The sequence below is a fragment of the Bradyrhizobium sp. BR2003 genome, from assembly GCF_009720285.1.
Classification (GTDB): domain Bacteria; phylum Pseudomonadota; class Alphaproteobacteria; order Rhizobiales; family Xanthobacteraceae; genus Bradyrhizobium; species Bradyrhizobium elkanii.
The window spans coordinates 112,040-167,768 of record NZ_SMYJ01000011.1 but is presented as its reverse complement, the minus strand read 5'-3'; the positions used below and the strand labels follow the sequence as shown (position 1 = coordinate 167,768).

The 55,729-nt window shown below is 64.9% G+C and carries 52 protein-coding genes (1 of these 52 only partly in view); 30 read left to right on the top strand and 22 right to left on the bottom strand.

Annotation, left to right across the window (positions count from 1 at the left end; all coding sequences use genetic code 11):
* Positions 1–178, bottom strand: the 5' portion of a protein-coding gene (locus tag E2I15_RS07105) for a hypothetical protein (protein ID WP_018271640.1). 80 nt of this gene lie to the left of the window's left edge; only the first 178 of its 258 coding nucleotides appear in the window; it begins with the start codon at positions 176–178; its stop codon lies beyond the left edge, outside the window.
* A gap of 112 nt (positions 179–290) precedes the next feature.
* Between E2I15_RS07105 and E2I15_RS07100 the strand changes: the two genes are divergently transcribed.
* Complete coding sequence (locus E2I15_RS07100; RefSeq protein WP_137480663.1) at positions 291–2,360, top strand: ATP-dependent helicase; 2,070 nt, start codon at positions 291–293, stop codon at positions 2,358–2,360.
* 157 nt (positions 2,361–2,517) lie between these two features.
* Here E2I15_RS07100 and E2I15_RS07095 read toward each other — a convergent pair whose 3' ends face one another.
* Positions 2,518–3,249 (bottom strand): adenylate/guanylate cyclase domain-containing protein, encoded by a 732-nt coding sequence (locus E2I15_RS07095; RefSeq protein ID WP_137480665.1) that lies wholly within the window; start codon positions 3,247–3,249, stop codon positions 2,518–2,520.
* An 86-nt stretch (positions 3,250–3,335) separates the two neighbouring features.
* Positions 3,336–3,587: a PilZ domain-containing protein gene (locus E2I15_RS07090; protein ID WP_016845781.1), complete on the bottom strand. Its 252-nt coding sequence runs from the start codon at positions 3,585–3,587 to the stop codon at positions 3,336–3,338.
* A gap of 263 nt (positions 3,588–3,850) precedes the next feature.
* Here E2I15_RS07090 and E2I15_RS07085 point away from each other — a divergent pair, with 263 nt between their 5' ends.
* Genes E2I15_RS07085 through E2I15_RS07075 form a run of 3 tightly spaced genes read left to right on the top strand, consistent with a single transcriptional unit; the run spans position 3,851 to position 6,882 of the window.
* Positions 3,851–5,257, top strand: a complete 1,407-nt coding sequence (locus E2I15_RS07085) for an MFS transporter (RefSeq protein ID WP_137480667.1) — start codon at positions 3,851–3,853, stop codon at positions 5,255–5,257.
* A gap of 11 nt (positions 5,258–5,268) precedes the next feature.
* Positions 5,269–6,456: an acyl-CoA dehydrogenase family protein gene (locus E2I15_RS07080; RefSeq protein WP_137480669.1), complete on the top strand. Its 1,188-nt coding sequence runs from the start codon at positions 5,269–5,271 to the stop codon at positions 6,454–6,456.
* A gap of 24 nt (positions 6,457–6,480) precedes the next feature.
* Positions 6,481–6,882 carry a VOC family protein gene (locus E2I15_RS07075; protein ID WP_137480671.1) on the top strand — a complete coding sequence of 134 codons (402 nt, stop codon included), beginning with the start codon at positions 6,481–6,483 and terminating at the stop codon, positions 6,880–6,882.
* Between the two features lie 346 nt (positions 6,883–7,228).
* Here E2I15_RS07075 and E2I15_RS07070 read toward each other — a convergent pair whose 3' ends face one another.
* Entirely contained in the window at positions 7,229–7,966 is a 738-nt protein-coding gene (locus tag E2I15_RS07070; protein ID WP_422109863.1) for a Spy/CpxP family protein refolding chaperone, read from the bottom strand.
* A gap of 454 nt (positions 7,967–8,420) precedes the next feature.
* Between E2I15_RS07070 and E2I15_RS07065 the strand changes: the two genes are divergently transcribed.
* From E2I15_RS07065 to E2I15_RS07025, 9 genes are all read left to right on the top strand, one after another.
* Positions 8,421–9,761, top strand: coding sequence for an ABC transporter substrate-binding protein (locus E2I15_RS07065; protein ID WP_137480673.1), 1,341 nt, complete (start codon positions 8,421–8,423; stop codon positions 9,759–9,761).
* 116 nt (positions 9,762–9,877) lie between these two features.
* A complete protein-coding gene (locus E2I15_RS07060; RefSeq protein WP_016847560.1) occupies positions 9,878–10,816 on the top strand; it encodes a carbohydrate ABC transporter permease in 939 nt (312 codons plus the stop codon).
* Positions 10,816–11,727, top strand: coding sequence for a carbohydrate ABC transporter permease (locus E2I15_RS07055; protein ID WP_137480675.1), 912 nt, complete (start codon positions 10,816–10,818; stop codon positions 11,725–11,727). Before E2I15_RS07060 ends, E2I15_RS07055 begins: the two co-directional genes overlap by 1 nt.
* 4 nt (positions 11,728–11,731) lie before the next feature.
* On the top strand, positions 11,732–12,832 hold the full coding sequence (locus E2I15_RS07050; protein WP_018271631.1) for an ABC transporter ATP-binding protein: 1,101 nt from the start codon (positions 11,732–11,734) through the stop codon (positions 12,830–12,832).
* A 29-nt stretch (positions 12,833–12,861) separates the two neighbouring features.
* Positions 12,862–13,851, top strand: a complete 990-nt coding sequence (locus E2I15_RS07045; RefSeq protein ID WP_137480677.1) for a hydroxyacid dehydrogenase — start codon at positions 12,862–12,864, stop codon at positions 13,849–13,851.
* Between the two features lie 69 nt (positions 13,852–13,920).
* Positions 13,921–15,345, top strand: coding sequence for an amidase (locus tag E2I15_RS07040; protein ID WP_137480679.1), 1,425 nt, complete (start codon positions 13,921–13,923; stop codon positions 15,343–15,345).
* A 144-nt stretch (positions 15,346–15,489) separates the two neighbouring features.
* On the top strand, positions 15,490–16,134 hold the full coding sequence (locus tag E2I15_RS07035; protein ID WP_137480681.1) for a hypothetical protein: 645 nt from the start codon (positions 15,490–15,492) through the stop codon (positions 16,132–16,134).
* 40 nt (positions 16,135–16,174) lie between these two features.
* A complete protein-coding gene (locus tag E2I15_RS07030; RefSeq protein WP_170991646.1) occupies positions 16,175–16,963 on the top strand; it encodes a transporter substrate-binding domain-containing protein in 789 nt (262 codons plus the stop codon).
* A 173-nt stretch (positions 16,964–17,136) separates the two neighbouring features.
* Positions 17,137–17,973, top strand: coding sequence for a DUF2147 domain-containing protein (locus E2I15_RS07025; protein WP_137480683.1), 837 nt, complete (start codon positions 17,137–17,139; stop codon positions 17,971–17,973).
* Positions 17,974–18,172: 199 nt separating this feature from the next.
* On the opposite strand, the gene E2I15_RS07020 is transcribed toward E2I15_RS07025, so the two are convergent.
* Positions 18,173–18,577 (bottom strand): (R)-mandelonitrile lyase, encoded by a 405-nt coding sequence (locus E2I15_RS07020; RefSeq protein ID WP_137480685.1) that lies wholly within the window; start codon positions 18,575–18,577, stop codon positions 18,173–18,175.
* A gap of 23 nt (positions 18,578–18,600) precedes the next feature.
* Entirely contained in the window at positions 18,601–19,299 is a 699-nt protein-coding gene (locus tag E2I15_RS07015; protein ID WP_137480687.1) for a ribonuclease activity regulator RraA, read from the bottom strand.
* 211 nt (positions 19,300–19,510) lie between these two features.
* On the opposite strand from E2I15_RS07015, the gene pxpB reads away from it, so the two are divergent.
* From pxpB to E2I15_RS06995, 4 genes are all read left to right on the top strand, one after another.
* Positions 19,511–20,242: a 5-oxoprolinase subunit PxpB gene (gene pxpB, locus E2I15_RS07010; RefSeq protein WP_137480689.1), complete on the top strand. Its 732-nt coding sequence runs from the start codon at positions 19,511–19,513 to the stop codon at positions 20,240–20,242.
* A complete protein-coding gene (locus E2I15_RS07005) occupies positions 20,239–21,273 on the top strand; it encodes a 5-oxoprolinase subunit C family protein (protein WP_137480691.1) in 1,035 nt (344 codons plus the stop codon). The genes pxpB and E2I15_RS07005 overlap by 4 nt, the downstream gene beginning before the upstream one ends.
* A gap of 89 nt (positions 21,274–21,362) precedes the next feature.
* A complete protein-coding gene (locus E2I15_RS07000) occupies positions 21,363–22,136 on the top strand; it encodes a LamB/YcsF family protein (RefSeq protein ID WP_137480693.1) in 774 nt (257 codons plus the stop codon).
* A 148-nt stretch (positions 22,137–22,284) separates the two neighbouring features.
* On the top strand, positions 22,285–22,689 hold the full coding sequence (locus E2I15_RS06995; RefSeq protein WP_137480695.1) for a hypothetical protein: 405 nt from the start codon (positions 22,285–22,287) through the stop codon (positions 22,687–22,689).
* Between the two features lie 73 nt (positions 22,690–22,762).
* Here E2I15_RS06995 and E2I15_RS06990 read toward each other — a convergent pair whose 3' ends face one another.
* The 3 genes from E2I15_RS06990 to E2I15_RS06980 all read right to left on the bottom strand — a co-directional run bounded on the left by E2I15_RS06990 (position 22,763) and on the right by E2I15_RS06980 (position 24,923).
* Entirely contained in the window at positions 22,763–22,915 is a 153-nt protein-coding gene (locus tag E2I15_RS06990; RefSeq protein ID WP_016844408.1) for a hypothetical protein, read from the bottom strand.
* A 263-nt stretch (positions 22,916–23,178) separates the two neighbouring features.
* Positions 23,179–24,336 carry a CmpA/NrtA family ABC transporter substrate-binding protein gene (locus tag E2I15_RS06985; RefSeq protein ID WP_137480697.1) on the bottom strand — a complete coding sequence of 386 codons (1,158 nt, stop codon included), beginning with the start codon at positions 24,334–24,336 and terminating at the stop codon, positions 23,179–23,181.
* Positions 24,333–24,923 carry an ANTAR domain-containing response regulator gene (locus E2I15_RS06980; protein WP_028332037.1) on the bottom strand — a complete coding sequence of 197 codons (591 nt, stop codon included), beginning with the start codon at positions 24,921–24,923 and terminating at the stop codon, positions 24,333–24,335. The genes E2I15_RS06985 and E2I15_RS06980 overlap by 4 nt, the downstream gene beginning before the upstream one ends.
* A gap of 116 nt (positions 24,924–25,039) precedes the next feature.
* On the opposite strand from E2I15_RS06980, the gene rimO reads away from it, so the two are divergent.
* The 6 genes from rimO to E2I15_RS06955 all read left to right on the top strand — a co-directional run bounded on the left by rimO (position 25,040) and on the right by E2I15_RS06955 (position 29,753).
* Positions 25,040–26,365 carry a 30S ribosomal protein S12 methylthiotransferase RimO gene (gene rimO, locus E2I15_RS06975; RefSeq protein WP_137480699.1) on the top strand — a complete coding sequence of 442 codons (1,326 nt, stop codon included), beginning with the start codon at positions 25,040–25,042 and terminating at the stop codon, positions 26,363–26,365.
* A 60-nt stretch (positions 26,366–26,425) separates the two neighbouring features.
* Complete coding sequence (locus E2I15_RS06970) at positions 26,426–26,566, top strand: hypothetical protein (RefSeq protein ID WP_155262247.1); 141 nt, start codon at positions 26,426–26,428, stop codon at positions 26,564–26,566.
* Between the two features lie 436 nt (positions 26,567–27,002).
* Positions 27,003–27,176: a hypothetical protein gene (locus tag E2I15_RS38665; protein ID WP_170991635.1), complete on the top strand. Its 174-nt coding sequence runs from the start codon at positions 27,003–27,005 to the stop codon at positions 27,174–27,176.
* 333 nt (positions 27,177–27,509) lie between these two features.
* Positions 27,510–27,752, top strand: coding sequence for a DUF6894 family protein (locus E2I15_RS06965; protein ID WP_137480703.1), 243 nt, complete (start codon positions 27,510–27,512; stop codon positions 27,750–27,752).
* Between the two features lie 831 nt (positions 27,753–28,583).
* Entirely contained in the window at positions 28,584–29,039 is a 456-nt protein-coding gene (locus E2I15_RS06960) for an Hsp20 family protein (RefSeq protein WP_137480705.1), read from the top strand.
* A 399-nt stretch (positions 29,040–29,438) separates the two neighbouring features.
* The gene (locus E2I15_RS06955; protein WP_170991636.1) at positions 29,439–29,753 is read left to right on the top strand and encodes a hypothetical protein; all 315 of its coding nucleotides are present in this window, start codon (positions 29,439–29,441) and stop codon (positions 29,751–29,753) included.
* Positions 29,754–30,294: 541 nt separating this feature from the next.
* Here the strand turns inward: E2I15_RS06955 and E2I15_RS06950 are convergent.
* Positions 30,295–30,525, bottom strand: a complete 231-nt coding sequence (locus E2I15_RS06950; protein ID WP_137480713.1) for a DUF3606 domain-containing protein — start codon at positions 30,523–30,525, stop codon at positions 30,295–30,297.
* Between the two features lie 591 nt (positions 30,526–31,116).
* Here E2I15_RS06950 and E2I15_RS06945 point away from each other — a divergent pair.
* On the top strand, positions 31,117–32,313 hold the full coding sequence (locus E2I15_RS06945) for an acetylornithine transaminase (protein WP_137480716.1): 1,197 nt from the start codon (positions 31,117–31,119) through the stop codon (positions 32,311–32,313).
* 99 nt (positions 32,314–32,412) lie between these two features.
* Here the strand turns inward: E2I15_RS06945 and E2I15_RS06940 are convergent, their stop codons facing one another.
* The 3 genes from E2I15_RS06940 to pcsA form a co-directional block, all read right to left on the bottom strand.
* Positions 32,413–33,387 carry a quinone oxidoreductase family protein gene (locus tag E2I15_RS06940; RefSeq protein ID WP_137480718.1) on the bottom strand — a complete coding sequence of 325 codons (975 nt, stop codon included), beginning with the start codon at positions 33,385–33,387 and terminating at the stop codon, positions 32,413–32,415.
* A gap of 159 nt (positions 33,388–33,546) precedes the next feature.
* Positions 33,547–34,272 (bottom strand): TerC family protein, encoded by a 726-nt coding sequence (locus E2I15_RS06935; RefSeq protein ID WP_137480720.1) that lies wholly within the window; start codon positions 34,270–34,272, stop codon positions 33,547–33,549.
* A complete protein-coding gene (gene pcsA, locus E2I15_RS06930; RefSeq protein ID WP_137480722.1) occupies positions 34,269–34,997 on the bottom strand; it encodes a phosphatidylcholine synthase in 729 nt (242 codons plus the stop codon). Before pcsA ends, E2I15_RS06935 begins: the two co-directional genes overlap by 4 nt.
* Positions 34,998–35,130: 133 nt before the next feature.
* On the opposite strand from pcsA, the gene E2I15_RS06925 reads away from it, so the two are divergent.
* Positions 35,131–36,315 (top strand): UbiH/UbiF family hydroxylase, encoded by a 1,185-nt coding sequence (locus tag E2I15_RS06925; protein ID WP_137480724.1) that lies wholly within the window; start codon positions 35,131–35,133, stop codon positions 36,313–36,315.
* Positions 36,316–36,327: 12 nt separating this feature from the next.
* Here E2I15_RS06925 and E2I15_RS06920 read toward each other — a convergent pair whose 3' ends face one another.
* Positions 36,328–37,281 (bottom strand): AEC family transporter, encoded by a 954-nt coding sequence (locus E2I15_RS06920; protein WP_137480726.1) that lies wholly within the window; start codon positions 37,279–37,281, stop codon positions 36,328–36,330.
* 121 nt (positions 37,282–37,402) lie between these two features.
* Here E2I15_RS06920 and hspQ point away from each other — a divergent pair, with 121 nt between their 5' ends.
* Entirely contained in the window at positions 37,403–37,735 is a 333-nt protein-coding gene (hspQ, locus tag E2I15_RS06915) for a heat shock protein HspQ (protein WP_016845766.1), read from the top strand.
* A gap of 47 nt (positions 37,736–37,782) precedes the next feature.
* Here hspQ and E2I15_RS06910 read toward each other — a convergent pair whose 3' ends face one another.
* A complete protein-coding gene (locus E2I15_RS06910; RefSeq protein WP_137480728.1) occupies positions 37,783–39,057 on the bottom strand; it encodes an MFS transporter in 1,275 nt (424 codons plus the stop codon).
* A 339-nt stretch (positions 39,058–39,396) separates the two neighbouring features.
* Positions 39,397–40,236 carry an invasion associated locus B family protein gene (locus E2I15_RS06905; protein ID WP_137480730.1) on the bottom strand — a complete coding sequence of 280 codons (840 nt, stop codon included), beginning with the start codon at positions 40,234–40,236 and terminating at the stop codon, positions 39,397–39,399.
* A gap of 370 nt (positions 40,237–40,606) precedes the next feature.
* Here E2I15_RS06905 and E2I15_RS06900 point away from each other — a divergent pair, with 370 nt between their 5' ends.
* From E2I15_RS06900 to E2I15_RS06890, 3 genes are all read left to right on the top strand, one after another.
* Entirely contained in the window at positions 40,607–42,340 is a 1,734-nt protein-coding gene (locus E2I15_RS06900; protein ID WP_338134478.1) for an extracellular solute-binding protein, read from the top strand.
* Between the two features lie 40 nt (positions 42,341–42,380).
* On the top strand, positions 42,381–43,934 hold the full coding sequence (locus tag E2I15_RS06895) for an AMP-binding protein (RefSeq protein WP_137480732.1): 1,554 nt from the start codon (positions 42,381–42,383) through the stop codon (positions 43,932–43,934).
* A 105-nt stretch (positions 43,935–44,039) separates the two neighbouring features.
* Positions 44,040–45,266 (top strand): GGDEF domain-containing protein, encoded by a 1,227-nt coding sequence (locus tag E2I15_RS06890; RefSeq protein WP_137480734.1) that lies wholly within the window; start codon positions 44,040–44,042, stop codon positions 45,264–45,266.
* Positions 45,267–45,425: 159 nt separating this feature from the next.
* Here E2I15_RS06890 and mfd read toward each other — a convergent pair whose 3' ends face one another.
* On the bottom strand, positions 45,426–48,944 hold the full coding sequence (gene mfd / locus E2I15_RS06885) for a transcription-repair coupling factor (RefSeq protein WP_137480736.1): 3,519 nt from the start codon (positions 48,942–48,944) through the stop codon (positions 45,426–45,428).
* Positions 48,941–49,231, bottom strand: coding sequence for an FAD assembly factor SdhE (locus E2I15_RS06880; protein WP_137480738.1), 291 nt, complete (start codon positions 49,229–49,231; stop codon positions 48,941–48,943). Before E2I15_RS06880 ends, mfd begins: the two co-directional genes overlap by 4 nt.
* A 226-nt stretch (positions 49,232–49,457) precedes the next feature.
* On the opposite strand from E2I15_RS06880, the gene recG reads away from it, so the two are divergent.
* A complete protein-coding gene (recG, locus tag E2I15_RS06875) occupies positions 49,458–51,566 on the top strand; it encodes an ATP-dependent DNA helicase RecG (RefSeq protein WP_137480740.1) in 2,109 nt (702 codons plus the stop codon).
* Between the two features lie 17 nt (positions 51,567–51,583).
* Here the strand turns inward: recG and E2I15_RS06870 are convergent, their stop codons facing one another.
* From E2I15_RS06870 to E2I15_RS06855, 4 genes are all read right to left on the bottom strand, one after another.
* Positions 51,584–52,369: a DUF502 domain-containing protein gene (locus E2I15_RS06870; protein ID WP_137480742.1), complete on the bottom strand. Its 786-nt coding sequence runs from the start codon at positions 52,367–52,369 to the stop codon at positions 51,584–51,586.
* A gap of 106 nt (positions 52,370–52,475) precedes the next feature.
* Positions 52,476–54,302 (bottom strand): glutamine--fructose-6-phosphate transaminase (isomerizing), encoded by a 1,827-nt coding sequence (gene glmS / locus E2I15_RS06865; protein ID WP_137480744.1) that lies wholly within the window; start codon positions 54,300–54,302, stop codon positions 52,476–52,478.
* A 175-nt stretch (positions 54,303–54,477) separates the two neighbouring features.
* Positions 54,478–55,128, bottom strand: a complete 651-nt coding sequence (locus E2I15_RS06860) for a hypothetical protein (protein WP_137480746.1) — start codon at positions 55,126–55,128, stop codon at positions 54,478–54,480.
* Positions 55,125–55,400: a hypothetical protein gene (locus E2I15_RS06855; protein WP_137480748.1), complete on the bottom strand. Its 276-nt coding sequence runs from the start codon at positions 55,398–55,400 to the stop codon at positions 55,125–55,127. The genes E2I15_RS06860 and E2I15_RS06855 overlap by 4 nt, the downstream gene beginning before the upstream one ends.
* Positions 55,401–55,729: the final 329 nt, after the last annotated feature.

The following is a 55,729-nucleotide window of genomic DNA, read 5'->3' as shown; positions in this document are numbered from 1 at the left end:
TCTCGAGCGCAACCAGCGCCTCGTCATGCAGCGAGCGGAACTCCATCCATTCGACGGCGCTGAGATTGCTGATGAAGCGATAGGCCTGGCCGACGGTCGCGAGCGTCACCGTCTCGCCGTTCAGCCGCACCTTGAACGTCGCCTTCAGCGGCGTGTCGGATTTGGATACGTCACCCATGGCGGGGTTGTGCGCCGCGCTGCGTTAATGTCAATCTAATTTCTCTGCGTCCGCCTCGGTGCGTCGGCCCCAATGAATCGCAATGTCTGTTAGCGTTTCGTGGGGGTGATTCGTGACTGATCTTGCCAACACAGCCTATCTCGATGCGCTCAATGCCGAGCAGCGCCGTGCTGTCGAGCACGGGGTCGGCAAGGATTGCATCGTCGGCGCGCCGCTGTTGGTGATCGCGGGCGCGGGGTCCGGCAAGACCAACACGCTCGCCCATCGCGTCGCGCATCTGATCGTCGCCGGCGCCGATCCGCGCCGTATCCTGTTGATGACCTTTTCGCGGCGCGCCGCTGCCGAGATGGCCGGCCGCGTCGAGCGCATTGCGCGCCGCGTGCTCGGCGATCGCGCCTCGGTCATGACCGATGCGCTGAGCTGGGCCGGCACGTTCCACGGCATCGGCGCGCGGCTGCTGCGCGAATTCGCCGAACGTATCGGCCTCGACCCGGCCTTCACGATCCATGACCGTGAGGATTCCGCCGACCTGATCAACCTGGTCCGCCACGATCTCGGTTTCTCCCGTACCGAAAGCCGGTTCCCCACCAAGGGCACCTGCCTTGCAATTTACTCGCGCTGCGTGAACGCGGAGATGCCGATCGAGGCCGTGCTCGGCCAGTTCTTCCCGTGGTGCTCCGGTTGGGCCAGTGAATTGAAACAGCTGTTCGGCGCCTATGTCGAAGCCAAGCAGCGGCAGAACGTGCTCGATTACGACGACCTCCTGCTCTACTGGGCGCAGATGGTGACGGACGCCGCGCTGGCCGAGGAGATCGGCGGCCGCTTCGACCATGTGATGGTCGACGAATATCAGGACACCAACCGCCTGCAGTCCTCGATCCTGCTCGCGCTCAAGCCCGCGGGACGCGGGCTCACCGTGGTCGGCGACGACGCGCAGTCGATCTATTCGTTCCGCGCCGCCACCGTGCGCAACATCCTCGACTTCCCGGACCAGTTCAGCCCGGCCGCCGAGATCGTCACGCTCGACCGCAACTATCGCTCGACGCAGCCGATCCTGTCGGCCGCCAATGGTGTGATCTCGCTCGCCAAGGAACGCTTCACCAAGAACCTGTGGACCGACCGGACCTCGACGCACAAGCCGCTGCTCGTCACGATCCGCGACGAGGCCGATCAGGCCCGTTACATCGTCGAGCAGGTGCTGGCCAATCGCGAGGAAGGCGCCTTGCTGAAGCACCAGGCGGTGCTGTTCCGCACCTCCTCGCATAGCGGGCCGCTGGAGGTCGAACTGACCCGCCACAACATTCCGTTCGTGAAATTCGGCGGGCTCAAATTCCTCGACACCGCGCATGTCAAGGACATGCTGGCGCTGCTGCGTTTCGCCGCCAATCCACGCGACCGGGTCGCAGGTTTTCGCATCCTGCATCTGTTGCCCGGCATCGGCCCGGCCTCGGCGCAGCGGGTGCTCGACCGCATGACCGAGGCCGCCGATCCGATTGCTGCGCTCGTCGTGCTGCCCGCTCCGCCTCGCGCCGGTGCGGACTGGCGGCTGTTCGTGGAGGCCATCGAGAACCTCCGCTACTCGGAATGGCCCGTCGACATCGAACGCGCCCGCCTCTGGTACGAACCGCATCTCGATCGCATCCACGAGGACAGCGAGGTGCGCCGCGCCGATCTCATTCAGCTGGAGCAGATCGCCGCCGGCTACCCGTCACGCGAACGTTTTCTCACCGAACTCACGCTCGATCCTCCCGATGCGACCAGCGACCAGGCTGGCGTGCCGCTGCTCGATGAGGATTATCTGATCCTGTCGACGATCCATTCCGCCAAGGGGCAGGAATGGAAGTCCGTCTATGTGCTCAATGTCGTCGACGGCTGTATGCCCTCCGACCTCGGCGCCGGCACGTCGGCCGAACTCGAGGAGGAGCGCCGCCTGCTCTATGTCGCGATGACCCGCGCCAAGGACGATCTGCATCTGCTGGTCCCGCAGCGCTTCTTCGTTCACGGCCAGGCCGCCAAGGGCGACCGCCACATGTACGCCTCGCGCACCCGCTTCATCCCGGAGCGACTGCTGCCGATGTTCGAGCGGACCACTTGGCCGCGCGCCGCGGCCGCGCAGGCATCCCAGGCCAACCGCGCGCCGCCGATCGACATCGGCGCCCGGATGCGCGGCATGTGGCGCTAATGGCGGAACGATTCTTGACGGGGCCTGGAACGAACGTGACTAGCCCGCGTTGAGGCGACGTTCGTAATCGGCAAACGACCATCCCCGACGGCTTCGGCGCGCAGTTGTACGCTGGAGCCGTCTTTTTTGCTCCGCGTCAATTCACGCGAAGGCCCATTCACGCAGGAAACAATGTGACGGGCTGGTCGAAGCCCTTCAGGGTGTAATCGGCACTGGCTGCCGTGATCATGTCGCGGGTTCGATTCCGCACGGCCGTCGTCACAAGAATCTCGCCTGATTTGGCGGCCGCCTGCGCGCGCGCCGCGCGATTGACCACCGTGCCGACTGCCGTCAGGTCGCGGTGGGCCTGGCCGAACTCACCGAAATTGGTGTCACCGCTATCCATCCCGATTCCGATGCCGATCTCGATGTCGCCGGCTCCGATCGCCCGCACCAGCGCGTCGTGCCTGTCGCGAAAACTGCGCTGGATCTGGCGTGCCGCGAGCAAGGCCTGCACGGCATGATCGTCGCGCCGCACCGGGAAATTGAAGATCGCGAACACGGCGTCGCCGATGGTCTTGTTGAGGATGCCGTCATAGCGCCAGATCGCGGCGGCGCAGTCGTCGTAGAACGCGTCGAGCAGCGAGGTCAGCCCGTCCTGCGCGATGGTCTGCGTCAGCGTGGTGTAGCCGCGCAGATCGGCGAACAGGATGGTGGCGTCGATGGTCACGGCGCGCGCCTTCATGATTTTCGAGAAGGCCATCTCGCAGATCGTGCATGTGTTCGGGTTCATGCGGCTCGGCCGGACGCCGAACAGACGGAACGGCGCCGACAAGGGGCCGCGCAACGGGATCGGCATATGCAGGTTTTGCCAGCAGCCAAGGCAGATCGTTGCAGGTTCCGGCGTCATCGGCGGATCACCTGCTGTTCCAGCCATGAAACCCGGGGCCCCTTGGCATGCTGGTTCATGGGCGTTCCCAATCGAGATTGCCGCGCTCAGGCGGTCGCCACGAAACTCACTCCAATTCGCGTCTTCTTGCTCCAAATCACCTGGCACTCATACACGACCGAGGCGTCGCGGGCCATCACCAGCCGGAATCTGTGCGGGACGAAGGCCGGATTCTCCACTTCAATGGCTGCTCCCTCCGGCGAGATGTTCACGATCGTGCAATGCATGACCGAACCGCCCGACGAGACATAGCCGGGTTCATTGACTTCGGTTCGCGGATGCTTGCGCTTTTCGTCCACCCGGCTGCTCCCCGCTTCCTCCACGCAAACGTGAGCGATCGGCATTGCAGAAGTCAACGGCTCCGGCGGCTCACATCGGGCTTTCGCACCACCATTTGTGCGCAGCAGTAAGCCGGACCGCTTATCGCGCCAATGCAGATGAGCCCCGCGTCGGCGCGGCTTGTCGTTCGCGCTGGCGCGAGGATAGCCTTATCCTATGGGCGATGCGCTGGCGCGACGCACGCTCCGAACAATAATGAACAGGCGCCATGGGGAGACGCGCCATGTTCGAGATTCTCGATCGCCGGACGACTCTGACCGCCAACCAGATCAAGATCCTTGCGGCGGCCATCATCGGCGATGCGCTGGAATTCTTCGACTACTTCCTGATCGGCTTCGTGCTCGCGTTCCTGATCGGGCCCTGGAAACTCACCTTCGGCCAGTCGGCCACCGTGCTGATGAGCTCCGGCATCGGCGCCATCCTCGGCGCCTATCTCTGGGGCTGGCTCGCCGACCGGGTCGGGCGGCGTATCGTCTTCATCGGTACGGTGCTGAACTTCTCGATCGCGACCGGCCTGCTCTATTTCACGCCCGACAATGGCTGGGTCTATCTGGCGATCCTGCGCTTCTTCGTCGGCACGGGCGTCGGCGGTCTTTATTGTGTCGACCTGCCGCTGGTGCAGGAGTTCATGCCCTCGCACAAGCGCGGCTGGGTCGGGGGCCTCGTCACCTGCGTGATCCCGCTCGGCGTCGGCCTCGGCGCGGTGCTGGGAGCCGTCATGGGAACCGATCAGTGGCGGCTGTTGTTTGCGATCGGCGTGCTGCCGTCGGTCCTGGTGCTGCTGGTTCGGATCTGGGTCCCGGAGTCGCCGCGCTGGCTGTGCCGGCAAGGACGCTATGACGAAGCCCGCAAGTCGCTGGCCTGGGCGCTGCAGGTTCAGCCCTCCGAACTGCCGTTGCCGAGCGCTGCCGACGCCGGTCCGATCGTCACGACGAGCTGGTTCGACCTGTTCAAATATCCGCGCAGCCTGATCGTCTCCTGGCTCGGCAATGCCGGCGCGCAGACCGGCGTCTACGGCATCACGCTATGGGCGCCCGCGCTGTTCGTGCTGCTGCTGAAGGTGACGCCGCAGGAAGCCGCCAAGATGATGATCCTGCTCAGCGTCACCGGCTTCCTCGGCCGCATCTCGTTCTCCTATTTCTCGGAGTTGCTCGGGCGGCGCGTTGCCGGCGGCCTGCTCGGCTTCGGCGCCGGCGCGCTGACGATCATTGCCGGCTACCACTACGACGCGACTTTGTTCGGCATGTCGGCGTTCTGGCTGCTGCTGGCCGCCGCCTTCTTCTTCGCCGATGGCGGCTTTGCGATCGTCGGACCCTATGCGGCGGAGGTCTGGCCGTCGCATCTGCGCACCACGGGGATGGGGTCGGCCTATGGCTTCGGCGGCATCGGCAAGATCATCGGGCCGGTCGGGCTTGCGCTGATCGTCGGTTCGAACAACTACCTCAAGCCCGACGTGCCACTGACCCAGATCCCGACCGCCTTCGTCTATCTCGGCTGCTGGTTCCTGATGGCGGGTGCCGTCTATTTGTTCTTCGGGCTCGAGACCCGGGGCAAATCGATCGAGCAGATCGACAAGGAGCTCAACGCGACGGCCGACGTCGCGGCCTCGGCAACGATCCGGCGCGCCTGAGGGAGGCGAACATGAATGTGACTTCTGCCGACCTTACCGGTGATCGCGACGTGATCGCCCGCGCCGAGGCGATCAGGGACGCGGTGGCGGCCGCCTCCAACGATATCGAAACGACGCGCCGCCTGCCGCCCGACCTGCTCGACCGGCTGCATGAGGCGCGGCTGTTCCGCCTGCTGCTGCCGCGTTCAACCAACGGGATCGAAACCGATCCCGTCACCTTCTTCCATGCCATCGAGACCATCGCCAAGGCGGATGCCTCGACGGCGTGGTGCCTGAGCCAGGCCGGCGGCTGCGCGATGTCGGCGGCCTATCTCGACCTGCCGGTTGCGCAGGAGGTGTTTGCCGACCCGCGTGCCGTGCTGGCCTGGGGGCCCGGCCCGAAGGTCAGGGCGATCGAGTGCGAGGGGGGCTACCGCGTCACCGGGGTCTGGTCGTTTGCCTCGGGCGGGCGGCACGCCACCTGGCTCGGCGCGCACTGCCCGGTCTATGCCGCGGACGGCTCGCCGCGCCGGGATGCCAATGGCGAGCAGATCGAGCGCACCATGCTGGTGCGGACCGAGGACGTCGCATGGACCGACATCTGGAACACGGTCGGATTGCGCGGCACCGCCAGCGACCAGTTCGCGCTCGACGACTTCTTCGTCCGCGCGGACCATTCGATCACCCGCGAATTCGACCGCGAGTGCCGCGAGGATGGCCCGCTGTACCGGATGAGCAACCACACCTGCTATCAGATCGGCTTTGCCGGGGTCGCCTGCGGCATTGCGCGCAGCGCGCTCGACAATTTCGTCGATGTCGCCCGCAACAAGGTGCCGCGCGGCATGAAGAAGACGCTGCGCGACAATGCGGTGGTGCAGTCCGGCCTCGCCCAGGCCGAGGTCAATCTGCGCGCCGCCCGCGCCTTCCTGCTGCAGTCGATGGCCGACATCTGGAAGGATCTGGTGGTTGGCCACAGCATCACGGTCGCGCAGCGCATGACGATCCGGATGGCGGCCACGCACGCTATCCACAAGGCGCGGGAAGCCGTCGATTTCGCCTACAACGCCGCCGGCGCCACCGCGATCTTCGACGGTCATCCGCTGGAGCGGCGCTTCCGCGACATCCACACCGTGACCCAGCAATTGCAGGGCCGCTTCAGTCACTTCGAGACGGTCGGCGCCTGGATGCTGGGTGTCGAGGCCGACCTCAGCTTCGTTTAACCCGATTTCTCAAGGAGAAGAACCATGCCATGGGGTGGACTACAGCATTACACCATCGAGCCGCAGGATCTGGAGAAGACCAAGGAGTTCTATTGCGACGTGCTCGGGCTCGAGAACGGCGAACGGCCGCCGCTCGATTTCCCCGGCTACTGGCTCTATTCCGGCGGCCAGGCCACAGTCCATCTAATGGGCACCCGCAAGCCGCGCGACGGCATCGTGGTGCGCGGCACCGAGAAGAAATATGAGGACACCGGCCGCCTCGACCATATCGCCTTTGCCGCCAGCGACGTCGAGGCCGTGCGCAAGCGCCTGCAGTCGAAGAACGTCACCTTCCGTGAACAGATCGTGCCGCGCACCGGCGACACCCAGATATTCCTCTACGATCCAGACGGCGTCGGCGTGGAGCTGAACTTCCCGAAGAGCTGAGCACCGCCGCTCCCGGATCGCGATGGCAAGTTTTGTCGGCCATCCATGGCTTCGTTCGCGCTCGCGCTTGCGCTGTGGATGGTTCCCGACAAGGCCCTGACTCGGCCATCACTCGGGCGTGATCCGGTCCGTTTTTCTTCAACATTGAATGACGAATTAACCGGGCCGCGCCGCTGCGGCAGAATAGCCGGGTGCTGCGCCTTTAACCTACCCCAGGGCATGGTGGCCCGGCTATTCGTCCCCACTCGGCCGGCGACGGGACCTAAGTTTTGGACCTTCGCTCTTTGGCTCCTTGTTTGAGCATGATCTTTTCGGAAAACCGCTTCGCACTTTTCCGGATCATGCTCTAGTCGAGCCCGCGTTCGTGGCTCAGGCGGACCATTTCGTTGATGAAGATTTGTTTCTGCTTGTCGTCGAGGCTGGCGAACAGCGGCTCTGCAGCGTCGGCGACGCCGCGCTGATCGACCGCCCGGTCATTGAGGAACTGGGCCTCGTTGCGCATCTGCTCGATGATGTCATCAGGCGGATCGCGCTGCGCCCGCGCGATGCGCAGGTTGAGTCGGTCGGCGCCGTTGTGGCCGAGATAGTGCATCGCACTGTTGAAGCCGGCCCAATTCTTCTCCTGCTCCGGCGTCAGGTTGAGCTCCTTCTTGATCCGTTCGATGTTGGCATCGCTGTTGGCGACGATCTGTTCAGCGGTCAGCTGCGGCGCGCCGGCCTGGGTCAGCACGGTCGGCGCTTGTTTCGCGCCCTTGTCCTTGGCGGCGGCCTTGGCCGACTTGGAGGCCTTGGCGCCGGCCGCCGGGGCCTGTGCATTCTTGCCGCTGCCGGTGGCGTTATTGCCATTGTTGCCGGTCAATACCCCGGTGACGCCGGTCACCACCCCGACAACGCCGCCGATCGCTCCGCCGAGAACGCCGCCCACCGGCCCGGCGGCCTTGTTGCCCTCGCGCGCACCCTTTTCGACGCCCTGCACGATCTGCGCATCGACCATATGAGGCACTGCGAGCAACGTGACGGTGGCGGCCCCAACCGCGGCGCACAATCTCCATTGCGCTCGCAGCTTCGCTACCGGGATGAGCATGATCGGGTCTCCGTGATCGGTGGTGGATTGCGGAATTGATGCGAGGTCAGGTTCGACGCATCCGGACTTTAGCGTTTCCCACTTCGGCAAGTCTATCGGCCGCGCCGGGCATCACCATGGAGGAACAGGGTTCGCGGAGGCTTGACCGGAAACCTGCGGCTCAACCGCGCACCGTCAGCAACCTTGTCTGCGTCACCCTTTGCGTGCATCGCAGCATGATCGCAAGACGCGCGCCAAACCGCCGGCAACCGCAACGATGCGAACGACACTGCCTGCTATTTGACCACAACGTTAGTTCTACGTGGCATCAGCATCTCGTTTCTCGACAGATGCCGGTAATTCTGTTCTGATCGGTGTCAACGCAATCCCGCGACGTCGCGCAAACGCGATGCACAAAAACAACAACGGGATTCAAAAAAGTCTTTTGTCCGTCGGCTACCAGGGAGGGAATGCCATGTTACGGAAGAAGCTCTCGCGCCGAGAATTCGTCGCGGCGACAGCGCTGTCATCGGCCGCGCTGATTACAGCCCCCTACGTACGTGGCGCCTACGCAGCCGGAAAGCTCTCGATGGGCTTCTGGGATCACTGGGTGCCCGGCGCGAACAGTGCGTCCACCGAGCTGGTCAATGAATGGGCTGCCAAGGAGAAGGTCGAGGTCCAGATCGACTACATCACCAGCCAGGGCAACAAGAACATCGTCACCATCGCCGCCGAGGCGCAGGCGAAATCCGGTCACGATATTTTCCAGATGCCGACATGGTGGCCGCAGGCCAATGCCGAGCTGCTCGAGCCAGTCAACGACGTCATGGATCCGCTCATCAAGCTGAACGGCGATGTCAATGGCACGGTGAAATATCTCGGCCAGGCCGGCGGCAAATGGCTCGGCGTTCCCGCCAGCGTCGGCAGCCAGATCAAGGGTCCCTGCTCGCGCATCGACCTAATGAAGAAACACGCCAACATCGACGTACAGGAAATGTATCCGGTCGGAAGCGAGCCGAAAGCCGATAACTGGACCCTCGATACGTTCCTCAAGGCGGCTGAAGCCTGCCACAAGGCCGGATTCCCGTTCGGTATCGGCCTTGGCGAAACCAGCGACAGCGTCGACACCGCCGGCGCGATCTTCCAGTCGTTCGGCGCGCACCTGGTCGATGCCAAGGGCAACCTCACCGTCAAGACCGACGCGGTGCGCCAGGCCCTCGACTACTACAAGAAGCTGCTCGCCTTCCTGCCGCCCGATGTGTCGGCATGGGACGACGCGTCCAACAACAAGTGGCTGGTCGCCGGCAAGGGCGCCATGATCCTGAATCCACCGAGCGCATGGGCGGTCGCCAAGCGCGATGCTCCGCAAGTCGCGGAGCAATGCTGGACGCACGGGTTCCCGGCGGGGCCGAAGGGACGCTTCGCGCCCTATCTGCCGTTCTTCTGGTCGATCTGGTCGTTCTCGAAGAACAAGGAGGCGGCCAAGAGCCTGCTCACGCACCTGTCGCAACCTGCATCGATCGAGAAGATGGTGGTCGCCAGCGGTGGCTATGACCTGCCGGCCTACGAAAAGCTCACGACCCTGAAGGTCTGGGCGGAGCAAGCGCCGCCAAAGGGGACGCTCTACCACTATCCGAACCCCTACAAGCACCAGACGCTGTCGATTGCGGCCTCGCCCGCGCCGCCCAAGATCGCGCAGCAGATCTACTTCCAGGCCACCCTGACCAAGATGTGCCTGCGGTATTACCAGGGTGAAAGCATGGAAAAGACGCTCGCCTGGGCCGAGGGCGAGTGCGAAGGCTTCATGCGAAGCTGACGACAAGCGGGGTCTCGCGCGACCGCCCGTAATGGTGGCCGCGCGAGGTCCCGTCTTCACATCCCAGCCGCCGAACCGGCGAGCTGTGCAACCAACCCGCGCGAGGGACCTGCGTTATGGTTGATGTCGCATTCCAATCCAACCGCGCAGCCGCTGCCCAGACGGGACGAAGGCGCGCCGGCCTGCGCAACGCGCTGCGGCGCAAGTCGATGGCTGCGTTCCTGATGACCTTGCCGCTGATCCTCCTGATCGCGATCCTGGTGCTCTACCCGGCCCTCTACTCCTTGCACCTCGCGACGCTGAACAAGGCGATGACGAAGTTCGTCGGGTTCGGCAATTTCGAGTTCCTGTTCAAGCGCGACACCTTCTGGCTGGTGGTCAAGCAGTCCTGCATTTTCGCGATCTCGGCGGTGATCTTCAAAGCCCTGATCGGCTTCATCGTCGCGCATTTCGTGCACAACGTACCCGCCAACAAGCAGCGCAAGTGGCGCGGCATGCTGCTGGTGCCGTGGGTGATCCCGCCGGCGATGAGCACGCTGGCATGGCTCTGGCTGTTCGACCCCTCCTACAGCGCCTTCAACTACACGCTTTCCTTCTTCGGCATCGGGCCGATCCCGTGGACCGGCGATGCGATGTGGGCGCGCTTCTCGGTGATCCTGGTCAACGTCTGGTACGGCGCGCCATTCTTCATGATCATGTATCTGGCGGCGTTGAAATCGGTACCCGACCAGCTTTATGAGGCGGCCGCGATCGACGGCGCCAATTGGTGGCAGCGGATCTGGTACGTGACCCTGCCGATGATGCGCAACATCATCGCGATCACGACGCTGTTCTCGCTGATCGTGACCTTCGCCAATTTCGACATCGTGCGCATCCTGACCGCGGGCGGGCCGCTCGACCACACCCATATCTTCGCCACCTGGGCGTTCCGCGTCGGCATCGAGGGCAGTGATGTGCCCCTCGGCGCCAGCGTTTCGCTGTTCATGGTGCCGATCCTCGCGGTCGCGGCGATCTTCATCCTGCGCGACATCACCAAACGCGGGAACGAAGCCTGATGAGTGCGCTGACGATCGACAAGTCCGGACCGACCCGCAAGGTCAAGTACGGCAGCATGAGCCGCGACCGCGCCTGGGCGCTACGCTGGTCCTATTTCTTCCTGGTGCTGTTTGCGATCTTCTCGCTGACGCCGCCGATCTACATGCTGATCACCTCGCTGAAGAGCAGCGCCGAAATCTCGGCCGCGACCAATCCGTGGTGGGTCTATCACCCGACACTCAGCAACTACATCGAGCTCCTGACCTCGAACCAGTTCCTGCGCTTCTTCTGGAACTCGGCCTGGGTCTCGATCATCGTGGTCACCATCACGATGCTGATCAGCGTGCCGGCGGCCTTTGCGCTGGCGCGGATGAAATTCTGGGGCTCGGCGACGCTCGCGACCGGCGTGTTCCTCACCTATCTCATTCCGGACAGCCTGCTGTTCATCCCGCTGTTCAAGATGTTCGCGGTGTTCGGGGACTGGACCGGCATCCAGCTGGTCAATCGCTGGTATGTGCTGCTGTTCATCTACCCGACGCTGACGGTGCCGTTCTGCACCTGGATCATGATCGGCTATTTTGCATCGATCCCGAAGGAGCTCGACGAGGCGGCGATCATCGACGGCGCGAGCTGGTTCCAGACGCTGACCCGGATCTTCATCCCGGTTGCCCTGCCCGGCCTGATCGCGGCCACGATCTTTGCCTTCACCGTCTCCTGGGCCCAGTTCCTCTATCCGCTGGTGTTCACGACATCGACCGATCAGCTGGTGCTGCCGGTCGGCATCATCACGACCCTGATCAAGGGTGACGTCTTCAATTGGGGACAGATCATGACCGGCGCCCTGCTCGGCGCCGCGCCGCCGCTGATCATCTACGCCTTCCTGATGGACTACTACATTGCCGGCCTGACCGCCGGTGCGACAAAGGGTTGAACTTATGGCTGACGTCAGTTTGCGGAAGGTTGTGAAGCGCTACGATGAGGTCGAGGCGGTGCGCGGCATCGACCTTGATATCGCCGACCATGAGTTCGTGGTGCTGGTCGGGCCGAGCGGCTGCGGCAAGTCGACGACGCTGCGGATGATCGCCGGCCTCGAGGACATTTCCGACGGCGACATCATGATCGGCGGCGACGTCGTCAACGACGTGCCGCCGAAGGACCGCGACATAGCGATGGTGTTCCAGAACTATGCGCTCTATCCGCATATGACCGTTGCCGAGAACATGTCGTTCGGTCTGCGGCTGAAGCACTATCCCAAGGCGGAGATCAAGAGCCGGGTCACCGAGGCCGCCCGCATGCTCGACATCACCGACCTGATCGACCGCAAGCCGAAGCAGCTCTCCGGCGGTCAGCGCCAGCGCGTCGCGATGGGCCGCGCGATCGTGCGCAATCCGAAGGTGTTCCTGTTCGACGAACCGCTGTCCAACCTCGACGCCAAGCTGCGCGTGCAGATGCGGATCGAGATCAAGAAGGTGCATCAGAAGGTCCGCACCACGACCGTCTACGTCACCCACGACCAGGTCGAGGCGATGACGCTCGCCGACCGCGTGGTGGTGATGAACCACGGCAGGATCGAGCAGATCGGCACGCCCAACGAGCTCTACCACAAGCCGGCGACCCGGTTCGTCGCAAGCTTCATCGGCTCGCCCGCGATGAACTTCGTGCCCTGTCGGCTCGAGGACACCGGCGGCAAGCTCAACGTGCGGCTGACCGATCGCCTCGCCTTCGCGCTACCGCCGGCACGCGCCGCCCGCTACCAGGCTCTCTCCCGCACCGACAAGCTGTTGCTGGGCATCCGGCCCGAGCACGTCATGGAGGCGCGGCCGCATGCCGAACCGGGCGTCGAGCCGTTCGACGCGACGCTCGACGTCACCGAGCCGATGGGAATGGAGACCCTGGTCTATTTCACGCTCGAGGGCACCCAGGTCTGCGGCCGGGTCAATCCCAATGCCGGTGCGCAGGATGGCAGCCCGCTCCGATTGGCTGTGGACCTCAACAATATGCATTTGCTAAACGAGGTGACCGGCGCCGTCCTTTGACGGCGCACAAGAAACCTCAAGGGCAGGAAATGGCCACCAACAAAAAGAAGATTTTCGTCACCCAGACTTTGTCGCCGGGGGCACGGGTGCTCCTCAACGAGCGGGACGACGTAGAACTCATCGAATTTCCCAACCTGATCTCCGCCAAGGACTTTCAGACCATGCTCGAGCAGCACGCGCCGGTCCATGGCGTGGCGCTCGGCGCAACCCGCTTCGGCGAGGCGGAGCTGGAGGCGTCCAAGGGCATGATGGTGGTGACCCGGATCGGTGTCGGCTACGACGCTGTCGATGTTCCGGCGCTGTCGCGCCGCAAGGTGCCGCTGATGGTCGCAGGCACCGCGAACTCGCCGTCGGTCGCCGAACAAGCCTTGTTCATGATGCTGACGCTGGCCAAGCGCGCGAACGAAATGCACGCGATGGTCAAGGACGGCACCTGGGCAAGCCGGCTCGGCGTGCTGCCGTTCGACCTCTACGGCAAGACCGTGCTGATCGTGGGCTTCGGCCGGATCGGCACCCGCACCGCCAAGCGCTGCCTCGCCATGGAAATGAACGTGCTGGTCTACGATCCCTACAAGCCCGCCAGCGAGATCACGGCGGCTGGCTGCGAGGCCGTGCCGAGCCTCGAAGCGGCGCTGCCGCGGGCGGATTTCGTCACGATCCACTGCCCGAAGAATCCCGAAACGGTCGGGCTGTTCAACGCCGCGCGGATCAGGCTGATGAAGCCGACCGCCTATCTCATCAACACTGCCCGCGGCGGCATCGTCGACGAAAAGGCGCTGCACGACGCGCTGGTGTCAGGCAAGCTCGCCGGCGCCGGCCTCGACGTGTTCGAGGTCGAGCCGCCGCCGGTCGGCCAACCCCTGCATGCCCTGCCCAACGTGATCATGGCGCCGCACGTCGCCGGCGTCACGGTCGAGGCCGTCGATCGCATGAGCGAGCAGACCGCACGCAATATCCTGAGCGTCCTGGATGGCAATCCGCTGCGCCAGAATGTGATCAACCAGGACGTCCTCGGCTGAGCTTTCAGCCTTCCTCGTTTGCGCGGCGGCCGATCCGAAAGGATCGGCCCGGCGATGCGGAGTAGCCACATGGCTTTCAAGGAATTCGGCAACTACGATGCGGTCGGTCTCGCCGAGCTCGTCCGCAACAAGGACGTGACGCCGAAGGAGCTGCTCGACGAGGCGATCGCGCGCACCGCCGCCGTCGATCCGAAGATCAACGCTGTCGTCGTCAAGCATTATGACTTTGCTGAGCGCCAGATCGCCAAGGGGTTGCCTGACGGTCCCTTCACCGGCGTGCCGTTCCTGCTGAAGGACCTCGATCTGCTCGAGGGCACACGCACTACGTCGGGTGCCAGCCTGCTGAAGGACTTTGTCGCTGATCACAACGGCACGCTGGCCCAGCGCTTTCTCGATGCCGGGCTTGCGATCTTCGGCAAGAGCTCGAGCCCGGAATTCGGGCTGATGCCGACGACGGAATCGCGCCTGTTCGGCCCGACCCGCAATCCCTGGAATCTCGACCATTCCTCCGGCGGCTCGTCTGGCGGCGCGGGAGCTGCGGTCGCAGCCCGCGTCCTGCCCGTCGCGCATGCCAGCGACGGCGGCGGGTCGATCCGGATCCCCGCCTCCGCCTCCGGCGTGTTCGGCATGAAGCCGACGCGCGCCCGCAACCCCTGCGGGCCCGATCGCGGCGAAGGCTGGGGCGGCTTCTCCGTCGGCCATGTGCTCAGCATCAGCGTCCGCGACAGCGCGGTCATGATGGATGCGATCCATGGCCCGGAGGCGTCGAGCCTCTATGTCGCGCCGCCGCCGGAGCGACCGTTCTCGCAGGAAGTCGGCCGCGATCCCGGCCATTTGCGCATCAGCTTCACCGACAAGTCGCCCTATGGCGATGCCATTGATCCCGAGATCGCTGCGGCGGTGCGCGACATAGCCAAGCTGCTGGCGGGCCTCGGCCATCATGTCGAGGAGCGCGCGCCGCCGCTTGCGGCCGATCCCGCCGCGGTCATGACGACCATCGTCGGCGGCAACACGGCACTGACCGTCCGTCTGCTCGAGCAGCGCGTCGGGCGCACCCTGACGTCGGATGATGTCGAGCGACTGACGCTCGCCAGCGCCCAGAATGCGACCAAGATGAACCCGGCCGACTACGTGGCCGCGCAGCTTGCAGCGTTCCAGATCTCGCGCGCGCTTGCGACCTTCTTCGAAGGTTGCGACATCTTCCTCAGCCCGACGCTGTGTGCGCCGCCGCTCCGCCTCGGCGAGCTGAACACGATGTCCGAGGACCTGACCCACATCGCGCCGGTGCTGCGCCGCTACATGCCGGGCACCTCGATGTTCAACATGTCCGGACAGCCGGCGATGTCGGTGCCGCTGGCCTGGAACAAGGCCGGTCTGCCGCTCGGCCTGATGTTCGCGGCCAAACTCGGCGAGGAAGGACTGCTGTTCCGCCTAGCCGGCCAGCTCGAACAGGTCCGCCCCTGGAAGGACCGGCGTCCGCCGGTTTGCGCCTAACGGCGCCTTCAAGCGAAGTGGGGACCACGCCTCGCGCCAGGAACGCGGGCCAGAACCGCCGGGGCTGACAAAGGATAGTCAGATCAGGTAGATAGGAACGGTGTCGGCACGATTCCGCGCGCCATCAGCCTGGGAGACCAAACCGTGAATGACCCGACCGACAATGCGCTGGCCGCAATCGCGAGCATTCTCGACCAGACGACCACACCTCCCGAGACCTCCAAATCGACCGACAAGACGGCGGACAAGCCAGTTGAGCCCGCAGCGGAGCCGCCGGCCTCGATAGCAATGCCGCCGCCTTTGCCGCCGTCCATCCAGGTCGTGTCCGTCACGGCCGTGTCCGTCGAGGCCGCGCCTGTCGAGCCGACGGCGGTCGAGCCGCCCCCGATCGAGGAGCCCGAACCGGTCGAACAGCCTGAGCCAAGTAAAGCTGAGGCAGGTGAACCGGAGCCGAGCGAACCGGAGCCGAGCGAGCCAGAAGCGGAGCCGATCCAGCCGCCGCCCCAACCGATCGAGGCCAATGGCTATTCGAAGTCCGGCCCAGGCCCGATGGCCGCGCTGCGCTTCCGCTGGACGGTGCGCCAGGACGGCGCCCAATATTATGTCGACGAGACCGTCGGCGAGGCATCGACCCCACTCGTCAACGGCCCGATGGAGCGGGACGCCGCGATCAAATTCGTCGACGATCGTGAGGCCCAAGCGCGGCGGCGTTTCGAGTATTTCAAGCAGGAGATGCTCAGCCGCACTGCGACAGTCTATCAGGCGAGCAAGGACGGCAACGAGGCCTGAGACGCGCTACGTGCCCCACGGGCATCGCAACAAGGTGCGGATGGAGAAGACCTCGATGTTTCGCGCGCTGGCCGGCCTCGCCTTCGCCTTGCTTCTGTCCACCGCACATGCACAGCAAGCGCCGTCCCGGCTCGATGAGATCGTCAAGCGCGGCATCCTGCGTGTCGGCATGACCGGCGACTATTTGCCCTTCACCTACCTCGACAAGGAAACCAGGGCCTTCCGCGGCTTCGATGTCGACATGGCGCAGTCACTCGGCAAGGCGCTCGGCGTGAAGGTCGAGTTCGTGCCGACATCGTGGCCGCAGATGACGAGGGATTTCGAGGCCGACGATTTCGACATCGCGATGGGCGGCGTCTCCATCACCTTCGATCGGCAGAAGAAGGGTCTGTTCTCGACGCCGATCATGCGCGAGGGCAAGACGCCGATCGCGCGCTGTGCCGACAAGGGCAAGTTTGAGACGATCGCCGCGATCGACAAACCGGGCACCCGAATCATCGTCAATCCCGGCGGCACCAATGAGCGCTTCGCGCGCGCCCATGTGAAAACCGCCGAGATCCGGGTCTTCAACGACAACACCAAGATCTTCGACGAGATCGCAAAGGGCGACGCCGACCTGATGATGACCGATGCGTCCGAGACGCGCTATCAGCAGAAGCTGCACCCCGGCGTGCTGTGTGCCGTGCATCCCGACAAGCCGTTCGACTTCGCGGAAAAGGCCTACTGGATGCAGCGCGACGTCGCATTGAAGGCGTTCGTCGACCAATGGCTTCACATCGCGCGTGAAGATGGCAGCTACGCGAAGATCTACGCCGCGTGGTTCGAATAACCTGCGTCACCGCGCATGATTTGACGCGCGCGGCCTGAAACCAGACCGCAATCCAGCGATTTGAACCTCAGCCGCAAGGATACGACTCATGTTCTGACCGTGATCTGGGACACGTTCAACAGGGTGGTCACCGGATAGCCTTGCGAACGGAGTTCCCTGCACTGGAGATCGAGATGAGAAAGCTTCTGGCGATCGCCGCGCTCGTGCTCGCGAGCACGGCCGCAGCGCAGGCGCAGTACACATTCGATTACGGCGGCCGCACCATTCGCATCGATCCCGATCGGGGCACGGTTTCGATCCCCGGCGTCTACGACAATACCGGCCGCGGCACCAAGCGCGCCAAACGCGAGGACACCGAGCAGAAGCGCAAGGCTCCCAAGGAAGCCATGACGGACGCCAGGACGGACACTAAGACGGATTCCCGGGCCGCACCGCCCGGCGCGCCCGCGGCGGCTGCTCCGCCCGCTCCGCCGGCCGTCGATCAGGCCGCCGTCCCGACGGCGCCTGCCGCAACAACGACAGAGCCGGCCAGCACGGGTGTTGCGGCCACGCCGCCTTCAGCTACAGCAGCGACCACACCGCCGCCGCCCGCGCCGCCAGCCGTCCAGCAAACTGCTGCGCCAGCTGCAAAGCCCACCAGCGCTCCAACCGTTGGTGCCACCGCGCCGAGCGCTCCGGCACCCAAGCCGCTTGCCAATCCCGTGCAAGCAGCAAACTCGCCACTTGGCGTCTGGCTCACCGAGGAGAAGGAAGGCAAAATCCGCATCGAGCAATGCGGCGCCAATCTCTGCGGTTACGCCGTCGACAAGAAATCGAACGCCAACGGCGAACAGGTTCTGATCAACATGAAGCCGGGCAAGGACAAGTGGAGCGGCCGCATCTTCGATCCGAACAGCGGCAGCACCTACGATTCCACCATCGCGATGAAGAGCCCGGACACGCTGCGCGTCCAGGGTTGCGCGTTCGGCGGCATGTTCTGCGGCGGCCAGACCTGGACGCGGGTGAATTGATCGGCCGGAACTCGTAGCCCGGGTGAAGCCAACGGGTCGCGCGAATGCGCGCCCGATGACAGGCTCCGCGAAATCCGGGATTCCCACCGCGCGTGAGACCGCACCGGATTGCGCTTCGCTCCATCCGGGCGACGGTCTCATAAATCAAAAGCCCCGCCCGATGAGCGGTGCTTTTCATCTTACGAACTGCTACGACGCTTCAGCCGACCTTGCCATTGTATTCCTCGTCGGTGACGTGCTCCATCCAGGTCGAATAGACGCCATCGAGCGCCTCCTGCATGGCGATGTGGGTCATGCTGTTGTCCGGCGAGGCCCCGTGCCAGTGCTTCTCGTTGGGCGGAATCCAGACGACGTCGCCGGGACGAATCTCCCTGATCGGGCCGCCCTTGGCCTGCACGCGCCCGATGCCGGAGATCACATACAGCGTCTGTCCGAGCGGATGGGTGTGCCAGGCGGTGCGTGCGCCGGGCTCGAACGACACGCGCGAGGCGTTGAGCCGCGCCGGCTCAGGTGCCATGTTGATCGGGTCCTGCAACACGGTGCCGGTAAAATTCTCCTTCGGCGCGCGGCGGGTCGGCCGCGAGCCGGAAACGTGGATGTCCATGGGGTTACCTCCCTTTCTTGACGTTATTTCTTGCTTGCGGCGTAGCGCACCTTGGTCTCGGCATTCATCGGATACAGGCCGGGCAGCTGGGCGCCATTGTTCACCTCGTTGACGATCCAGGCTTCCATCCGTTCCTGCTCCGGCCCCTCGGCCAGCACGTGATCGAGGAACGCCTGCGGGATCAGCACCGCACCGTCCTGGTCGGCCACCACGACGTCGTTCGGGAATACGGCAACGCCGCCGCAACCGATCGGTTCGCCCCAGCCGACGAAGGTCAGACCTGCGACTGACGGCGGAGCCGCGTAGCCGTCGCACCACACCGGCAGGCCGGTGCCGAGCACGCCCTCAACGTCGCGCACCACGCCGTCGGTGATCAGCGCCGTCACCCCGCGCTTGACCATGCGGGCGCAGAGGATGTCGCCGAAAATGCCGGCGTCGGTGATGCCCATGGCGTCGACCACGGCAATGCAGCCCGCCGGCATCGCCTCGATCGCGGTGCGGGTCGAGATCGGCGACGACCAGGATTCCGGCGTCGCCAGATCCTCACGGGCCGGCACGAAGCGCAGCGTGAAGGCCGGTCCGACCAGCCGCTTCTGCCCCGGCTTCAGCGGCTTGGTGCCGCGCATCCAGATGTTGCGCAGGCCCTTCTTGAGCAGGACGGTGGTGATGGTGGCGGTGGACACATGCGACAGCGTCGCGATCGCTTCGGCGGACAGTGACATCTGGAAAGAGTGCTCCGATGGAGGAAAAGACCGGCGCATGTTGCCGTGCAAAGGCCTTGCGTCAAGGGCTGCGCGAAAAAGCTGCGATCATCCAGATTTATCGCCGGCATGCCGATTAATTTATTGAAGTTGCTGCTTCATTTTGCACGAAGCGAATTCCGTTTTGCCTCGAAACACGCTAGCTTGATGGCTGACGACAGCGCTTGACCCAATGGCCGAACCCTTAAGTCCTCCCCGCCTTTTGCCGAGTGGCGACAGTGCCATCACGGTGGAATTCAGCCGCACCATCGATGACGCCGCCAACCGGCGGGTGCTGGCGCTCGACCGCGTGATATCCGCCGAGCCGATCGCCGGCATCACCGAGACCGTGCCGACCTACCGGTCGCTGCTGGTGCATTACGACCCCGTGCAGATCAGCTTTGATGCGCTCGGCGAGCAGTTGCTGGCACGCGCCGCCAAGGCGCCGCCGACCGAGACCGGAACGCGGCGCTGGCGCATCCCGGTGACCTATGGCGGCGAGCACGGCATCGACCTCGAGGATGTTGCGAAGGCGCTCAAAACCACGCCCGACCAGATCGTGGCGCGCCATGTCGCCGGCGACTATCGCGTCGCCATGATCGGTTTCACGCCGGGCTGGTCTTATCTCAGCGGACTGGAGAAGTTCCTGCACATGCCGCGGCGCAAGGATCCCCGGCTTCTGACCCCGGCCGGCACCATTTCGATAGGCGGCATCCAGACCGGCGTGCAATGCCTGGCCGGCCCGAGCGGCTGGCACCTGCTCGGCCGCACCCCGGTTCGAACCTACCAGTTGCATCGCGATCCGACCTTCCTGCTGGAGCCGGGCGACGCCATCACCTTCACGGCGGTCGACGCCAAGACCTTCGCCGAGCAGGACCGCGCCGCCGAGGCCGGCGAGTTCGTCGCTGAACTGGTGACGCCATGAGCAAGCTCATCGTCACCTCGATCGGCCCGGCAAGCTCGGTGCAGGACGGCGGGCGGCCGGGCTCGCAGCGCTACGGCCTGACGCCAAGCGGCGCGATGGACCGGCTTTCGCTGGCGGCCGCCAACACGCTGGTCGGCAATGACATGTTCGCCGCCGCGGTCGAGATCGGCCCGTTCGGCGCCACCTTCACCGCGCGCTGCGGCGCGGTGCGCGTCGGGCTTGCCGGCGCGTCGCGCAATGCGGATATCGGCGGCCGGCCGGTCGCGTTCGACAGTTCGGCGACGCTCGCCGAGGGCGAGACGCTCAACCTCGGCTTCGCGCGCGGCGGCTCGTTCAGCTATCTCGCGATCGAGCACGGCATCGAGGGCGAGCCGATGTTCGGCAGCCTCGCCGTCAACGCCCGCGCCGGGCTTGGCAGCCCCTACCCGCGGCCGCTGCAAAGCGGCGACGAGTTGACGACGCAGGCTGCAAGCGGCGCGCCCGAGCGCCGCATCGAATTGCCGGTCGCAACCGACGCGCCGATCCGCATCGTGTTCGGCCCGCAGGACGACGAGTTCGCCGAGGACAACAAGAAACTGTTGGTCGACAGCGAGTGGAAGATCTCGGCGACCAGCGACCGCATGGGCTATCGCCTCGAAGGTCCCGTCATCAAACATCTCGACGGCCACAACATCGTCTCCGACGGCACCGTGAACGGCAGCATCCAGGTGCCCGGCAACGGGCAGCCGATCGTGCTGATGCCGGACCGCGGCACCAGCGGCGGCTATCCGAAAATCGCGACCGTGATCACGGCCGATTTCGGCCGCTTCGCGCAGATCTCGGCCGGCCGGCCGTTCCGCTTCAAGGCAGTGACGATGGCAGAAGCGCAGGCCGAGGCGATCAAGTTCCACGAGCTGCTGCGTTCGCTGCCCGACCGCCTCCGCGGCGTCGAGGATTCTGGTCTCAACATCGAGGCGCTGCGGGATGCGAATGTCGCGGGTCAGGCCGTCAACGCCGTCGATGTGTCGACCTGGCAAGTTGCGCTACCCTAGAGCATCATCCGAAAAAGTGCGAAGCGGTTTTCCGATCAGATGATGCTCAAACAAAAGAGCCAATACGAACAACGGACGGATCGATCGTCATGACCTCAACCATCGACCTCAATTGCGATCTCGGCGAAAGCTTTGGCCCCTGGGAAATGGGCAATGATGCCGCGATGATCGAGCTTGCGACCTCGGTCAACGTCGCCTGCGGCTTTCATGCCGGCGACGCCGACATCATGCGCAAAACGGTCGAGCTGGCGAAGGCGCGCGGGGTCAGCGTCGGCGCCCATCCCGGCTATCGCGACCTGCACGGCTTTGGCCGCCGCCCGATGCCGGGACTGACGTCCTCGGAGATCGAGAACCTGATCGCCTACCAGATCGGCGCCCTGCAGGCGATCGCGACCGCGGCCGGCCACAAGGTCACCCATGTGAAGGCCCATGGCGCGATTTCCAACGTCGCCTGCGAGGACGACATGACTGCAAGGGCGATCGCCAATGCGATCAAGGCGGTCGATCCGAGCCTCGTGTTCGTGGTGCTCGCGAATTCGAAACTGGTGCGTGCCGGCGAGGCTGCCAATCTGCGCATGGCGCATGAGGTGTTCGCCGATCGCGCCTATGAGGACGATGGCAACCTGGTGTCGCGCAAGAAGCCCGGCGCGGTGCTGCACGATCCCAAGGCGATCGCCGAGCGCGTGGTGCGGATGGTGCAGGACGGCGCGGTCGTCTCGGTCACCGGCAAGGTGATCAAGATGCAGACCGATACCGTCTGCATCCACGGCGACACGCGCGGCGCCGTCGAGATTGCGCGCGGCCTGCGCGAGGCGCTGAAGCAGGCGGGCATCACCGTTGCGCCATTCAAGACCGCGCACTGAGCCGCGAACGCGCCGATCAAGGGCCGGCCGCCGCGCCGGCCCTTTTAGATTCCGTTAAGAGTCTTCTTAAACCCAAACTTGCCGTTTTGATTGCTAGGTGCAGCTTCCGAGCCTTTGATTGTCCTCTTAGGAAATTGGGTACGAAAGCATGTTCCGCACCAGCCTCTCCCTCGCCATCGCCGCGGTGGCTACCGCCGCCTTCGCCAGCGCGGCATCCGCCGGCTGCTACAGCTGCTATACGCCACCGCCGCAGCCGTGCACGACCTGCTATCAGGTGCAGAGCGTGCCGCCGCAATATCGCACGGTGCAGGAAACCGTGATGGTGGCGCCGGGCCGCGTCGTCGCGCATCGCACTCCGGCACAGTATCGCACAGTGATGGTGCCGAAGACGGTGATGGTCGCGCCCGAAGGCGTCGCCTATGAGCGCATCCCGCCGCAATACGCCACCCAGGAGCGCGTGCAGATGGTCTCGCCAGGCTATTCCTACTATGCGCCGGTTCAGCCGACCTGCAACACCTGCGGCGGCGGCTACGGATACGGTTACGGCTACTGAGCTGTCGGCATCCACCCGACACAAAGCCGCCGCCTGCGGATATCAGGCGGCGGCTTTGAATGTTCCGAAGAGCCTAGAAGGGGTGGACGGACAGCGTGCCGAACACGATGGCCGCGATCACCGCAAAGGCGCTGTACAGCGCCGCCGTGTGAATTCCAGTCCCAGACTTCCGTGAAATGTTTCGCGCGTAAAGGTGCAGGCGGGCTTCCGCCGATAGCTCGCGCATGGTCGATCTCCAACGCCCCATTCTCGGGCATATGGAATATCGTTCGCGGGCGGATTCAAGCGGGCGGCAAAAATAGCGATGCCGCCGCCTTCGGGAACCGGGTTCCGAGAGGAATATTCCCCCTCGCGCGCTCGGCCGAGAATCCTATTCGCTGCAATTCGAGGCGTCGGGAACCCGCGCCAGTCCCGCAATAACCGAAAATCTCGAAAACAACCCCATGCAAAGGAGCCGGAAGTAGATAGCTGACGCGCTGCCGCTGCACCTCAGGCCTTCCAGCGCCCGATCTTGAAGGCAGCTAGGTGGCCCGGAACGTCGCTCGGGTCGAACGGCGGGCCGGCGAACGCCCCGATAGCGCTGGAGGTCCCGGCCGCCTGCCCGGACGCGGCGTCGTAGAGGTCGGGCCGGAACACGGCCATGGCGGCTTTCAGCTCCTCCGGCCGGTACGGCGCCTGGCCCCAGCGAACCATCTGCGCATAGAGCCAGGCCGCCTGCCCCGGGTCAGGCCGCGCCGCCGCCTCGCGCCCGACCAGCAGATAGCGAGTGCTCTCGCGCATGGTGCCGTCGGGCGAGATCTTCAAATGGCCATCGAGCGTGCGCTGGATGACGCTGGCATCGACGCCGATCCGCTCGGGCTGCGCCAGGATGCGCGCGACCTCGGACCGGTTCTCGGGCCGCTCGATGAACTCCACGGCGCGCAGATGTGAACGCACCAGCGCCGCCACGATGTCGGGATGCTTCTCCGACCAGCTCTGCCGCACCGCCAGCACCTTCTCCACCGCGCTGAGCAGGATGTCCGAGACGAAATGCAGGATGTGGCCGATGCCGAGATCAACCGCGATCGAATTCCAGGGTGCGCCGACGCAGAACGCGTCGACATGGCCGTTGGCGAGACTGTCGACCATGTAGGGCGGCGGCAGCACCACGAGCTGGACATCCTCGTCGGGATCGACGCCGCCGGCGGCCATCCAGAACCGCAACTGGTAATTGTGGGTCGAGAACGGGAAGGTCATGCCGAAGGTCAGCGGCTCCGCCCCGCTCTTGCGCCGCTTTGCCACCACGCGGGCGAGCGCCTGTGCGGTTGCCATCGGATCGAAGCGGTCGCCATCGATCTCCTCCATCAGCGCCGCGTGCAGCGCCGGCGAGACCGTGATGGCATTGCCATTGAGACCGAGATTGAACGGCGCCGCGATCGGCACCTTGACGTGGCCAAGCCCGAGGCTGGAGGCGATCGCGACCGGCGCCAGCAGATGGGCGGCGTCGAACAGGCCGATGTTCAGCTTGTCGCGGACGTTCGACCACGACACCTCTCGCACTAGGGAGACGTCGAGCCCTTCGGCCGCGGCAAAGCCCTTGTCGACGGCTACGATCAGCGCGGCGGCGTCCACCAGCGGAATGAATCCGATGCGCAAGGATGTGGTCATTTCAGGAGCTCCGACGCCGTCAGGATCGATTGCGCGATCTCGCCGATTTTCTTCTTCTCGCGCATTGCGGTCGAGCGCATCAGCACGTAGGCCTCCTCCTCGGTGAGCCCCTTGACCTTCATCAGGATGCCCTTGGCGCGGTCGATCACCTTGCGCTCCTCCAGCGCATGCTTGGTGCGGTCGAGTTCGTCCTGCAGCTTGGCGAAGGCATTGAAGCGGGAGACGCAGAGATCGAGGATCGGCTTCATCCGCTCCTTCTTGAGGCCGTCGACGATGTAGGCGGAGACGCCCGCCTCCACCGAGGCCTGGATCGAGGCGGCGTCGCTCTGGTCGACGAACATCGCGATCGGCCGGCGGACGGCGCGGCTGACCTGGAACATTTGTTCCAGCACGTCGCGGCTGGGGTTCTCGAGGTCGATGACGATGATCTCGGGGTCGAGCGCATAGATCCGCGAGAGCAGGCTCTGCATCTCGCTGATATGCACGACGTCCGTATAGCCGGCCTCCCGCAGTCCTTCCTCGAGGATGGCCGCGCGGATCGGGCTCTCGTCGACGATGACGATCTTGGGAGACGATTCAGCGCTCATCGACAACTCTTAAGGCCCGGCAGACGCATCCATATCATGCCCGAAGCCCCGGGAAAGGGTTGTAATTCTCGGCAATTGGGACTAGCTCCTGCCCATTCATCAGGCAGATCAGAGATATGCAAGAGGCCGCCGCGCCGAAAGTGAGCTTTGTGTCCTTGGGCTGCCCCAAGGCGCTGGTCGATTCCGAGCGCATCATCACCCGGCTGCGCGCGGAGGGCTATGAGCTCGCGCGCAAGCATGACGGTGCCGACATCGTCATCGTCAATACCTGCGGCTTCCTCGACAGCGCCAAGCAGGAATCGCTGGCCGCGATCGGCGAGGCCATGGCCGAGAACGGCAAGGTCATCGTCACCGGCTGCATGGGCGCCGAGCCGGAGCAGATCGAGAGCGCCTATCCCGGCGTGCTCTCGATATCAGGGCCGCAGCAATATGAGAGCGTACTGGACGCCGTGCACCGCGCGCTGCCGCCGGCGCACAACCTGCATATCGATCTGGTGCCGCCGCAGGGCGTCAAGCTGACGCCGCGGCACTACGCCTATTTGAAGATCTCCGAAGGCTGCAACAACCGCTGCAGCTTCTGCATCATCCCGAAGCTGCGCGGCGATCTGGTGTCGCGGCCGGCCAATGACGTGCTGCGCGAGGCCGAGAAGCTGGTGAAAGCCGGCGTCAAGGAATTGCTGGTCATCTCGCAGGACACCTCGGCCTATGGCGTCGACCTGAAATACGCCGAGAGCCCGTGGCAGGATCGCGCCGTGCGCGCCAAATTCTTCGATCTCGCAAAAGAGCTTGGCGAGCTCGGCGCCTGGGTCCGGCTGCAATATGTCTACCCCTACCCGCATGTCGACGAGGTCATCGGCCTGATGACCGAGGGCAAGGTGCTGCCCTATCTCGACATCCCGTTCCAGCATGCGAGCCCGGACGTGCTGCGCGCGATGAAGCGCCCGGCCGCCCAGGAGAAGACGCTGGCGCGGATCCAGAAGTGGCGCGAGCAGTGCCCCGAGCTGACGCTGCGCTCGACCTTCATCGTCGGCTTCCCCGGCGAGACCGATTCCGATTTCGCCTATCTGCTCGACTGGCTCGATGAAGCCGGGATCGACCGCCTCGGCTGCTTCAAATACGAGCCGGTCGCGGGCGCCACGTCGAACGCGATCGGCAATGCCGTGCCCGACGAGGTCAAGCAGGAGCGCTGGAATGCGCTGATGGCGCGGCAGCAGAAGATTTCGGCAAGGCGTTTGAAGCGCAAGGTCGGCACCCGCCAGCAGATCATCATCGACGAGGTCGGTCCGACGGTGGCGAAGGGCCGGTCAAAGGCCGACGCTCCTGAGATCGACGGCGCCGTCTATCTCAGGAGCCGCCGCCCGCTCAAGGTCGGCGAGATCGTCACCGCCAGGATAGAGCGTTCCGACCAATACGACCTGCACGGCAGCGTCGCCGGTTTCTAGCCCCAGTCCGCTCCGTCGAGACCCTCTCGGATGCCAAATTGTTGGTCCAGGAGGAATACGATGAGCCGAGCAGATCTCTTGAGACAGGCGGAGAACGTGGAGCGCCACGCCGACCAAGCCACCGACGAGAAAATCAAGAGTACGCTAAAAAAGGACCCGATGATTATCGGCGCAAGGCCGCGCAGAAAATCGAAGTCGTGACCAGGCCGAGCTTTCCGCTTTTTCCCGTATTTCTACCGAATCATTAACCATTCTTAGGTATGCGCAGCGCCCTGCATTTTATGCCAAACTGTACATCAGGATTTTGCAATTCCGTCCTGGGGCTAGGGCCGACGCCGACCGCATGAATTTTAAGCGGGCGGCGTTGTGCTATCGGGGGTATAGCTTCGCAACCGAGGCGACCCAGCAGCCTTTCCGGGGCTAGGCGGCGGCGCTAGAGCCGCCCCAATTACGAGCGCCCCATTTGGAGCGCGACTTCATTGTATTGCGAAACAGGCTGGAACCGCGATGGGTCTCACGGGCTACCTCAACTTGACAATTGTAAAGCTCACTCTTGGCTGCCGCCGTCTGTTACAGATTATTGCGCGCCGAACTTCGCTTGCAATAATCTCCGGTATCCGCACCGGGAGAAATCCGAATGCAAGACATGAAGGCGCATTTGGAGAAGCTTCGGGTTGAGGCCGAGGAATGCGAACTGATCAGCAAGCTCGCGACCAACCCGACGAAGAAGGAGTTGTTCGCCAAGATGGCCGCCCACCACCGGCTGTTGGCCGATGAAGTTGAGCGCACGATGCGCGAGGCTAAGCCGTAGGTCTCAATACGATCCGTTGGAACCTTCGCAAAAATTCGAACTTAGCTACTCGTTTCGGACTGGAACCTAACGGGGAAGCAATGGGCGAGATACGCCGTCGCGTAATCCAAACGCTTGAAGAGCGGCTGGCTGGGCAGGCAAAAGAGCTGCGCGAGCGAGCCAGGGCGATGCCGGCAGGCGTCGAGAGAGAGGCCCTGCTAAAGCGGGCCAAGCAGACTAAGGCGGGATCGAAAAAGAGCGAGTGGTTGCTTTCGCCCCGACCGCCAGACCACTAGGAACCCATTCCGGTTTTCTTGATTTGGAGGTAATTGCTAGATCAAGGCGGCTGGTCCAATGCCTCGATATTACTTCGACCTGAAAGACGGCAACGGTATCGTTGTTGATGAGGAGGGCATGGACCTCCGGGATTTGGAGGCAGCGCAGAACGAAGCAGCGCTGTCGTTGGCTGGCATGGCGCGCGATGCGGTGGCGACCGCCCACCGCGCTGAGCAAATGGAGATTGGGGTCCGCGACGACAACGGCGCCGTGATGCTCGTTCGCTTTTCCTTCGAGATCAGCCGCAAGAAAACGAGCTGATTTCAAACCAACGCATTACCCTGGGGTCCTCGTTTGTCGCAGCGAGTGTCCCAACCAGTCCGCTCATCATCAGGCAAAAAACGGCCCCAGCACCTTTGGGGGCCTAAGGGCCGGTGCTGAGGCCGGTAGTACCTATGATGAATCGGGACGTGACCCGAGGTTTCCAAAGCTAACACCGGTGTCGGAAATTGCTACTCCTTCCCGATGACGATTGGATGTCTTGGTTTGTCGCAGCAAGTTTCCTAACCGGACGGCGCAATAAGAAAAGGCCCCAGCGGCGAAGCTGAGGCCAGTGTGAAGCTGGGCGTCTCGGTGCCGGTAGCGGTGCGGCACCGAACAGGGCGATCAATGCAACCGCAAGCGCTTCGTTCCTACTCATAAAAGAGGCCCCAGCATCCGGATCATGCTGGGGCCAGCTGGATCGCCGAGTAGCAGCGATCGTCGTTACTAGGGCCGAAAAAATAGGAAATGAAAATTACCTGCCCGTTGGTCGGATCATCTCAAACGACGCCCTGGTCCGAAAATAAACCGTGTGAATCCTGGCGGGACAATTCGCCGCTTTTTCCTTCTCTCGTTCAGGAACCGCTTGGAGACGCATCCGGCGCCGAACCGCGTCATTGACGCGCCGCCCTGAACAGCGCAGAGGCCGATTATCCGTTGTGTTTTTTTGCTTGGATGTTCTTGACAACGCCAAATCGCGTTCTAATTCCATCACCGCGCGGTCATCCGTTAAGGGTGCCGGCGCCCTGGACGCCAGTCGGGTCCAGGCAAACGGGCACCGGTCGTGTCCGGTGCTTCTCATACCCATCTTGCTCTTTGGAGGATTTGGCTATGCGCACATACGACTTCTCCCCCCTTTTCCGGTCGACAATTGGATTCGATCGCCTCTTCGACTTGGCCGAAACGGCCCAACGAGCGACCGAAGACAACTACCCGCCCTACAATATCGAGCGACTTTCCGAAGACCGCTACCAGATCGCGCTTGCGGTCGCGGGCTTCTCGCCGGACGAGATTTCGGTTACCGCCGAGCAGAATGTCCTGACGATCGAAGGCAACAAGGTCGAAAAAGCTGACCGGGATTACCTCTATCAAGGCATCTCGACCCGCCGATTCAGACGGCAATTTAGCTTGGCCGACCATGTTCTGGTGAAAGATGCCGCGTTCGACAACGGTCTACTCAAGATCGAGCTGGCGCGCGAAATTCCGGAAGCCATGAAGCCGAGGCGGATCGCAATCAACGCGACGCAGCCAAGCCGGCCGCAACGGCTCGAGTCCGCTGCAGCCTGACAGGCGAGAAGCCGCGTCCGGATATGCCGCACGCGGCTTCGATCACCCAATTCTCGTCTTGGAACGGAGGCAAACATGCGGCCGACGACCGCGAATGTCATTTCCTTGAATGTATCTGACCGCAAAGAGGCACGGTTTAATCATCCCCGCGAAGTCTTGGCGGATCTGTCCCTGACCACGGAAGAAAAAAGGGCTCTCTTGGCGTCATGGGCATCTGACGCCGCCGCGGTTCCGTGCCGCCCAGGCTTACGGGCACCACGGGATCTACGATCACCGGTCAGGATCGCGGCTATTCTCGACGCCCTATGCCGTCTCGACAGCGATCCTCATCATCCGCCGGGAGGTAAACCTCGTCGTCTTCGCTCAACCGTGCGTCCGCTGGCCGCTTAGGAGGGTGACATGAACGACATCAACCTTCCGAAACACGTCGTGGACAGGATCGAAGCCCGCTGGGGTGCCCGGCAGGTCTCGACAAAAGAAAAGCGCGAGATCGTCGACCGCCAGCTCGAACAGCTTCGGGCGCATCGCAACAACATCCAGCGGTATCGATGGCTACTCAGCACACAGCTGACCGAGCTCGAGCGCAACTTCATCGAACGACGTCTGTCCGAGGAATCCTCGGCGACGGAAAATCTGGCGACCGGGATTCCCCTTCCCGTCCATGAATGGCAACTACCTGGCACTGCCAGTCGATCGGAAGGTGCCTCACCATGAGGACGACGCAATTTCTGATACGTGGGAGCCAGAAGGTGATTAGTCACTATCAATTTTTGTTGGACACAGCCGAATCGCAACAGGAGCAGGAGACGTTCGCGAAACGGATCGAAGAAGAGAAGCGCAACCTGGAACGGCTGCAGGCTGATCTCGCTCGGCCAGCCCAAGCGGCCTGATCAGTTACCCTTCGAGGCAACGTGGACGGCAAGGCTTACACGGCATGAGAACGCCAATATCGGTGAAGGACCTGGAGTTGATCGCACTGCGCGAGATTCGCAGTTTTCCCGGCGGTGAATATGTGTGCCATGTGGAAGTCATTCCAGCGAGCGCGGATTGGAGTCTTCACGCGACGGTCAGGGATGGCGCCGATCTCAACCGAATCCAGCACGCCGCGGGAGCCGCAACGTTTAGATTGAAACACCGGTATCAACTGAGAACCGATTGGTGAAACTGATCGTGAATGTGCCCCGGATCTTCGGGGGCAAGAGGCCGGGGCACGCTCACTCATCCATGTCGCTCTGCCGTGTTGAGCGGCGCATTGCTAACGACGCTTCGAAGGTTTCGTTCCTAACGACTTTTTCATCGCCGACCCGAGCCGGCGCTCAACTCGCTTGCGGCTATTGCCGACTTTCTTGACGGCCTTCTTCACCGACGCTGCCGACTTCCGGGTTTTCCTCGTCTCATAGCTCACCTCGTAATCCTGCCCGCCGGCGACGCGCGCCCGGTCCTGCTTGCGACCGCGCGCCGTCTGCTTCTTCGCCTTCTTTGCCATTCCGGCCTCCCATCGCGCCGCAGTTCCTTTGCGGCAAATCGGGAACAACGACTCAACCAATTCGGTTCCTAATCCGCATCGCGAGCATAAGTGTTGGCCCAGCGAACTTGATCGCATTGCTGAAATCACCCTGCCGGCCAAGATGACGCAGCGCGCCGACTCGGAAAATTCGCGCAAAGCGCGCTGATGAGGCCGCACGCAGACGCAATCGCCGAAGGGGCACAGGCACAGTATGCAGCCGACGTGGGATGTACCGGAGCGCCGACGCGGCCAAGCCGACATCACTGCCGCCGAGGCAATTCAGTCCGCATCGCCAAGGAATTCGCACGCTATGGCGTCGAGTGACGCGCTGTCGGTGCTTGACACAACCGTCCCCCTCGCTGTATGGCCCTGCGCCATGAAGCTGAACCGGACCCACCGCCGCGCCATCTGCCGTCGTCGCACCCGCGACGATGCTGGGCTGCGCCGTGTCCGACGCCATCGCTGATCCTATAAATCAGCCAAGGTTTTCGAGAAGGCCGCGCCCCCAAAGCGCGGCTTTCTCGCTTTTCGGCCTGCCCTTTCCCAACACCGACCCCAGAGGAGAACGACGTGACCAACGCTACCCATCCGTTCGACGCGCTGATGGACATCACCGCCCGCCCCGAGGTCGTGTTCGTGCGCGGCGCCGGTTCGTATTTGTGGGACAGCAACCGCAACCGCTATCTTGACTTCGTGCAGGGCTGGGCCGTGAATCCCCTCGGCCACTCGCCGGTGAACGTGGCCGACGCGCTGGCGGCGCAAGCCAGACGGCTGCTGACGCCAAGCCCGGCGTTCTACAACGAGCAGAGCCTGAAACTGGCAAAGCTGCTGGTCGACAACAGCTGCTTCGACCAGGTGTTCTTCGCGAACTCCGGCGCCGAGGCCAATGAAGGCGCGATCAAGCTCGCGCGCAAATATGGCACGAAGTACAAGAACGGCGCCCACGAGATCATCACCTTCGAAGGCGGCTTCCACGGCCGCACGCTTGCGACCATGTCGGCCTCGGGCAAGAAGGCGTTCGCGCCGCTGTTCGAGCCGAAGGTCCCGGGCTTCCGCAAAGCCCGGCTGAACGACATCGAGTCGGTGCGCAAGCTGATCTCGTCGTCGACGGTCGCGGTCATGCTCGAGCCGATCCAGGGCGAGGCTGGCGTGTGGCCCGCGACGGATGAATTTTTGAAGGAGTTGCGGGCGCTGACCCAGCAGCGCGGCCTGCTGCTCATTGTCGACGAGATTCAGACCGGCATCGGCCGGACCGGAAAGCTGTTCGGCTATCAGCACGCCGGGATCGAGCCCGACATCATGACGCTCGGCAAGGGCATCGGCGGCGGCGTGCCGCTCGCGGCCCTGCTCGCCACCGAGCATGCCTCGTGCTTCGATCACGGCGATCAGGGCGGCACCTTCAACGGCAATCCGCTGATGTGCGCCGCGGGGCTTGTCGTGCTCGATCAGGTCGGTAAGCCCGATTTCCTGAAATCGGTCATCGATGCCGGTCTTTTGCTCGAGCGCGAATTGCAGCGGCTGTCGGCGCGGCATGGCCTCGGCGAGATCAGAGGCCGCGGCCTCCTGCTGGCGCTCGACCTCAAGATGCCGATCGGCGCCGCCGTCGTCGCCGAGGCGTTCGCGGCCGGCGCGCTGATCAACTCGCCGCAGCCGGACACGCTGCGCTTCATGCCGGCGCTGAACGTGACGCGGGAGGAGATTTCCCTTGTCATCGACTGCCTGGATACGGTGCTGACCAAGGTCGGCGCAGCGCGGCGGGTGGCTTGAGGTTGGTCCTCGTCGTTCCGGGGCATCGCGTCAGCGATGAACCCGGAACCTCGAGATTCCGGGTTCGATGCTGCGCATCGCCCCGGAATGACCATGCGGCTACGGCCTCAATATCGCCGCCCCCGTCGTCGCCCGGCTCTCCAGGTCGATATGCGCCTTGGCGGCGTCCTTGAGCGCATAGGCGTGGTTGATCGGCACGTGCAGCTTGCCGTTGATCACGGCCGCGAACAGCGTGTCGGCGCCTTCGAGCAATTCCTTGCGGGTGCCGACATAGTCGTTGAGCTTGGGCCGCGTCGCGAACAGCGAGCCGTGGTTGTTGAGCTCGGCGAGCGGGAACGGCGGCACCGGGCCCGACGCGTTGCCGAAGGAGACGAACAGGCCGCGCGGCCTGAGGCAGGACAGCGATCCCGGGAACGTGGTCTTGCCGACGCCGTCATAGACGACGTCGCAGAGCTCGCCCCGGCTGATCTGCTTGACGCGCTCGACGAAGTTCTCCTCGTTGTAGAGGATGACGTGATCGCAGCCATTGGCGAGCGCGAGATCGGCCTTCGCCTTCGAGCCGACGGTACCGATGACATGCGCGCCGAGCGCGTGGGCCCACTGACAGGCGAGCAGCCCGATCCCGCCGGCCGCGGCATGAATCAGCACGCGATGACCGTGCTCGACCTTGAAGGTCTTGTGCAGAAGGTACCAGACCGTGAGTCCCTTGAGCATCAGCACGGCGCCCTGCTCGTACGTGATGTGGTCGGGCAGCTTGACGAGCTTGTCGGCCGGGATGACGCGCTCGGACGCGTAGCCGCCGAGATTGTAGTAATAGGCGACGCGGTCGCCGGGGTGGAAATTGGTCACCCCCGGCCCCACGGCCAACACCTCGCCTGCGGCCTCGTTGCCGGCAATGAACGGCAGGCCGGGCGCCTTGTAGAGACCGGTGCGGAAATAGACGTCGATGAAATTCAGACCGACCGCATGCTGGCGGATCCGGACCTCGCCGGTTCCCGGCGCGCCCACCTCGACGTCCTCATAGGTCAGGACTTCCGGGCCTCCCACCTGGTGCACCCGCACAGCCTTGGTCATGTCGTCGCTCCCCTCGGATATCAGCGTCAGGCGAGCGAATGCCATCGCGGCCGGCTTGTCAACCAAGCGCGCCGGAACCGGCTACGGCATGATCCGGAAAAGCGCCGAGCGGTTTCCCTGCGCGACAAACCCGCAGCGTTTGCGCGGAGACAATGCCCGTTAGCGCGCCGGCTTCCTGCGGTTGCGCTTGGCCATGACGTTGAACGCCTCGACGGCGGCCGAGAAGGCAATCGCGAAATAGATGTAGCCGCGCGGAATGTGGAATTTGAAGCCGTCGGCCACCAGCGCCACGCCGATCAGCACCAGGAAGGCCAGCGCCAGCATCTTGGTGGTCGGATGCTCCGCGACAAACCGCGCCACCGGTCCCGAGGAGATGTACATGATGGCGCAGGCGATCACCACCGCCGCGATCATGATCTCGATGTCCTGGGCCATGCCGATCGCGGTGATGATCGAATCCAGCGAGAACACCAGGTCGATGATGATGATCTGCACGATCACCCAGAAGAACGCGCCGGCGCTCGGCCTGTCGTCGGCTTCCGCCTCGCGCGCCTCGACCTCGCCGTGGATTTCATGGGTCGCTTTCGCGATCAGGAACAGGCCGCCGCCGATCAGGATGATGTCGCGCCAAGACAACGCGACGTCCTTAACAGCGATCACCGGCTGCGTCAGACCGATCAGCCAGACCAGGATCGAGAGCAGCAGAATGCGGAACACCAGCGCCAGCAGCAGGCCGATCTGGCGCGCGCGCTTGGCCTGCGCCGGCGGGATCCGCGATACGATCACCGACAGGAAAATCACGTTGTCGATGCCGAGCACGATCTCGAGCGCAGTCAGGGTCAACAGCGCCGCCCAGGCCTCCGGGCTGGTGATCAATTGCATCATGCTCTGAAGGCTTTCATCCGGCGGATCACGGTATCGCTGCCGACGATGTAGGCGGCGACGGCGCAGAGCCCGAAGGTGATCGGAGCTCCCACCACGAAGTCGTTGGCGAGCGTGTACATGCCGAGCAGCGCCCATGCGGCGAGCAGCCACAGCGTCAGCCAGCGCAGCCGCACCACACGCAGCGGGTGCAGCACGTGGAACGGCGCGAAGGTCAGCGCGATCAGGGCCGCGACCACGATCGTCGACAGCACCGGCGGCAGGTGGAGCAGGAACAGATAGAACGCCGCCGCATTCCACAGCGCCGGGAAGCCGCGGAAATGGTTGTCATCGGCCTTCATGCGGCGGTCGGCGAAATACAGCGCGCTGGAGACCACGATGCCGATGCCGAGGATCGGCGCGGCAAGCGGCAGCAGCATGCCGCTCGCGGTGATCGCATAGGCCGGCACGAACACATAGGTGACGAAATCAACCACCAGGTCGAGCACCTCGCCCGACCAGTTCGGCTGTAGCCGCACCACGTCGAGCCGGCGCGCCAGCGGGCCGTCGATCCCGTCGATGATCAGCGCGACCCCGAGCCAGGCGAACATGTTGGCCCAGTGCTCGCGCACCGCCTCCAGCATCGCCAGCAGCGCCACCCCGGCGCCGAGCGCCGTGAAAAGATGAACGGAGAATGCGGCGGTCCGCATCCGTTCTGGCAACGTATCCGGCTGGCTCGAATGCTCCATCGGCCGAAGTGCTATCAGGAATCGGACCGGTTTGCATATGCGGTCTTGCGGCGTTCCGCCGCGCAAAGCGTTGGAAACTCTTGGTGGTTACCGATGGCTTGAAAATCGGGCCAAGCATGTCAAATGTCCTGATATGACCGACAGCTCGCTGGATTATGACGTTATCGTAATAGGCGGCGGTCCGGCCGGACTGACGGCTGCGATTGCCCTTGCCGACGCTGGTGCGCGGACTGCGCTGCTGGCGCGCCGCGCGCCCTATGCCGACAACCGGACCACCGCGCTGCTCGGCGCCTCGACCGATATCCTGGAACGGCTCGACGTCTGGCGGCGCTGCAGCGACCGAGCGGCGGCACTCAAGACCATGCGCCTCGTCGACGACACCGGCCGCCTGATCCGCGCGCCCGAGGTGCGCTTCTCCTCCGACGAGATCGGCCGCGAGCAATTCGGCTTCAACATCGACAACCGCGCGCTGGTCGCGGCGCTCGAGGACCGCACCGGAGAACTGTCCGCGCTGACGCGGTCCGACGATGAAGCCGCCTCGGTGCGGCCGGACGATGCCACGATCACCGTGATGACGCGGCAGGGCCAGTCGCTTCAGGCCCGGCTCGTGGTCGGTGCCGACGGGCGCAATTCACTGTCCCGCGAGGCCGCCGGCATCGAGGTGACGAGCCGCGAGCTCGGGCAGTCCGCCCTCACCTTCAACATCACCCATACCCGCCCGCACCACAACATCTCGACCGAATTCCACACCGAGCACGGCCCGTGCGTGTTCGTGCCGCTCAGCGGCAACCGAAGCAGCGTGGTCTGGGTCTCGGCGCCCAAGGAGGCTGAACGGCTGATGGCACTCGGCGACACCGAACTGTCCGATGCGGCCGAGCGACAATCGCATTCGATCCTCGGCCGCGTCGAGGTCCAGGGCGGCCGTCACGTGTTTCCGCTGGCGATCGAGCGGCCGCGGCAATTCGCCAAAAACCGAATCGCGCTGGTCGGGGAATCCGCCCATGTGCTGCCGCCGATCGGCGCGCAGGGCCTCAATATGGGACTGCGCGATGCCGCCGATATCGCCGAGATCGCGGGTCAGGCAATCGGTCGTGGTGAAGATCCCGGCGCGCCCAATGTGCTGTCGCGCTACGAGGCGGCGCGGCGCCCCGATGTCGCCAGCCGGACCTGGGCGATCGACATCGCCAACCGGTCGCTGCTGAGCGATTTCCTCGGCATGCAGACGGCGCGCGCTGCCGGCCTGCACCTGCTCGGCGCATTCGGCCCGTTGCGGCGCCTCGCGATGCGCGAGGGCCTCGCCCCGTCTTGGCGGCGGTGAGAACGGCGTACGTTAAGGAAACACCAGCCGTCCGCTCTGGATGAACCACATCACGCTGGTCAGCGTGACCACCGAGGCGAAGGTGCCGATCAGCACCGCGACCGAGGCCGGCTCGATCCAGGTTTCGTTCTGCCGCGCGATCACGAACACGTTGAGCGCCGGCGGCAGCGACGCCATCAGCACCGCTGTCGCAGCCCAAGGCTGCGCGAACGGGCCGAACAGCAGCATCAGGCCGAACGCCAGCAGCGGATGGATCAAAAGCTTGATCGCGACCACGCCCGGGACCTCCCACGGCACCCGCTCGAACGGCCGCAGCGCCACCGTGATGCCGAGCACGAACAGCGCCGTCGGCGCGGCGGCGTTTTCCAGGAACTGGATGGTGCGATCGAGCGCGACCGGGATCGGGATGTGGAACGCGGCGACCAGCGCTCCGAACACGGCCGACATGATCAGCGGGTTCTGCGCGATCTGCCGCAGCACCACGCCAAGTGCGTGCAGCAGCGAGGGATGGTCGCGGTCGGTGAGCTCGATCAAGAGCGGCACGATCGAGAACAGGAAGATGCTGTCGCAGCAGAAGATCAGCGCGGTCGGCGCCGCCGCCTTGGCACCGAGCACGGCGAGCGCGAGGCCTGGCCCCATATAGCCGATATTGCCGTAGGCGCCTGACAGGCCGGCCAGCGTCGCCTCGCGCAGCGTAAGCCCGCCGATCACCTTGCCCGCGACCATCGCCAGGAAGAATGCGAGCACGGTTCCAAGCGTGGTGGCGATCAGGAATGGCGGGTTGTTCAGCTCCGCAAACGGCGTCTTGGACATGATCCCGAACAGCAGCGCCGGCAACGAAACGTAAAGCAGGAAGAAATTCATCCAGGCGAGCCCGCTCTCGGGCAAACCCTTGGCCTTGCCGCACGCGTAACCGATGAAGATCAAGCCGAAATACGGCAACGCCAGATTGAGGATATCGATCATTCTGAAAGTAGTTTCTCGGCTGGATTTCGGGTCGTTTTTGCAGCGCTGGAATCGGTAAAGCGCGGGTTAATTCGGAGCTTAGCCCCTAGCATCGGCCACAATGTTGGTCTATCGACGAGCCATGATCAAAGCGCGCACCGCCAAGTTTCAGATCGGGCAGATCGTCCGTCACCGGGTGTTTTCCTTCCGGGGCGTGATTTTTGACATCGACCCGGAGTTCAACAACACCGAGGAATGGTGGCTGTCGATCCCCGAGGACATGCGGCCCCACAAGGACCAGCCGTTCTACCATTTGCTCGCGGAAAACTCGGAGAGCGAGTACGTCGCCTATGTCTCGGAGCAGAACCTCTTGCCCGACGAGTCCGGCGAGCCGATCCGGCATTCGCAGGTGGCGGAGATCTTCATCAAGGACAAATCGGGCGGCTACCGTCCGCGCAACCCGTCGCTGAACTGAGGTTCGGCGGCGCTCCGGCGGATGCCACGGCGGTCGCGCTGCCACGCTCACACCCCCTCGCGCCTGGCCAAGACAACCGCGATCGCCCAGACGGCAAAACCCGCCAGCGCCAGCCCCGCGCCGACGAGGCCGGTCGACGTCCAGCCATAACCCGCGGCAACCGCCATTCCACCGAGCCACGGCCCCAGTGCATTGGCGACGTTGAAGGCGGAGTGGTTGAGCGCGGCGGCGAGGCTCTGCGCCTCGCCCGCGACGTCCATCAGGCGGGTCTGCAACACGGTGGCGAGCGCCCCGCCCAGCCCGATCAGGAACACGTCGGCGGTCAGCGTCCAGAAATTTCCGGCCGCCAGCGGATAGAGCGCGAGCGTCGCCGCCGACCAAAGCAGCAGCCCGCCTGCGGTTGCCATCAGCGCGCGGTCGGCAAAGCGCGGCACGATGATGTTGCCGGCGGTAAGGCCGGCGCCGAACACGCACAGCGTGACCGGCACCAGCGCGGGCGAGGTGTGGGTCACCGCCAGCATGGTCGACGCCAGATAGGTGTAGACCGAGAACAATCCGCCGAAACCGACGGCGCCGATCGCCAGCGTCAGCCAGACATGCTTGCGCCCGAGCGCCGACAGTTCGCGCAGCGGGCTCGCCTTGCTGTTGGCGGCATCACGCGGGGCGAAGATCAGCACCAGGACCGCGGTCAAGAGCGCGAGGCCGGCAACGATCGCGAAGGCCCAGCGCCAGCCGATTGCCTGCCCGACCCCGTTGGCGAGCGGAACGCCGATCGTGGTCGCGATGGTGAGCCCCAGCAGCACGCGCCCGACGGCCGCCGTGCGCCTGTCCATCGGGACCAGCGAGGCTGCGACCAGCATGGCGATGCCGAAATAGGCGCCGTGCGGCAGCCCCGCAAGGAAGCGCAGCGCCAGCATGGTGTGATAATCGGGCGCGAGTCCCGAAAGGCCGTTCATCAGCGCGAAGAAGCCCATCAGCGCGATCAGCAGCGTCCGCCGCGTCATGCGCGCCGATAGCACCGCGATGACCGGCGCACCGACGACGACGCCGAGCGCGTAGGCGCTGATCGCGTGGCCGGCCTGGGGCTCGCTGACGTGCAGATCGTGGGCGAAGAACGGCAACAGGCTCATGGTCGCGAATTCGGCGATGCCGATCGCAAAGCCGCCCATCGCCAGCGCGAGATGGACGATGCCAGGATGAAAGTTACCGGGAGCGTTATCCTGGCTGACGCGAACGCCAGCATCGACCGAAACACGGCCGGTCGACCGTTCCGGAAGCCGGGAGCGCAATTCGCGCCGCTGCGTGCTGGCTTGCTGGGACATTGCGCGACTTCCATGACTGCGAACGGCGGCCAGGATTCGCGGAAGAACCACGCGCGCATTTGCGCATCGAAGGCGCTGTCCGCGCTTTCGTCTGGCCTCCCGTATCGGATTTATGATTGTGCTTCGACGCCGGACTTGTCCGGACCAGGCACCAACGATGCGCGCTCATCGCGCGAGGCAATCGCAGCCCCCATCGATGACCATCGCACACGGTCTGCGCGATCACCAGCGCAGCAGGCGGCCGGCAGCCAGTCTGTTTCGCATGACAAAAAAGGCGCCCTTCCGGGCGCCTTTTGATCGCGATGGTCTCGCGCTTTCTTGAACGCGCGATTGAAGTGTTTACTTGGCCGCCGGGTTGGCCGGCGCCGGAGCCTGCGCAGAGCCACCGCCCGCGCCTTCCAGCTTCTTGCGCTGCTCTTCGGCGCGCTTCTGCAACTCTTCCTGCAGCTTCTTCGAGTTTTCCTCGAACACCTTCGGATCGGTCGGCGGGCCGTCATAGGCCTTGGCGAATTCGGTGTTGAGCGGCAGCGGCAGCGTCAGCGGCGCGCCGTTCGAATTGATCGCCTGGACCACGAGGTTCTGGCCCTTCTTCATGTTGGCGATCAGCTCGGGCGTTGCTTCATAGTCGGACATGCAGCCGTTCTGGAAGCAGATCACATAGGGCGCCTGCTGCGGCGGGTTGCCGTCGACGATGATGCGGGTGCCGTGCACGAGCTGCATGCCGAGCGGCAGCGTGACGCGCAGGATCTTCTTCGGCTCGCCTTCCGGCTCGATGATCACGGCGGCAATCACCGGCTGGCCGGACTCGATGCGTCCGTCCTTGCCGGTGAAGCAGACCTGCTTGGCGTTGGCTTCCTGGCCCTTCAGGCAGAACTTGGTCCAGGGGGCGTAGATCAGCTGGATCTGCTGATCCTGGGGCGGCTGCTGGCCGGCCGCAGCGGGCGCCTGACCTGCGGCCGGCGCTTGGGCGGCCGGAGCCTGGGCTGCCGGAGCCGGCGCCTTCGGAGCTGCCTTGGGTGCCGCCTTGGGCGCGGCCTTCGGTGCCGCAGGCGCCGGCGCTGCCGGCTGCTGGGCCTGAGCGGCAGGAACCAGGAGCGCTGCAGAGAATGCCGTCGCCGCCATCAGGGCAACAATTCGCCCATGCGGCCGGACCGGGGCGGCCAAGATACGGAAATTCATTGCGGAAAACCCTTTCTGAACGGAAGCCCGAAACCGCTGCAGGCGCCGACACATAGCCGTTTGGGCGGCTGTCTCCTAGTCAATTGAGGCGGATACGTGACAGGCGTTCCCGCCTTCGAATTGCACGCCTTCAATACAGCGGCGCGCGGAAAGATCAATGCCGACCAGCGCATTTGCGCCCATGTCACGGCGAGTTTCAGCGGCCTGTGATAAACCTCCAAACGTGACGTTTCGCGAATCAAATCCGGCGCCTCACGCACGTGTTCCCGGGCACACTTGGCGCGCCGCATGGGCTGCCATCTGGCTGGTCTTGGGATGCCTGACGAGCGGGCTGGTCCCTGCGGCGGCCGCCGAGAGCCACGCGATCGCGATGCATGGCGACCCCGCGCTGCCACCCGACTTTACCCACCTGCCCTATGCCAATCCCGGCGCTCCCAAGGGCGGCCGCCTCGTCCAGGGCGTGATCGGCACCTTCGACAGCCTCAATCCGATGATCGTCAGGGGCATCGCCGTGCAGCAGGTCAGGGGCTACGGCTATGAGTGGGGCTATGTCTACGAAAGCCTGATGGCGCGGGGCAACAACGAGCCGTTCACCCTGTACGGCCTGCTCGCGCGCAGCGTCGAGACCGACGACGCCAGAAGCTATGTGACGTTCCACATTGATCCCCGCGCCCGCTTCTCGGATGGCCAGCCGGTGCTGGCCGACGACGTGCTGTTCTCGCTGGCGCTGCTGCGCGACCACGGCCGTCCGATGCACCGTCAGTATTATTCGAAAGTCGCAAAGGCCGGGGCGCTCGACCCGCTCACGGTCCGGTTCGATTTCGGCGGCGTGGCGGATCGCGAATTGCCGCTGATCCTCGGCCTGATGCCGATCCTGCCGCGGCACGCCATCGATCCGGAAAAATTCGAGGAAACCACCTTGGCGCCGCCGATCGGGTCGGGCCCCTACCGTGTGACGACGGTCAAGCCCGGCGCCAGCGTCACCTTCACGCGCGATCCCAATTATTGGGGCCGCGATCTGCCCATCAACCGCGGCCTGTGGAACTTCGACGAGATCAGGCTCGATTACTACCGCGAGGCCAACGGCATGTTCGAGGCCTTCAAGCGCGGCCTGTATGATTTCCGGACCGAGACCGAGCCGCTGCGCTGGCACGACGGCTACGACTTCCCGGCGGCGCGCAACGGCGAGGTGATCCGCGACACCATCAGGATCGGCACGCCGCGGCCGTCCGAATTCCTGGTGTTCAACAGCCGGCGGCCGAAATTCGCCGACCTGCGGGTGCGTCAGGCACTGGCGATGCTGTTCGATTTCGAATGGGTCAACCGCAACTACTATTTCGGATTGTTTTCGCGCGCCGGCGGTTTCTTCGCCGGATCGGATCTGTCCGCCTATGGCCGCCCCGCCGACGATCGCGAGCGCGAGCTGCTCAAACCATACCTGTCGCACATCCAGCCCGATATCCTCGACGGCCGCTATCGTCTGCCGGTCACCGACGGGTCTGGGCGCGACCGCAGCCTTCTGCGCAGTGCGCTCGCGCTGCTCGCCGAGGCGGGCTACGCACTCGACGGCACCGTCTTGAAGCAGCGGTCGACAGGGACGCCGCTCCGCATCGAGATCCTGGTGACGACGCGCGAGCATGAGCGGATCGCCCTCGCCTATCAGCGCGACCTGAAGCGGGCCGGCATCGAAGCCGCGGTGCGGGTGGTCGACGCGGTGCAGTTCGAGCAGCGCCGCGTCGGCTATGACTTCGACATGATCCCCATCCGCTGGGACCAGTCGCTGTCGCCGGGCAACGAGCAGTGGTTCTACTGGGGCAGCCAGGCCGCCGATGTGCCGGGCACCCGCAATTACATGGGTGCCAAGGATCCCGCCATCGACGCCATGATCGCGGCGCTGCTCGCGGCGCGCGAGCGGCCGGCCTTCGTCTCGGCGGTGCGGGCGCTGGACCGGGTCCTGATGTCGGGCTGCTACGCTATCCCCCTATTTAACTTGGGAGAGCAATGGATCGCGCGCTGGAATCGGATAGAAGGGCCTTCGACCACGGCGTTGACGGGCTACCTGCCGGAGACCTGGTGGCAGAAGCCCGGCGCGCAATCCAGATGATTGGCCAAGTAGTCTAGCAAGTGATGCGACCCGACGCGGCATGTCCTGGTCCGACCGAAGCGATGCAAACGACGTTGAACCTGTGAACCAGTCGATCACCTCGCCAACGCTCGATACCCTGTTCAAGCGTACCTTGGCGCGGCAGCCCGAGGCGGTGGCGCTGGTCGACCCGCTCAACAAGCAGCGCATCACCGGACAGACCCGCAAGCGCCTGACCTATGCCCAGGCCGACCGCGCAATCTCGGCGATCGCCGCCCACTTCGTCCAAAGCGGATTGCCGGCCAACACGGTGATCGCCGTGCAGCTGCCCGGCACGGTCGAATTCGCCCTGACCGTTCTTGCCGCGCATCGGGTCGGCCTGGTGGTCGTGCCGCTGCCGCTGCTGTGGCGGCAGGCCGAGCTGACGTCCGTGCTCAACCGCACCGCGGCGCGGGCGATCGTCAGCTGCGGCCGGATCGACGGCGTCTCCTATGCCGACATCGCCATGAACGCCGCGGCGGAAGCCTTCTCGATCCGCCATGTCTGCGGCTTCGGACCCGATCTGCCCGAAGGCATGGCCTCGCTCGACCAGGCGATCCTGGAGGACTCCCGGGCCTCGCGCCCGATGATCCAGGACGGCCGCAAGCCGGCGCTGATTTCCTTCGACGTCACCAGCGACGGTCTTCGTCCGGTGCCGCGGGCGCATTTCGGCCTGATTGCCGGCGGGCTCGCGATGTCGCTGGAGAGCGATCTGGCGCCAGGCGCCACCATCATGTCGGCGTTCGCGCCGATGTCGTTCGCCGGCATCTGCGCGTCGCTGGTGACCTGGCTGCTGTCGGGCGGAACGCTGGTGCTGCATCACCCGTTCGACGAGGATGCGTTCGAGACCCAGTTCAACGATCACGCCTGCAACACGCTGATCGCGCCGGCGCAGCTCGCGCTGCGGCTCGACGAGCGCGGCCTGTCGGAGCGCCTGCCCAGCCTGCGCACCGTGATCGGCCTCTGGCGCACGCCGGAGCAGGTTGCCTCCAGTGCGCACTGGACCTCGCGGCCGGTCACCATGACCGACGTCTATCTGTTCGGCGAGGCCGGGCTGTTCGGCGCCCGCCGCACCGCCGAGGACGGATCGCCGGCCCTGATCAAGCCGGGGCCGCACAGCGCGCCGCGCGAAGCGCCCGGCGCATCGGTCGCCGGCGAGATCCTGCTGACGCCGAAGGGCACGCTCGGCCTGCGCGGCCCGATGGTGCCGGTCGCCGCCTATGCGCCGCCGCCTCCGCCCCGCGACAGCCTGATCGCGCCGCCGCCACGCGATTTCGTCGACACCGAATATGCCGCGCGGGTCGATCGCGCGACCGGGGCCATCAACATCACCGCGCCGCCGTCAGGGGTGATGACGGTCGGCGGCTACCGCTTCCTCGCCCAGGAACTGCAGGAGTGGTCGCGCCGCCTCGGCCAGGGCGCGCTGCTCACCGCATTGCCGGACCGCCTCAGCGGCCACCGCCTGGCCGGACGGGCGCAGGACAATGCGCGCGCCCGCGACGCCCTCACAGAACTTGGGCTTAACCCCTTGATGATCGAAGCATTTCGCGACCGTGGCGGCGCCGGGGTGAGTTAAAATCTTATCATTGCGTTAATCTTATCATTGTGTTGACGCCGCATTAAGCCATGCGAACTAGCATCGCAGCCGTTGCTGATTTCTGCATTGGTTTCGAGCGTTCGAATGTCCCAACAAGGTCCGGTCCTCATCGTATCGGCGTCGACAAAGCCGTCGTTTGCCGCAGTTCTCGATGAGACGAAACTCTTCCCGGTCGTGGTCACCGACTGGAACGAGGTCGGACGGGCCATCGAGCAGGTCAAGCCGGCAGCGGTCATCGCGGCCGCCGAGGGCGTCGACTTCGTCACCCTGTCGGGTCTCGCCAAGCGCGCCGCCGCCCGCGCGCCGTATCTGCCGGTGATCGCGGTCGATCCTGCGACCACCCTGCCCGACACCGTGATCGCATTCTTCCAGAACAAGGGTCTGCCGGATCGGCTGGTCGCCCGGCTCAATGCGTCCTTACGCGTTCGCGGCCTGCACGCCACCGTGATGCGCCGCCTGGTGCCGCCGGCACCGATTGCCCTGTCTGACATCGATCCGATCGGAGAGGCCACCGCGCTGTTGATCGGCCGCGGCGGCGCCTACCCGACGCTGTCGGTCGCGCTCGGCGAACGCGCCGGCGTGGTCGGCGCGCTCAGCATCGAGGCCGCCGCCAAGCATCTCTCGAGCCGCGACATCGACGGCATCGTGCTGGCGGAAGGCTTCACGCCGCGGGTGATGGATGCGTTCCTGACCGTGCTGACCGAGGACGTCCGCTTCCGCCCGTTGCCCGTGATCGTCGCCTCGGGCGAGCTGACGCCACGATACGAACTGCCCAATCTCGAGATTGTCACGGCCGGGCCGACGCGCATCGCCGACATGGCGCTGCCGATGATCCGCCAGCACGCCTTCGAGGCGCGGCTCGGCCGCATGCTGAAGGCGATCGACGCCAAGGGCCTGATCGATGCCCGCACCGGCCTGCTCACCAAGGCCGCGTTCGAGCGCGACTTCGCCACCGCCGTCTACCAGACCGCCGAACGCGGCGGCGCGCTCTCGGTGGCGCGCTTCACCTTCGACGACACGCAGCCGCGCGCGCAATTCGACGGCGCCCGGATCATCAGCCGGCTGATGCGCCAGGCCGATTTCGGCGCGGTGCATGACGACCGCTCGCTCGTCGTCGCATTCGCCGGAACCGACCTGCGCAATGCGCAGGCGATCACGCGGCGACTGGCCAGCGTGATGCGCCACACCCAGAACGGCCGCCGCGACACCCGCGCCGAGCCCGCCGTCAGCGTCGCAACGCTCATGCCGGGCGATTCCGCGATCTCGCTGCTGGGACGTCTGTTCGGTATGCCGGAGCGCGCAGCGTCGTAGCTTTACCACACCAACGACCCGCATCGTCATTGCGAGGAGCGAAGCGACGAAGCAATCCATATCGCCACTCGCGGACAAATGGATTGCTTCGCGGAGCCTGTCATCGCGCGCGCGTTCGCGCGCCCCGTTGGCTCGCAATGACGTGGAGAGACCTGCGCGTTACGCCGCCTTCTTGCTCTCGGCGAGGTTCGCGAGCTGGCGCAGGATCTCGGTGGTGCCGGCGAGCCGCTCTTCGGGCGTATCCCACTCCTGGAAGAACACCACCTTCATGTCCGGCCGCACCTTGGCGGCCTGGCCGTGCTGGCGGATGAAGCTCACCAGCCGCTCCGGATGGGCAAAGCTGTTGTCGCGGAATGCGATCACGGCGCCCTTCGGGCCGGCGTCGACCTTCCCGACATTGGCCCTTCGGCAATAGGCCTTGATCGCGGCGACCTTGAACAGATAGCGCACCTCGTCCGGCAGCACGCCGAAGCGGTCGCGCATCTCGGCGGCAAAGGCGTCGATGTCCTCGTCGGTGTCGAGATCGGCGAGCCGACGATACAACGACAGCCGCACGCTGAGGTCGTTGACATAGTCCTCCGGGATCAGGACCGGCATGCCGATCGTGATCTGCGGCGACCAGCGGTCGGCGGCGGGCTCGGCGACGCCGGCCTTGAGGTTCACGATCGCCTCCTCCAGCATCGACTGGTACAGCTCGAAGCCGACTTCCTTGATGTGGCCGGACTGCTCCTCGCCGAGCAGATTGCCGGCACCGCGGATGTCGAGGTCGTGGGAGGCGAGCTGGAAGCCGGCCCCCAGCGTCTCCAGCGACTGCAGCACCTTGAGCCGCCGCTCCGCCTGCGCCGTGATCTTCTGCTGTGCCGGCAGCGTGAACAGCGCATAGGCGCGCAGCTTGGAGCGGCCGACGCGGCCGCGCAATTGATAGAGCTGGGCCAAGCCGAACATGTCGGCGCGGTGCACGATCAGCGTGTTGGCGTTCGGGATGTCGAGACCGGACTCGACGATCGTGGTCGAGAGCAGGATGTCGTATTTGCCGTCGTAGAACGCGGACATGATGTCCTCGATCACGGTCGGCGGCATCTGGCCGTGGGCGACCGCGACCTTCATCTCCGGCACGTTCTTGTCGAGGAAGTCCTTGACGCTGGCGAGGTCTTCGATCCGCGGCACGACGTAGAACGCCTGTCCGCCGCGGTAGCGTTCGCGCAGCAGCGCCTCGCGGATCATCAGCGGATCGTGCGGCGCCACGAAGGTGCGCACCGCAAGGCGATCGACCGGCGGCGAGGCAATGATCGAGAGCTCGCGGACACCGGTCAATGCAAGTTGCAGGGTGCGCGGGATCGGGGTTGCCGACAGCGTCAGCACATGGACCTGGGCGCGCAGCTGCTTCAGCCGCTCCTTGTGGCTGACGCCGAAGTGCTGCTCCTCGTCCACGATCAACAGGCCGAGGTCCTTGAACTTGATCGCCTTGCCGAGCAGCGCATGGGTGCCGACGACGATGTCGACGCTGCCGTCGGTGAGCCCCTTCTTGACCTGGTTCAGCTCCTTGGTCGACACCAGCCGCGACGCCTGCGCGACATTGACTGGGAAACCTTTGAAGCGCTCCGTGAAGGTCCGTGAATGCTGACGCGCCAAGAGCGTGGTCGGCACCACGACCGCGACCTGCCGGCCCTCCAGCGCCACGGCGAACGCCGCACGCAGCGCTACCTCGGTCTTGCCGAAGCCGACGTCGCCGCAGATCAGGCGGTCCATCGGGCGGCCGATCTCGAGGTCCTTCAAGGTCGAGGTGATGGCCCCGAGCTGATCCTCGGTCTCCTCATAGGGGAAGCGCGCGCAGAACTCGTCATAGACGTGCGGCTGCAGCGGGAATTTCGGCGCCTCGTGCAGCTGCCGCTCGGCCGCGATCTTGATCAACTCGCCCGCGATCTCGCGGATGCGGTTCTTCAGTTTGGCCTTGCGCGCCTGCCAGCCGCCACCACCGAGACGGTCAAGCTCGACATTGGCGCTGTCGGAGCCGTAGCGCGACAGCAGCTCGATGTTCTCGACCGGCAGGAACAGTTTTGTCTCGGCGGCATAATGCAGCTCGAGACAGTCATGCGGCGCGCCGGAGACTTCCAGCGTCTGCAGCCCGACGAAGCGGCCGATGCCGTGCTCGACATGGACCACGAGATCGCCGGTCGCAAGGCTCGTCACCTCCGAAATGAAATTGTCGAGCTTGCGGCTCGCCTTGCGCGGCCGCACCAGGCGGTCGCCGAGAATGTCCTGCTCGCTGATGACGGCGAACTCGTCGGTCTCGAAGCCGGATTCCATGCCGAGCACGGCCAGCATGGTCTCGTTGCGCGGCGTCGCCTGCACGATCCGCCAGGTGTTGACGCTGGTCGTGTTGAGCAGCTTGTGGTCGCGCAGCATCGCGCCCATGCGGTCGCGCGAGCCCTCGCTCCACAGCGCGATCACCACCTTCTTGCGCTGGCTCTGCAGCGCGCCGACATGGCCGACCACGGCCTCGAACACGTTGACGTTGCTGTCGGCGCGTTCGGGGGCGAAATTGCGGCCCTGCCGCGCGCCGGCGTCGAACACGTCGGGCGAGCCTTCGGGCACCGCGAACGGCGTCAGCCGCGCCAGCGGCGCATCGCCGAGCAGCTTGGTCCATTCGGCCTCGGTCAGATAGAGCTGGTCCGGCGGCAGCGGCTTGTAGATCGCGCCGCTGCCCGGATGCTCCAGCGCCTCGCGCCGCGCGTCGTAATAGTCTGATATCTGCGCGAAGCGTTCGCGCGCGGCGTCCTCGCCCTGCGGCTCGATCGCAACCGTCGCGCCGTCGAGATAGTCGAACAGCGTGTCCATCCGCTCCTGGAACAGCGGCAGCCAATGCTCCATGCCGGGGTGGCGCCGTCCTTCCGAGACGGCTTCATAAAGCTGATCGTCGCGTTCCGGCGCGCCGAACGCGGCGACATAGCCCATGCGGAAACGCCGGATGGTTTCGGTGGTGAGCTGGAATTCCGAGACCGGCACGAGATCGAGCCCGCGCATGTCGAGCAGCGTGCGCTGGGTCTCGGCATCGAAGGTGCGGATCGATTCCAGACTGTCGCCGAAGAAGTCGAAGCGCACCGGCTGGTCGAGGCCGGCCGGAAACAGATCGAGGATGCCGCCGCGCACGGCATATTCGCCGGGCTCGCGCACCGTGGACGAACGGCTGTAGCCATTGTGCTCGAGCCAGGCCACGACCGAATCCATCGGCACCACATTGCCGGGTGCGACCGACAGCGCTTGCGCTGCGACCTGATCGCGCGCCGGCACCCGCTGCACGGCCGCGTTTACGGTCGTGAGCACGATCAGCGGCTTGTCGCTGCCGACCAGCCGCGACAACTTGGCCAATGCGGTCAGGCGTTGCGCCAAAATGCCGGAATGCGGCGAGACGCGGTCATAGGGCTGGCAATCCCAGGCCGGAACCTGCATCACGGCGATATCGGGCGCAAAGAACTCCAGCGCGCGGGCGAGCTGCTGCATCCGCGCACCGTCGCGGCACACCACGGCAAGGCTCACCGCCGGACGCTTCGGCTGCGCCGCGATGGCGCGTGCCAGATCGGAGATGACGAGCCCCTCGGCGCCCTCGGCGACATTGGCGATGGTCAGCACCCGGCCGGGCGCGAGCATCGCGGCCGGTGATTTCATGGTCTGTTTCATGCGCTGGGATCCGCGATCCGAAACGCCTTGATGCGGGCAAACAGCGCGGTCGCGTACTCTGCGGGAAGCACCTTGTCGCCGGTCAGCGCCGCATAGAGGTCGGGATCCGGCACCTCGATCAGATGCTCGAGCTCGCCCAGCTCGTGGTCGGACAGTTCGCCAATGGTCGCGTCGGCGAAGCGGCCGAGGATCAGGTCCATCTCCCGGGTGCCGCGGTGCCAGCAGCGAAACAAAAGCCGCTTGCGGCGGTCATCGAGCCCGCGGCTCGATCGTGTCGATCCCGTCATGTCCAAATCCATCCAACGCCAAAAGCCCGGACGTGCCGGGCGGGCCTGATATAGCCATGGCGATGGCCGATGTCAGCCCTCATTCGCCGCGTTTTGGGGTTTCCTTTTCGGGGGGGTCTTGGCGCATACCGTCATTGCCGGGCTTGACCCGGCAATCCATCCTCTTTTGAAGATGGATGCGCGGGTCGAGCCCGCGCATGACGTGAGTCGTGTGAAGGACACATCGATGCGCCCAGCCCTGCTCAATCCGCTGTTTGCCCAGGTCACGACCCTGCAAGGGGTCGGCCCGAAGCAGGACAAGCTGCTGCGCTATCTGCTCGACCGCAGCGAGACGCCGCGGCTGGTCGACCTGCTGCTGCATCTGCCGGCGAGCGTGATCGACCGCCGCGCCCGACCGAAGATCCGCGACGCCGCGATCGGAACCATGGTGACGCTCGAGGTCACCGTCGACCGCCATCGCCCACCGCCGCCGCGTAATTCGCGCGCGCCCTACCTCGTCTATGCCAGCGATGACACCGGCGACGTCGTCTTGACCTTCTTCCGCGCCCAGCCCGGCTATGTCGAGAAGCTGCTGCCGGTCGGCGAGAAGCGCTACGTCTCCGGCACGCTGGCGATGTATGACGGCATCGCGCAGATCGTGCATCCTGATCGCGTCGTCGATGAAGCGGGCTTTGCGAAACTGTCCGGCATCGATCCGGTCTATCCGCTGACCGAGGGGCTTGCGATCGGCTCGCTCCGCCGCGCCATCGCGCAGGCGCTGACCAGGCTGCCGGATCTGCCGGAATGGATCAGCCCCGAGGTGCTGCGCCGCTGCAACTTCCCGCCGATCAGGGAGGCGCTGACCCGTGTGCATGTGCCGGTCGAACTGACCGACATCCTGCCCGACGGCCCGTTCTGGTCGCGCCTCGCGTTCGACGAACTGCTCGCCGGCCAGCTCGCGCTCGCCCTGATCCGCGCCACGCTGCGCCGTCCCGCCGGCGTGCGCAACGCCGGCGATGGTCATCTGCGCAGGAAGATCATCGATGCCCTGCCCTATGCGCTGACCAGGTCGCAGCAAGAGGCGGTCGCGGCGATCATCGCCGACCTGCAACAGCCGGTGCGGATGCTGCGCCTCGTGCAGGGCGATGTCGGTTCCGGCAAGACCGTGGTGGCGCTGCTGGCGGCCGCTGCGGTTGCGGAAGCCGGCAAGCAGGCCGCGCTGATGGCGCCGACCGAAATCCTGGCGCGCCAGCACATCAAGACCATCGCGCCCCTCGCCGAGAGCGCCGGCCTACGCATTGCGATCCTCACCGGCCGCGAGAAAGGCAAGGAGCGTCGCGAGCTGTTGGCGCAGCTCGCGACCGGCGAGATCAGTCTTGTGGTCGGCACCCACGCGCTGATCCAGGACGACGTAATCTACAAGGCGCTGGCGCTTGCCGTGGTCGACGAGCAGCATCGTTTCGGCGTGCGCGAGCGCCTCGCGCTGACCTCCAAGGGCGAGGCCGTCGACGTGCTGGTGCTGAGCGCCACGCCGATTCCGCGCACGCTGGTGCTGACTTACTTCGGCGACATGGACGTCTCCGAGCTGCGCGAAAAGCCCGCCGGCCGCCAGCCGATCGACACCCGCGCGGTGCCGATGAGCCGGATCGAGGACGTCATGGACGGCGTCGGCCGCGCGCTTGCCGCCGGCAAGCTGGTCTACTGGATCTGCCCGCTGGTCGATGAATCCGAGGCCGAGGGCACCGAGCATCTGACCAACGCGACCGAACGTTTCGAGAGCCTGCAGAAGCGGTTCGGCGATCGTGTCGGCCTCGTGCACGGCCAGATGAAGGGCACCGAGAAGGATCGCGTGATGGCGCAATTCGCCGCGCATGAGATCGGCCTCTTGGTCGCGACCACGGTGGTCGAAGTCGGCGTAGACGTGCCGGCGGCGACCATCATGGTGATCGAGAACGCCGAACGTTTCGGGCTTGCGCAGCTGCATCAGCTGCGCGGGCGCATCGGCCGCGGCTCGGAGGCCTCGACCTGCCTGCTGCTCTACAAGGAGCCGCTCGGCGAGATGTCGAAGGCGCGGCTCAAGGTGATCCGCGAAACCACCGATGGCTTCCGGATCGCCGAGGAGGATCTCAAGCTGCGCGGCGAAGGCGACGTGCTCGGCATCCGCCAGAGCGGCCTGCCCGGCTACCGCATCGCGCGCTCCGAGGTGCACGGCCAGCTGATCACCCAGGCCCGCGACGAGGCGCTGCGGATCATGAAGGACAATCCGAAGCTGAAGGGCGAGCGCGGCGAAGCGCTGCGCGTCCTGCTCTACCTCTATGAACGCGACGAGGCGGTGCCGCTGATCGGCGCGGGGTAGTATGGAGTGGCGCTTGCCTACTCCACCTTCGCCGGCGCGGGCTGTGTGACCGGCTGCAGCGAGGCCTGGTTGGCGATGCGCGCTGCATTCGCCATGCCGGCAAGCGCCGCGGCGCGCTTCTGATCGGCGGTGCCGCCGGGCTGCACCACGCCGGCCGACATGATCAGCGTCGCGGCATCCTCGGTGCTCATCTCGATCTCGATGATCTTGCTCTTCGGCACATAGAAGAAGAAGCCGGTGGTCGGGTTCGGCGCGCAAGGCAGGAACACCGAGATATGCTCTTCCGCTCCGGGCAGGCTGGCCGCGAGCTCGGCGCTCGGCGCCTGCGAGATCAGCACGATCGACCACATGCCGGGCGAGGGAAACTCGACCAGGCCGACGCGGCGGAAGCTCGAGCCGTTGCCGGAGAACAGCGTCTCGAACACCTGCTTCAGGCCGCGATAGATCGCGCGCACCGCAGGGATGCGGCCAAGCAGCCGTTCGCCGAGATCGACCAGGGTTCGCCCGATCAGATTGGCGGTGAGGAAGCCGAGCAGCGTCAGCGCGATGACCGCGACAATCAGGCCGGAACCTGGCAGGCCGAACGGCAGATAGGTTTCCGGCCGGTAGGCCGTGGGCACGAACGGCCGGACCAGATTGTCGACCCAGTTCACGAACCACCAGGTCAGATACAGGGTGATCGCAACCGGCCCGGCCACCACGAGGCCGGTCAGGAAATAGTTGCGAAACCGCGCCATCAGCCCGCGCGGGGCATCCGGGGGCAATTCACCGGTCGAGGCGGGAGGCACTTGGTTGGAGGTCATTGCGGTTCCAAGGTCGTCGAAGCGGCGTCGGAGCGGCCGTAGTCCAGCACCCAGCTAAGCCATTCTAGCAGCTTTTTGAAGGGCCGCGTGAAGCCGCGGCTTGCGACTATTCGACCGTGACTGATTTGGCCAGATTCCGGGGCTGGTCGACATCGGTGCCCATCACGACAGCGGTATGATAGGCGAGCAGCTGCACCGGAACGGCGTAGACCATCGGCGCGAAGGTCGCCCCCATGTCCGGCATCACGATCGTCACCAGCGACTGGATGGTCGCCTCCGCCGCGCCCTTGGCGTCGGTCATCAGGATGATCTTGCCGCCGCGGGCGGCGACCTCCTGCATATTGGAGACCGTCTTCTCGAACACCTTGTCGTAGGGCGCGATCACCACGACAGGCATGTGCTCGTCGATCAGCGCGATCGGCCCGTGCTTGAGCTCGCCGGCGGCATAGCCCTCGGCGTGGATGTAGGAGATTTCCTTCAGCTTCAGCGCGCCCTCCAGCGCCAGCGGATAGCTGGTGCCGCGGCCGAGATAGAGCACGTCGCGCGACTTCGAGATCTCGCGCGCCAGCTTCTCGATCTGCACTTCGGTGGTGAGCGCCTCCGACATCAGGCGCGGGATCTCGACCAGGCCATGCACCAGCTTGGCCTCGTCGGCATCGGACAGCTCGCCGCGCGCCTTGCCGGCGGCGACCGCGAGCGAGGCCAGCACCATCAGCTGGCAGGTGAACGCCTTGGTCGAGGCGACGCCGATCTCGGGGCCTGCGAGCGTTTGCAGCACGGTCTCGCTCTCGCGCGCGATCGTCGAGGTCGGTACGTTGACGACCGAGAGCGTGTGCGCGCGCTGCGCCTTGGCGTAGCGCAGCGCCGCCAGCGTGTCGGCGGTCTCGCCCGACTGCGAGATGAAGATCGCAAGGTCGCCCTTGCGCAAGGGAGCCTCGCGGTAGCGGAATTCGGAGGCGACATCGAGCTCGACCGGCAGCCGCGCCAGCCGCTCCAGCCAGTATTTCGCGACGAAGCCGGCATAGCTCGCGGTGCCACAGGCCGTGATCGAGACGCGCTGGATATCCTTGAAATCGAACGGCAGTTGCACCGGCATGGTGACGCGCTCGGTCGCCATGTCGACATAGCGCGCCAGCGTGTGCCCGACCACTTCCGGCTGCTCGTGGATCTCCTTCGCCATGAAGTGACGGTAGTTCGCCTTGTCGACCAGCGCCGTCGCCGTGGTGTGCTTGATCGCCTCGCGGTGGATGATGGCGTTGTCCTTGTCGAAGATGGTGGCGCCCTTGCGGTTCAGCACCACCCAGTCGCCGTCCTCGAGATAGCTGATCGTGTCGGTGAACGGCCCGAGCGCGATCGCGTCGGACCCGAGATACATCTCGCCCTCGCCATGGCCGACCGCGAGCGGCGGGCCGTTGCGCGCGCCGATCATCAGATCGTCCTCGCCCGCGAAGATGAAGCCGAGCGCGAACGCGCCGCGCAGCTGCGACAGCACTGCCCTCACCGCCTCGATCGGCTTGACGCCGCCCTTCAGCAGGTTGTCGACCAGATGCACCACGACCTCGGTGTCGGTCTCGGTCGAGAACGCCGCGCCCTTGGCCTCGAGCTCCTCGCGCAGCTCGCGGAAATTCTCGATGATGCCGTTATGCACCACGGCGACGCGCTCGGTGGCATGGGGATGTGCGTTGTTCTCGGTCGGCCGCCCGTGGGTGGCCCAGCGGGTGTGGCCGATACCGGTGTGGCCGCCGAGCGGTTTGGCCTCGAGCCGGGCTTCGAGGTTCTTCAGCTTGCCCTCGGCGCGGCGCCGCGCCAAGCCGCCATTCTCCAGCGTGGCAACACCGGCGGAATCATAGCCGCGATATTCCAGCCGCTTGAGCGAATCCACCAACTGCTCCGCGACCGGAGCGCGTCCAAGAATGCCGACGATGCCGCACATGCGGTTCAATGTCCCCAAAAATCGCCGAAAATTTGCCAAAGCGGCGACACGGTCCCTTAACGGGAATCGCCGGCCGCAAGATACTCAATAATTATTGCCGATTGCGACAGTCTTAAACGGCAAGGTTGATGCGAAAGGCTGGTTAATCGGGGCTAACCATTTTGGCAAGAGCGCGTCAGCGGGGGTCCGCCGGCGCTGCTGGCCACGGTTTCGCCTCCCAAATCGTGATCCATTCTTGACCCGCGCCGCACACAGGCGCGCTGACCTCGACGCGAACCACGACAAAGCTTTCGCGACTGGTCGCGTCCAGCCGATAGACGTGCCGCAGGTGTGGGCTGGGACACAGGTCCGATCCGGTTTCGGCCTGAAACAAGCCGGCCTCCTCCCTCCATGTGATGAAACCCGGAGTGTCCGTCGTACCGAAGCCGTCCAGCGCGACGTACGGAAATTCCATTGGCTTTGGTCTGCTGACATCGGAAAGATCGAACGCGCGATGCGATCCGGTCACGGAAAGGCGACAGAACATCAGCGCGAGACGATGTCCGGCCACTTTCATGAAGCGAACCGGCAACTTTTCGATGTCATCCCTGTATTTGCAGCCGGATTGCTCGGCCGCAAGCGCAAGCATCCTTGGCACCAAAGCCGGATCGGAAATTTCAAAGTCCGTACGTCCATTGGCAAGGCTGCTCCATTCGCGAAGCGCCTCGCGTCTTGCATTGATGCTCGATGTTTCGTCGCCGCGCGCGACCGGCGCGAGCGACGGACCGGCCGTGAGAAGACCTCCGAGCAGCAGCTTGATCAATCCAGCGATCAGCCGCGCGCTCACGGTTCCCATCCCCGGCCACGCAGCCAGACGTCGCGGCAGGTAACCAGCATGCCGTGCAGTCCGTTCTTGAGGAAAAACAGATAGAGCGCGAATAGCAGCACGAAGCTGAGCCGATCGTCGCCCCAGGAAACGAACTCAGGTTGGTCGTGTGTCTTCCGGGATAGCACCGCCAGCTGTCCGGTCTCGGCCCATTCGTAGAGTCGTGCCGCGCTGAAGTACGTCACCAGGCTGCAAAAGGCTCCAATCAAAACGGTCGCAGCAAGTTTGCGCATGACGTGTTTTGCCTCGTCGCCTCCTAAGAGCGATGAAACCGCAGACGGCAAACGCCGTTAGCCGCATCAATACGTCATTAACACCTTTCGGCGAGGCCAGCCGACGCTGGAGGTAGTCGGCGCTCCCGGAAGGTGATTGGCGGCACGCTATGGCAGCGCATCCTCGGCGCGCGGTAGAGACGCATCTACGATCCCGGACCGGCGCGCGGCGATCCGGTCGACCTCCCCAAATCACTGAAAATTTGCCGGCTCCGCGACACCCTCCCTTAACGAAGCATCGCCGGTCGCGCCGCGACATCTTCGCCGCAACCGGGCCCGGGCCAGAAAAT

Coding starts and splice junctions, on each gene's coding strand:
- E2I15_RS06855 (WP_137480748.1), bottom strand. CDS start 55,400: ATGCGCAAACTTGCTGCGACCGTTTTGATTGGAGCCTTTTGCAGCCTG.
- E2I15_RS07000 (WP_137480693.1), top strand. CDS start 21,363: ATGACCTCAACCATCGACCTCAATTGCGATCTCGGCGAAAGCTTTGGC.
- E2I15_RS06900 (WP_338134478.1), top strand. CDS start 40,607: ATGCATGGCGACCCCGCGCTGCCACCCGACTTTACCCACCTGCCCTAT.
- rimO (WP_137480699.1), top strand. CDS start 25,040: ATGCAAGAGGCCGCCGCGCCGAAAGTGAGCTTTGTGTCCTTGGGCTGC.
- E2I15_RS06880 (WP_137480738.1), bottom strand. CDS start 49,231: ATGACGGGATCGACACGATCGAGCCGCGGGCTCGATGACCGCCGCAAG.
- E2I15_RS07015 (WP_137480687.1), bottom strand. CDS start 19,299: ATGTCACTGTCCGCCGAAGCGATCGCGACGCTGTCGCATGTGTCCACC.
- E2I15_RS07055 (WP_137480675.1), top strand. CDS start 10,816: ATGAGTGCGCTGACGATCGACAAGTCCGGACCGACCCGCAAGGTCAAG.
- E2I15_RS06965 (WP_137480703.1), top strand. CDS start 27,510: ATGCCTCGATATTACTTCGACCTGAAAGACGGCAACGGTATCGTTGTT.
- E2I15_RS06920 (WP_137480726.1), bottom strand. CDS start 37,281: ATGATCGATATCCTCAATCTGGCGTTGCCGTATTTCGGCTTGATCTTC.
- E2I15_RS06985 (WP_137480697.1), bottom strand. CDS start 24,336: ATGACCACATCCTTGCGCATCGGATTCATTCCGCTGGTGGACGCCGCC.
- E2I15_RS38665 (WP_170991635.1), top strand. CDS start 27,003: ATGCAAGACATGAAGGCGCATTTGGAGAAGCTTCGGGTTGAGGCCGAG.
- E2I15_RS06960 (WP_137480705.1), top strand. CDS start 28,584: ATGCGCACATACGACTTCTCCCCCCTTTTCCGGTCGACAATTGGATTC.
- E2I15_RS07085 (WP_137480667.1), top strand. CDS start 3,851: ATGTTCGAGATTCTCGATCGCCGGACGACTCTGACCGCCAACCAGATC.
- E2I15_RS07060 (WP_016847560.1), top strand. CDS start 9,878: ATGGTTGATGTCGCATTCCAATCCAACCGCGCAGCCGCTGCCCAGACG.
- E2I15_RS06895 (WP_137480732.1), top strand. CDS start 42,381: ATGTCCTGGTCCGACCGAAGCGATGCAAACGACGTTGAACCTGTGAAC.
- mfd (WP_137480736.1), bottom strand. CDS start 48,944: ATGAAACAGACCATGAAATCACCGGCCGCGATGCTCGCGCCCGGCCGG.
- E2I15_RS07020 (WP_137480685.1), bottom strand. CDS start 18,577: ATGGACATCCACGTTTCCGGCTCGCGGCCGACCCGCCGCGCGCCGAAG.
- E2I15_RS07025 (WP_137480683.1), top strand. CDS start 17,137: ATGAGAAAGCTTCTGGCGATCGCCGCGCTCGTGCTCGCGAGCACGGCC.
- recG (WP_137480740.1), top strand. CDS start 49,458: ATGCGCCCAGCCCTGCTCAATCCGCTGTTTGCCCAGGTCACGACCCTG.
- E2I15_RS07075 (WP_137480671.1), top strand. CDS start 6,481: ATGCCATGGGGTGGACTACAGCATTACACCATCGAGCCGCAGGATCTG.
- E2I15_RS07050 (WP_018271631.1), top strand. CDS start 11,732: ATGGCTGACGTCAGTTTGCGGAAGGTTGTGAAGCGCTACGATGAGGTC.
- E2I15_RS06890 (WP_137480734.1), top strand. CDS start 44,040: ATGTCCCAACAAGGTCCGGTCCTCATCGTATCGGCGTCGACAAAGCCG.
- E2I15_RS06980 (WP_028332037.1), bottom strand. CDS start 24,923: ATGAGCGCTGAATCGTCTCCCAAGATCGTCATCGTCGACGAGAGCCCG.
- E2I15_RS06990 (WP_016844408.1), bottom strand. CDS start 22,915: ATGCGCGAGCTATCGGCGGAAGCCCGCCTGCACCTTTACGCGCGAAAC.
- E2I15_RS06950 (WP_137480713.1), bottom strand. CDS start 30,525: ATGGCAAAGAAGGCGAAGAAGCAGACGGCGCGCGGTCGCAAGCAGGAC.
- E2I15_RS07045 (WP_137480677.1), top strand. CDS start 12,862: ATGGCCACCAACAAAAAGAAGATTTTCGTCACCCAGACTTTGTCGCCG.
- E2I15_RS07005 (WP_137480691.1), top strand. CDS start 20,239: ATGAGCAAGCTCATCGTCACCTCGATCGGCCCGGCAAGCTCGGTGCAG.
- E2I15_RS07030 (WP_170991646.1), top strand. CDS start 16,175: ATGGAGAAGACCTCGATGTTTCGCGCGCTGGCCGGCCTCGCCTTCGCC.
- E2I15_RS06940 (WP_137480718.1), bottom strand. CDS start 33,387: ATGACCAAGGCTGTGCGGGTGCACCAGGTGGGAGGCCCGGAAGTCCTG.
- E2I15_RS06925 (WP_137480724.1), top strand. CDS start 35,131: ATGACCGACAGCTCGCTGGATTATGACGTTATCGTAATAGGCGGCGGT.
- E2I15_RS06870 (WP_137480742.1), bottom strand. CDS start 52,369: ATGACCTCCAACCAAGTGCCTCCCGCCTCGACCGGTGAATTGCCCCCG.
- E2I15_RS07070 (WP_422109863.1), bottom strand. CDS start 7,966: ATGCTCATCCCGGTAGCGAAGCTGCGAGCGCAATGGAGATTGTGCGCC.
- E2I15_RS07040 (WP_137480679.1), top strand. CDS start 13,921: ATGGCTTTCAAGGAATTCGGCAACTACGATGCGGTCGGTCTCGCCGAG.
- E2I15_RS06935 (WP_137480720.1), bottom strand. CDS start 34,272: ATGATGCAATTGATCACCAGCCCGGAGGCCTGGGCGGCGCTGTTGACC.
- pxpB (WP_137480689.1), top strand. CDS start 19,511: ATGGCCGAACCCTTAAGTCCTCCCCGCCTTTTGCCGAGTGGCGACAGT.
- E2I15_RS06970 (WP_155262247.1), top strand. CDS start 26,426: ATGAGCCGAGCAGATCTCTTGAGACAGGCGGAGAACGTGGAGCGCCAC.
- pcsA (WP_137480722.1), bottom strand. CDS start 34,997: ATGGAGCATTCGAGCCAGCCGGATACGTTGCCAGAACGGATGCGGACC.
- hspQ (WP_016845766.1), top strand. CDS start 37,403: ATGATCAAAGCGCGCACCGCCAAGTTTCAGATCGGGCAGATCGTCCGT.
- E2I15_RS06955 (WP_170991636.1), top strand. CDS start 29,439: ATGAACGACATCAACCTTCCGAAACACGTCGTGGACAGGATCGAAGCC.
- E2I15_RS07095 (WP_137480665.1), bottom strand. CDS start 3,249: ATGACGCCGGAACCTGCAACGATCTGCCTTGGCTGCTGGCAAAACCTG.
- E2I15_RS06905 (WP_137480730.1), bottom strand. CDS start 40,236: ATGAATTTCCGTATCTTGGCCGCCCCGGTCCGGCCGCATGGGCGAATT.
- E2I15_RS06910 (WP_137480728.1), bottom strand. CDS start 39,057: ATGTCCCAGCAAGCCAGCACGCAGCGGCGCGAATTGCGCTCCCGGCTT.
- E2I15_RS06995 (WP_137480695.1), top strand. CDS start 22,285: ATGTTCCGCACCAGCCTCTCCCTCGCCATCGCCGCGGTGGCTACCGCC.
- E2I15_RS07080 (WP_137480669.1), top strand. CDS start 5,269: ATGAATGTGACTTCTGCCGACCTTACCGGTGATCGCGACGTGATCGCC.
- glmS (WP_137480744.1), bottom strand. CDS start 54,302: ATGTGCGGCATCGTCGGCATTCTTGGACGCGCTCCGGTCGCGGAGCAG.
- E2I15_RS07065 (WP_137480673.1), top strand. CDS start 8,421: ATGTTACGGAAGAAGCTCTCGCGCCGAGAATTCGTCGCGGCGACAGCG.